Raw genomic sequence first — 56,010 nt, 5'->3', positions numbered from 1 at the left:
GGCATCTACGTCGGCAAGCAGGCGTTCACGCACTACGACTTCGACGTCTACGAGGACGGCGACCGCGACTACGCGTTCGTCACCGTCTACAACGGCATCAAGCTCGCGGGCGACAAGGAAGTCGACAAGAAGACCTACGACGCCTACACCGGTGACAAGCAGACCATCTCCGAGGAGGTCAGCGCCTCCGAGTTCGCCGCGAAGTACACCGAGGGCGGGCCGTACTGGAAGAAGGTCCTCGACCCCGAGAGCGTGCAGGTCGACCCGCCGGCCGACGGCCACGCCAAGCACGAGGAGTACTACACCAAGGGCATCGACGGCATCAAGCTGACCGCCGTCGAGGTCAAGGCCGCCGACTACAAGGCCGCCCCCAACGGCACCGACGCCATGAAGAACGGCGAGAAGTGCCCCTCCTGGTGCGGTAACAGCAGCGACCAGTGGACCCGCATCTCCTGGATCGAGTACCACAAGCTCAAGAAGGACAAGAACTTCCTGGGCGACCTCAAGGTGACGCGCGGCAAGCGCTTCGCCGAGGCGTACAAGAAGCAGTACTTCGTCAAGAAGTGGATCAAGACCTCCAGCCAGGAGAAGTACTACAAGGACCACTACTACGTCCGTAGCGTCTCCGACGCCGGTCGCCTGGGCGACAACGTGGGCGGGCAGGGCCTGGCCTACAACCAGAAGGTCGGCAAGAACGTCTACGTCTTCGGCTACCCGAGCGGCTCCCACCCGGACGGCAACCACGCCTACACGGGTCAGACGCTCAAGTGGTCGTACGGCAAGACCTTCGCCGCCAAGGCCCCGGCCATCAAGGGCGAGGAGCTCCTCGGCGTCAAGTCGTCCTTCACCGGCGAGGGCTCGCTGGGCTCCGCGTGGCTGCTCAACTACAAGAACAGCCGCCGCCTCGGCTACCTGAACGGCGTGACCATCGCCGTCGCGGACCGTGACGGCAACAAGCGCATCGACACCAGCATGTCCCCGTACTTCGACGGTGAGACGTACGGCGTCTACAAGAAGGCCGCGAACGTCTGGTCCGGCTCGATCATCTAAGACCGCTCCTGCGGGAAAAGGGATGCCGATCGGGGTCCGGCTGCGAACGCCGGGCCCCGATTCGGTCTCATCCGGACAACATCCGGTGGCGCGGGCGTGGGCCGTGTCGTTCGGTCAGCCGGGGCCGAGCCGTTCGCGCAGCCGGGAGCAGGCCCGCGACTCCAGCCGGGACACGTGCACCTGGGACACGCCCAGCTCGCAGGCGATCTCCGACTGGGTGTGGTTTCCGTAGAAGCGCATCAGCAGGACGGTACGCTCCCGGTCGGGCAGGTCCGCGAGCAGCGGCCGCAACGACTCCCGGTCCACGATCAGATCCAGTTCGCCGTCTTCCGTGGCGATATGGGAGGTATCCGGCCGTTCAGCGTCCTCACTGATCATCAGGTCGAGGGACAGGCAGCTGTACACGCTGTCGGCCGCCATGCCCTCGTCGGCCTCCTCGACGCTCACGCCGAGAGCGGCGGCCAGCTCGGCGGACGTGGGGCGGCGGCCGAGCCGCTGGGTCAGGGAGTCCACCGCCTCGTGCACGAGGATCTTCAGGTTCTGCGCCCGCCTGGGCACGTGGACCGCCCAGCCCGCGTCCCGGAAGTGCCGGCGGATCTCCCCCAGGATCATCGGTACGGCGTACGCGGTGAAGACGTTCCCCCGGCTCAGGTCGAACCTGTCGATGGCCTTGACCAGGCCGACGTTCCCCGACTGGACCAGGTCCTCCACCGGCTCTCCGCGGTAGGTGAACCTCCGGGCGAGCGCCTCGACGAGTCCCTGATGGCGGCGGGCGAGCTCCTGGCGGAGTATCTCCCGGCGTGAATGGCCTGGCGGTAGCTCCGCGAGGCGCTCGAACATCCGTCTTTCTGCGGGATCGTGCCACTCGCGTGCGGCAGAGTCTCGTGCGGCAGAGCTGAATGAATCGGGCATCACGCCCCCCGTCGCGCTGTCCTTGCATTATCCATCTCGCCCGTATGGGGCCGCCTTCCCCGGGTAGCGGCCGGACCAGGAGGTGAGGGACATGGCGCGCAGAAGGTCTCGGGTGGTCGTGGTCACGGGGGCGAGCGCCGGTGTGGGCCGCGCGACGGCCCGCGCGTTCGGCGCGCGCGGCGACTCGGTGGCGCTGCTCGCGCGCGGCGAGGCGGGTCTCGCCGCCGCCGCCGAGGAGGTCGAGGCGGCCGGAGGCCGGGCCATGGTGATCCCCGTCGACGTGGCCGACCACCGTGAGGTGGAGGACGCCGCGCGTCGGGTGGAGGAGGAGCTCGGTCCCATCGACGTGTGGGTGAATGTCGCGTTCGTAGGGGTTTTCGCGCCCTTCAACCAGATATCGCCCGACGAGTTCCGCCGGGTGACCGAGGTGACCTACCTCGGTTACGTCTTCGGCACCCGGGCGGCCCTGGACCGGATGTTGCCGAGGAACCACGGCACGATCGTGCAGGTCGGCTCGGCCCTCGCCTACCGGGCCATCCCGTTGCAGTCGGGCTACTGCGGCGCGAAGCACGCGATCAAGGGATTCACCGAGTCGTTGCGGTGCGAGTTGCTGCATCGGCGCAGCGCCGTACACGTGACGATGGTGCAGCTGCCCGCCATGAACACGCCGCAGTTCGACTGGGTGCTCTCCCGGCTGCCGAACCGGCCGCAGCCGGTGCCGCCCATCTACCAGCCGGAGGTGGCGGCCAGGACCGTGGTCTTCGCCGCCGGACATCCCCGGCGCAAGGAGTTCTGGGTGGGCGCCTCGACCGCCGTCACGCTGCTGGCCAACAAGGTCGCCCCCGCGCTGATCGACCGCTATCTGGGCAGGACCGGCTTCTCCTCCCAGCAGACCGACGAGCCGTACGATCCGGGCGGCCCGGTCAACCTGTGGGAGGCCGCGGACGGCAAGGACGGGCACGACTTCGGCGCGCACGGCCGCTTCGACTCCCGCGCCCGCGCGACCAGCGCGGAGGCGTGGCTGTCGCGGCACCGCGAAGCCGTGACCGTCGCGGCCTTCGGCGCCGGGCTGGTCGCCGGGGCGCTCACCGCGCTGGTCAGAACCCGGGCCGGAGGCCGCATCACAGCGTGATCCACGGTTCCACCCGGAGCGGCTCAGTCGCCCACGCCGCCGTACGTACGGAACCTCTCCACGTCCGCCTCACGCAGATCGAGACCGAGGCCGGGACGGGACAGATCGGGTCGCAGCACACCCTCAACCGGCTCGCGGAAGCCGTCGAAGAACATCGACTCGATCCTGACGTGGTCGTGGAACCACTCCAGATGGCGCACGTTCGGCGTGGCCAGCGCGGCGTGCAGGTGCAGCTGCGGGGCGCAGTGGCCGGACACCTCCAGGCCGCGCGCCGCGGCGACGGCGGCGGCCCTTCGCCACTCCAGGATGCCGCCGCAGCGGGTGACGTCGATCTGCAGGCAGTCGACCACCCGGACCAGCCGCCGGAAGTAGTACAGGTCGCACCCGTACTCCCCCGCCGCGACATCGGCCCGCACGGCGTCACGGACCCGGCGCATCCCCCGGACGTCGTCGGAGGAGACGGGCTCCTCGAACCAGCGGACATCCCACTCGTCCATGGCACGGGCCATCCGGATCGCCTGCTTGGCCGTGTAGGCGCCGTTGGCGTCCACGTACAGCTCGGCGTACGAGCCGATGGCGTCGCGGGCCTGCCGTACCCGGTGCAGGTCCCGTTCCTCCCGCGTGCCCCGGCTCTCCCCGATCTTGATCTTCACGCGCGGGATCCCCCGGTCGTGCACCCACCCGCCGAGCTGCTCGGCCAGCAGCGCGTGTGGATAGGTGGTGAAGCCGCCACTGCCGTAGACGCGCACCCCGTCCGACGCCTGGCCGAACAGCGCGCAGAGCGGCACGCCGAGCAGCCGCGCCTTCAGGTCCCACAGCGCCGTCTCGATCGCCGACATGGCGTACCCGGCCGCGCCCGCCCGGCCGATGTTGCGCACCTGGCGCGCCATCGCCTCGAACGCCGCGGGAACGTCGAGCGCGCTGCGCCCGCGCACCACGGGCGCGAGGTCGTCGCGGGCGATCGCCGCGCAGGCGGCGGAGCCGTACGTCCAGCCGAGGCCGGTCTGCCCGCCGCCGGTGGCCCGGACCAGGACCAGCGTCGTACGGTCCCAGGCCAGCGTCCCGTCGGCCTCCGGCAGGTCCGTCGGCACGGTGTAGGCGGTGGCGGTGAGGCCGCGGATCGGCGTCATCGCGTTCTGGTGGTCCGATCGACGGGTACGGGGGCCCGCCGCGCCTGGCGCGGGAGCGCGCCGGACACGGCGGCACGCCACGCCTCGTCCAGGGCCTCGGCCAGGTGGACCGGCCGCCGCCCGATGCCCGCCTGCTCGATCTGGGTCCGGCAGCTGAACCCGTCGGCGAGGACGAGCGCGTCCTCCGGGGCGGCGCGGAGCGCGGGCAGCAGGGCGTCCTCCGCGCAGGCCATCGAGACGGCGAAGTGGCTGTCCTCGAAGCCGAAGTTCCCGGCCAGGCCGCAACATCCGGCGTCGAGCACGGTCAGCCGTGCCCCGGCCGCCTCCAGCAGCCTCCGGTCGGCGTCGAACCGCATGATCGCGTGTTGGTGGCAGTGGGGCTGGGCGACGATCTCGCGGTCCAGCGGAGGCGGCTCGACGCCGTGCTCGTCCAGCAGCTCGGCGAGAGTGCGCGTCTGGTCGCGCAGCCGCCGTACGTCCAGGTCGTGGGGCATCAGGTCGGGCGCGTCCGACCGGAACACGGCCGTGCACGAGGGTTCCAGCCCCACCACCGGGATGCCGGCCCTGATCTCCTCGCGCAGCACCCGCGACGTCCGCTCGATCACTCTGCGGGCGACGCCGAGCTGCCCGGTGGAGATCCAGGTCAGGCCGCAGCACACCGCCGCGCGAGGGAGCCGTACGGAGAACCCGGCCCGTTCGAGGACCCGGACCGCGGCGACGGCGACACCGGGATGGAAGTTGTCGGTGAAGGTGTCCGGCCACAGCAGCACCTCACCCCTGTGACCGTCGCCGATCGGCACGTGGCGGCGGAACGCGCGGCTGAACCGGGCGGGGGCGAAGGCCGGGAGCGCCCGCTCCGGCGCGATGCCGCCGAGCCGTTTGATCAGGGCGTCGAGGGACGGTGTCCGGGCGGCGAGGTTGACCAGGCCGGGGGCGAGAGCGGCGAGCCGCGCCCACGCGGGCAGCCACCCCATCGAGTAGTGGGCGCGCGGGCGCAGCCGGCCGGCGTAGTGGTGGGACAGGAACTCGGCCTTGTAGGTCGCCATGTCCACGTTGACCGGGCAGTCGCTCTTGCAGCCCTTGCACGCGAGGCACAGGTCGAGGGCGTCCGCGACCGCGTCGGACCGCCACCCGTCGGTGATCACACTGCCGTCGAGCATCTCGAACAGCAGCCGCGCCCGGCCCCGGGTGGAGTGCTTCTCCTCGCGGGTGGCCCGGTAGCTCGGGCACATGACCCCGCCCGCCTCGTGGCGGCACTTGCCGACGCCCACGCACCGCAGCGCCGCGCGGGCGAAGGAGCCGTGATCCTGGGGATAGGCGAAGTGCGTCTCCGGGTCGGCCGGGGCGTAGTCCGCGCCCAGGCGCAGGTTCTCGTCCAGCCGGTACGGCGGCGCACCCGAGAGGCGGACCAGCTTGCCGGGGTTCATCCGCTCGCGCGGGTCGAAGACGGCCTTGAACTCGGCGAAGGCCGGCATCAGGTCGGGTCCGAACATCGTCGGCCACAGCTCGCCACGGGCCTGGCCGTCGCCGTGCTCCCCCGACAGCGACCCGTTGTAGGAGACGACGAGGTCGGCCGCCCGTTCCACGAACTCCCGATATTTCCTGATCCCATCCGCGGTGACCAGGTCGAAGGAGATCCGCGTGTGCAGGCATCCGTGCCCGAAGTGGCCGTAGAGCGCCGACGCCTCGGCGTAGCCGTACTCCTCCTGGAGCCGGTGCAGGTCGCGCAGATAGGAGCCGAGGCTCTCCGGGGCGACCGCGGAGTCCTCCCAGCCGGGCCAGGTGTCGTGCTCCAACGGCACCCAGGCCGTGGCGCCCAGCCCGGCCTCGCGTACCTGCCAGAGCTCGTCCTCGTGCGCCGGGTCGTCGAAGTACCGCACCGCGTGCCCGAGCTCGTCCGCGAGTGCCTGCGCCTTGTCGTGCGCCTCCTCCTCGGTGTCCCCGCCGAACTGCACGATCAGCCAGCCCGCGCCCTCGGGCAGCAGCCGCAGCGCCTCGGCGTTGAGGTGCTTGCGCTTCTCGAAGCTGACCAGCTTGTCGTCCACCCCTTCGAGGGCGAGCGGGCGGTGCGGCAGGATGGTCGGCACGGCATCGGCCGCCTCGAAGATCGAGGGATAGCCGAAGACGACGAGCGCGCGGGCCTTGGGCTCCTCCACCAGCCGCAACCGCGCCCGCAGGATCGTGACCAGGGTCGACTCGGAGCCGACCAGGGCGTTCGCCAGGTCGAACCCGTTCTCGGGCAGGAGCGCGTCCAGGTTGTAGCCCGAGACCCGGCGCGGGATGTCGGGGAACCGCCGCCGGATCTCCTCGCCGTAGCGCTCCGCCAGATCGCGCAGCCGCGCCTTCATCTCGTACGGCAGGCCGTCCCCGCCCCCGGGACCGGCCCAGAACCGGGCGCCGCCGTACGTCAGCACGTCGAGGCCGAGCACGTTGTCGGACATCTTGCCGTACGCCTGGGCGGTCGAACCGCAGGAGTTGTTGCCCAGCATCCCGCCGATCGTGCAGTGGTCGTGCGTCGCGGGCCTCGGCCCGACCATGAGTCCGTACTCGTGGGCCCGCGCGTTGAGCACGTCCAGCACGATGCCCGGCTCCACGATCGCCGTCCTGCTCTCCGGGTCGATCTGGACGACGCGGCGGCAGTACTTGGACCAGTCGATCACGACGGCGGCGTTGCAGCACTGCCCGGCGAGGCTCGTGCCCCCGCCGCGGGACAGTACGGGAACGTCCTGTTCACGGCACACCGCCACCGCCTCCACGGCGGCGTCGACCGTACGAGGGACGACGACGCCGGTCGGCACCTGGCGGTAGTTGCTCGCGTCCGTGGAGTACATCGCGCGGCTGCCGTCGTCGAACCTGACCTCGCCGTCCACGCGGCGGCGCAGCTCGCGTTCGAGCAGAAGGTTGCGGGAAGCCATGATCTAGTCGCCCATCTGCTGGATGCGGTCCTTGAACAGGGTGGTGGCGATCGACACCTTGTGCGGTTGGCCACGAAGGAACGCCTCGGCGAACTTCCTGGCCTGCTGGTAGGTCACCTTGCCCGGCATGGGCGGCTCGTTCGGGTCGACGTCCACGTCCACCAGCGCCGGGCCGTCGTGCGCCAGCGCCTGCGAGACGGCCTCGGGCAGGTCGGCGGCCTTGGTCACCTTCGCCCCGAAGCCGTGGCAGGCGCGGGCCCACACCGAGAAGTCGGGCCACGGCTCGTCGAACCGCACCCCGTGCTCCGGGTAGCCGAGCACGATCTGCTCCCACAGGATCTGGCCCAGCGCGTTGTTGTTGTTGATCACGACCTTGACCGGCAGGCCGTGCTGCGCGGCGGTGAGGAACTCGGCCATCAGCATGGCGAACCCGCCGTCGCCGACGAAGGCGATCACCTGGCGTCCCGGGAAGGCGTGCTGCATCGCCACCGCGTACGGCAGGCCGGGCGCCATCGTGGCGAGGTTGCCGGACAGGTAGAAGCCCCGGTTCCCCCTGATCGTCCAGTGCCGGGCCGCCCAGGTGGCGATGGTGCCGCTGTCGCAGGTGAGGACGGCGTCGTCGGTCGCGAGGTCGTCGATGACCGACATGAGGTACTGCGGGGCGATCGGGTCCCGCTTCGGGTTCTCCAGCGCCTCCATGTCCGACCGCCAGGACCTCATCTTCTCCCGATATTTCTGGAGATGAGCGTGATCGTGCGGGGTGAGTAACGGCAACAGTGCCCGGAGCCCCTCCTTCGCGTCGCCGATGACCGGCACGTCGGTGGGGATGCGGACGCCCGCCCGCGACGGGTCCACCTCCAGCTGTACCACCTTGACCTTTCCCGGGGGCGGCAGGTGCTTGGTGTAGGGGAAGTTCGTGCCGACCATGAACAGCACGTCCACGTCGTCGACCAACTCCTCGCTCGGCCGCGTGCCGAGCAGCCCGATCCCGCCCGTCGTGTACGGCGAGTCGTCCGGGATCACCGCCTTGCCCGGGAGCGTCTTGATCACCGGCGCCCCGAGCCGTTCCGCGGTGGCGATGACCTCCTCGCGCGCGTGCAGCGCGCCCGCGCCGACCAGCATCGCGGGTCGTTCGGCGGAGTTCAGCACGGCCGCGGCCTGCTCCAGATCGGCCTCGCGCGGCCGGGCCGGAGGTTTGAGATAGACGGGCGCGGTCTCTGGCGGCCGGGCCGGCGCCACATGCTCCCAGGGATCCGCGTCCGCGGGCGCGACCTGGATGTCGTTCGGCACGGTGAGGTGGGCCACCCCGCGCCGCGCGTATGCCGTCCTGATCGCGATGTCCACCAGCGCGGGAAGCTGCACCGGGTTGTAGATCATCTCGTTGTAGACCGCGACGTCCTCGTACAGGCGCTCCAGGTGCACCTCCTGCTGGTAGCCGGTGCCGAGCACGGAGGTCTCCTGCATCCCGGTGATGGCCAGCACGGGCACGTGGTCGAGCTTCGCGTCGTACAGGCCGTTGAGCAGGTGGACGCCGCCGGGGCCCGAGGTCGCCAGACAGACGCCGATCCGGCCGGTGGCCTTCGCGTGGCCGGTGGCCATGAAGGCCGCTGCCTCCTCGTGGTGGACGAGGAGGAAACGCACCTTGTCCTGGTGGCGTCTCAGTCCTTCCATGATCCCGTTGATGCCGTCGCCGGGCAGGCCGAAGACCGTGTCAACGCCCCAGGCGGCCAGCCGTTCGATCAGGGACTCCGACGCTATGCGAGCCATGGGCCCGCAATTACCCCGGGTGGGTCAGGTCATACCCGCGCGAAGGTTCGCCGGTACGCCGTGGGAGTGGTCCCGACCGCGCGGAGGAAGTGGCGGCGCAGCATCGTGGTGGTCCCGAAGCCGCACCTGGCGGCGATCTGCTCCACGGACAGGTCTTCGGTCTCCAGTAGGCGTTGCGCCTCGGCGATCCGCTGCGCGACGAGCCAGCGTGCCGGGGTCGTCCCGGTCGCCTCGGTGAAGTGCCGGGCGAACGTGCGCGGCGCCGACCGGGCCCGCCTGGCCAGTTCCGCGACGGTCAGGGGCAGGTCGAGGTGGCTCCTCGCCCAGTCCATGGTCTCGGTGAGCGCCGACCTCGTCGTGGTGACCGGTGGGATCGGGCGCTCGATGAACTGCGCCTGCCCGCCGGTCCGATGTGCCGCGGTGACCATGCGGCGGGCGATGGCGTTGGCCACCCTCGCGCCGTGCGACCGCCGTACGAGCTCGAGGCAGAGGTCGACGCCGCCCACGGTGCCCGCGCCGGTCCAGATGCCCCGGTCCTCAGTGAACAGCACGTCCGGTTCGACGCGTACCTCCGGATGGTCGGCGGCGAGCCGGTCGGCGAGCGCCCAGTGCGTCACCGCTCCGCGCCCGTCCAGCAGCCCGGCCGCGGCGAGGACGAACGCACCCGCGCAGAGCGATCCGATCGGGACTCCGCGCGCGTGCGCCCCGCGCAGGGCGTCGAGCACCGCGGGCTCGACCGGGGCGAAAGGGGTGTCCCGGCCGGGGACCACGACCAGGTCGGCGCCGTCGAGCCCGTCCAGGTCGTGGGTGGCCGACACCGTCGCACCGGGGAACATCCGGACCGGCCGCGCGCCCGCCGAGCACCGGCGCAGCTCGAAGCCGGGCAGGCCGCCGCTCACGCGGTCCATCCCCCAGACCTCGCTGATCACCCCGAAGTCGAAGGCCCGGACATCGTCGTACAGAAGCGTCGCCACGGTGAACATGGCAGGAAACTATCGCAGGATGACATTCCTGCCACTCACGGTCGTGGCGGGGCAGGGATCAGGCTTGGGCCATGCGAGAGATCGACCACAACGCCGCCCTGATCGTCATCGACGTGCAGAAGGGCTTCGAGCATCCGTATTGGGGGCGCAGGGGCAACCCCGCCGCCGAGGAGAACATCGGCGCGCTGATCCGCGCCTGGCGGGCCGCCGGGCGGCCGATCGTGCTCGTGCGGCACGACTCGGCGCAGCCGGGTTCGCCCCTGCTGCCGGGAACGCCGGGCAACGAGTTCAAGGACGTCGTCGCCGAGGCGATGGGCGGCGCCGAGGCGGACCTGTTCGTCAGCAAGACGGTCAACTCGGCGTTCTACGGCACTCCGGACCTCGCCGGCTGGCTGCGCGGACACGGCGTCGGCCAGATCGTCATCGCCGGGATCCAGACCAACATGTGCAACGAGACCACCGCCCGGATGGGCGGAAACCTCGGCTTCGACGTGCTCTATCCCATCGACGCGATGCACACCTTCGACGCCGTCGGGCCGGACGGCGAGGTGGTCACCGCCGAGGAGCTCACCCGGGCCACCGCGGCGAGCCTCCATCACGGGCGCTTCGCCACCGTCCTCCGTACGAGCGACCTCACCTAGGACGGTGTTCTAGCCGGCCTGCTACACCGTCCAGATCGTCACGCGATGATCGGTCGGGCGATGACGATCGCCCGAGCTCTCCCCCTGGCCGTCGGCATCGGAGTGCTGCCGACGGCCGTTCTTGTCGTGATCCGCGCGCATCTCACGCCGGCCGTACGGCGAGACCTCTCTGCCCTGCCCATTCGGTATAGGTCGCGAATTTACATATGCATGTACGGATGCACGTGCAAACGTAAAGGGTCGTATTCTTGCCCATGATCAAGAGAGAGTGAGGCATGGATGACCGAGGTCTACAACGGGATGCCGTCCGCCGAGCTGGGCGACGTTCCGTGGCGCAAGAGCCGGCACAGCAACCCGAACGGCAACTGCGTCGAGCTCGCACCACTCCCCGACGGGAGCGTGGCGATGCGGAACTCGCGGCATCCCGAGGGGCCCGCGCTGATCTACTCCGCCTCTGACCTGCGCTTGTTCGCCCACGCGGTCAAGGCGGGAGAGTTCGACGATCTCGTCGGCGGCTGAGCCTTCCCGCGTGCTTTCCCCCGCGAATTGGCGGCAAGACGTGTCAGTCCCGCATCGGCGGTAAGTAGAAGTGAGGAGCGAGGGAGACGAGCGCGGCAGACGCAAGAGGCGGTGATGATGTGTCGGGCACCCTGCTGAGCCTGGAGTTCGACCGCAGCGCGATCACCCTGGTCCGGCACATGGTCACCGAGTCGGCGCGCAACGCCGGTCTGGTGGGCATGGCGCTGGAGGACTTCGTTCTCGCCGTCCACGAGGCGGTCACCAACGCGGTCCGGTACGGCATCGCGCCCAGGGGGATCGCCATGTGGCGAGAACCCGGCCTGCTCCGCTGCGAGGTCACCGACAGCGGCCCCGGGATCCCGGACAGGACGCTGCATCGCAAGCGCATGGCCCGGTTCGATTTCGGCGGCCGCGGGATCTGGCTGATGCACCGCCTCGCGGACGTCACCATCCGGACCGGACCGGATGGTACGACCGTCCTCCTCTCGGCCGCCATCCCCTGAGAATCGTTTTTGCTCAGAGCGGAGTCGGCGATGGTTGTCCGAAAGCCCAGGTGTTCCGCTCGTCCTCCCGGGATTAGCGAGCCTGTGACCTGGGAAATCTGACGTAGTACACCGCGCGTCGCCAGTCGCGCGGCCTGCTATATGGGCCGGTCGGCCCTTTGATTGGGTCCAACCGGTTCTATCGTGAGCAGGGCTGAACGCCGATCCCTTGCTAGGCTGCAGGGAACCGTAGAACCGGGCGTTGTCTCACCCGGCAGGTGAGACCGTCATAGAAGTGGGGTCACACCGTGAAGAAGCTGCTCGTTCTCGCGCTGGTCGCTCTTGGGGGACTGCTCGTCTGGCGCAAGGTGCAGGCGGACCGCGCCGAGCTGGACCTGTGGACTGAGGCCACCGGCAGCGAGAACTGACCACCGGGGATGGACCTTGATCGTGGGGAAGGAACGGGCATGACACCCGTGAGGCTGGCCTGTCTTGATCTGGCCGGCACCACGATCGGCGACATCGCCATGGTGGAGCGGGCGTTCGCTGAGGCGATCGCCACTCAGGGCATCGTCCCCGGGACCAGTGCGTACGCACGCGCCATGGTGCACGTGCACAGGTCCCGGGGATGCCCGACGATCGAGGTCTTCAAGGGCATCTTCCCCGGCAACGAGGCTCAGGCGCAGGCGGCCAACCTGACCTTCGAGCGCTCCTACGAGGGAGCCATCGAGAGGACGGGGCTGTTCCCGCTCCCGGAAGCCGTCGAGGCGCTGGAAAAGCTCCGCGAGGCCGACATCAAGATCGCCCTGATCACGGGGTTCAGCAGGTCCACGCTCGGACGTGTCCTCGGCACGCTCGGATGGGCCGGTGAACTCGACTTCGCTCTCTGCCCCGAGGACTGCGCCGGACGGGGACGTCCCTTCCCGGACATGGTCCTCACCGCCGTTCTGCGAGCCGGCATCAAGGACGTACGAGAGGTGGCCGTTCTCGGCGACTCGGAGAACGACATGCTCTCCGGCAGGCGCGCGGGCGCCTCGATCATCGCCGGCATGTTGTCCGCCGGCCACAGCCGCGACCGTCTCATCGAGGGCGGTGCCACGCACATCGTCGAATCGATCACGGAGTTCCCGGGTCTGCTCACCGGCAGCGGGGTCGGCGCGCACCACGCTGCTACTTCCGCCCGGTAAGCTTTCCCTAGCACCCGGGGCCTTAGCTCAGTTGGCAGAGCGCCTGCTTTGCAAGTCTCCGCACGTCATACGGTGTGCGACTTACGGCCAGGACCTTATTGTCCTGGCCTTTCGTGTGTCAACGAGAATCGCTGAATTTACGGTGTGCGACCCAATTAGGCGCTGTATTTCGGTGCCGTCCGACGCGGTCTGAAATCGCAGGATCAGCCGATCAGGCGCTCTCGCCGATCGTGACTGACCGCACGCCGACCACAGCCAGCCACTCGCCGTGGCGTGCGGAGCGTCCTCGGACGGCGCGATCGACCTCGGGCGTCACGCGGAATCTCGCTGTGCACCCTCCGGTCAGATCATGGTCAGACCGCGATCTCGGGCTTCTGTTGATCAATGGCACGACAAGAGCTGCCTAAGAACGGTATGGCGGTGTTTGTCGTTGCGTGGTTCCGGAGATCCAGACGGTGCGGAAATCGCCATATCGGGGGTTATCCGGGGCATTCTTCGGCATGGATGGCGGAGATGTTCGAGCGTCTAGAGGAATCGATTCCTTTTCGGGGGAGAATCGCTATGTCCAAGTTCAAGAGTCTCGTCGGGCTGCTGGCCGTCGGCGCCGCGTTGACCGGCGGGGCGGTCGCGCTGTCCGCCGCCACCACGGCCACCGCGGCGAGCGCGTCCGTCGTTCAGGCGGGCGGCTTCGCCGGCTGGGGTGGGGGCGGCTGGGGTCGCGGCCAGCGGAACCGTAACTGGAACCGCAACCACAACCGCAACCGCCAGCACCAACGCGACGACCAGCGTCAGCACCAGAGGCAGCGCCAGCACGTGATCAACAACATCCGCATCCGCCAGCCGGAGCAGCGGCGGGAGCGTGAGGTCAGGGAGAACCGGGGCTTCGAGATCCCGGCTGACGTCCTCGCCCAGCTCGTCGCGGCTCGCGGCGGCAACGGTGGCAACGGGGGCGCGATCGCCGGCGGCGGCAACAACAACGCCAACGGCGGCAACGGCGGCAACGGCAACGCCGCAGGCAATGGCTTCCTGATCACCTTCCCATCCGGGATTAGGTAAGCACCTTCTCCGGCCGTAGACCGCCGAGCCGGTCGGTCTCGCCCTGGTGAAAACCGGCAGGTGTGTTGTCGCAGCGCATGGAAGACCGTTTCAACGGCTTCCGCGTTCCACGGGGACGTGGTTCTTCCCGACCTGACGTTCGCGAGGAGCGCGGGCAGGCCGGAAGGGACCATGCCGGTCTGGAACGTTGAGAAGGCACCAGCGCAAAAACGCAGGGGCGCGGCCCTTCTGGATGCCCAGTGCGCCCGGCTCGGCTTCGTCATTCTGCGGGAGAGGCGCGCCGCGAACGGCTGACGCTCCGCAGCCCCGCTGGCCTCATGGCCGGCGGGGCTGCTACGGATCATGGACGCGCTACCAGCCACCCACCATCTCCCCGCGCCCATCGCCAAGCAGCACGCCGAGATCGGCGCGACGTCCGGCACGATCAGGCACCTGCGCAAGCTGGTCGCCTGGCACACCAACAGGGGCTGCGGGGCCGTAGATGCCGCCAGCTCGTGACCCAGCTCCCGATCGACCCGGAATGCGCGCTCGCCGACGCGCCTTCGGGACCGCGAGCTGCTTGATCGGCGCGAAAGCGAACCCAGCCTGGCGCTCGTCGGTCGCCGAGGCGACGACCTGCGCGCCGCGCTCACCGTCGACCGCGGTGAGGTAGTCCCCGGTTGGTGTGGATAGGTCGAGTGGCGCGGAAGCCTACGCTGTTGCTACGGTGTCTATGCCGAACAGTTTCGCGATCATCTGCGTTTCCGCAGGTAGCGACTTGTTCAAGGGGGCCTTAGCTCAGTTGGCAGAGCGCCTGCTTTGCAAGCAGGATGTCAGGAGTTCGAATCTCCTAGGCTCCACTCATAAGAAAGCCCAGGTGAGGGATAGTTTCCCCGACCTGGGCTTTGATCTTTATTCGGCCTTCTCCGGCTTCCGTGCCCGCTGCGTGCCCGATCCGCTCTTGAGTTGTCCTCGTGCGAGGGAGTCAAGGGCGGCGCTTCGCGCCGCCTCGCGGTCCTGCGCCCGCTCGGCGGCCGGGCATGCGGCCTGGGGGCCGGTCCCGGCCGCCGGCGGCTCGGACCGCGTAACTATCACGTACCTGCTGATCCGCTTAGCGACTCCCCCTACGTACGGCAAGGCACTTAACGAGCAGAAAACAGCTCCCGGCGCTGAAAGCCGCCGCGCAATAGCATCCGAGCATGGACACGCCGCCTGATCTCGACCGTGCGTTTGACGCTCTCTACGCGGCCTTCTCCCGGTACCCGCTTCCAGCCAAGACCGACGTGTGTGTCCACTGCGTGTCAGCTGAGCGGGTTCGCGCGGCGCGTGCCGCACCACTTCGGATGCTCACTGCATCCGCGCTGGAGCCCTACGCCTGGAATGGCCTGAACACATGGGGAGACGTCGAGGAGTTCAAGCACTATCTGCCCCGGTTGATGGAGCTACTCATCCTCGAAGAGCTCGACGGCCTGCACGCCCCCTCCTTGATGCTGCGACTCGGCGTCAGGTGGCACAGCTGGAGAATGACCGAGAAGGAAGCCGTCATCGCCACCATCGACGCATGGTGGCGGCACACCCTGAGCCACTATCCACGCGACGTCGACGCCATGACGATGATCGAAATCATCGCTGACACTCTGGAGCTGGACCTAGCTCCCCACCTGGCCGAGTGGGAATCGAACACCACCGAGGCGGCGGCCCGTCACATGGCGTCTCTCATGCACGACTTCACCGTCAGCGTCGCCCACGACACCGATTGGTATGCGCTCCTGGACAACTGGATCAGGGGGCCAGCACCTGCGATGCTCCTGGAGCGCGGATTCTTCTCCGCCAGCTCACCGGAGGCGGCCCAGAAACTCTCCGACGCGCTTGAGACCCACCGCATCTGGCGCCGACACTGAACCGGCATTAAGTTAAGGCGCCTCCGGCGGGGCACTCCGGCTCCGGGATGCCACGGAGCTGGAGAGCGCGGGCCGCAGGTGGTTGAGGTAGGAGCCACGCATCCCTTCTGCCGCCGCCCCAGGCAAGCCCAGCAGACCGACTCCTACGGCTCAAGTCCGTCTGTGGCCGTTGGCGTCCAATGGCCGAGGAACGGCGACCGGCTGGCGTACACGCGAAGACGGGCTTGCCCCTCCGTCGTCGGCCCGTTGCCGCTTCGCGGTGGGTCGACGGCATACGGGATGCGCGGGGGGCGAGGTGTGCGCGTCCGCGCAGGTCACGTGCCCGTTCTAGTTGGAGTTTTAGTTGCAGTTCCCCGCCGTAGCAGGTCGTTCAAAGAGGACCGTCGAGCGGTGTTGGTCCAGGTGGAACGGATCGGGACGGGCACGAGCCGAGCTGCTAATGCGGTTTGGCGGACGTGCCGGAGCAGGTTACCGATTTCTCGCTCGGGCGGGCGCAGAGATCAGGCGAGCGATGTCGGACGCGACGCGCATGTTTGTAGAGCTTGATCAAGGACTTGGGGTCGTGGCTCGTCATCGTCCTGCCAGCCGTCGGTCTTGAGTTTTTCCAGGAGTGGCAGAAGTTCCGGGTCACCCAGCTCCGCCGCGGCTTCGACGTAGAGGTTGCCCACGTCCGGGGTGGCGAGCACGCGTTTCAACGTGGGCAGGACCCGGGGGTCACGCCGTATCGCCAGTGCCACCGCGGCCGCACCAGCCGTGTTCTCGCCTGGATCGTTCAGACGCTCGACGAAGGCGTCCCGGATCTCCTGGGTGTCGTTCTCGGCGCGACTGCCCAGCATCATGGTGGCCCAATCCCGCACCCCGGCATCCGGATCACGCATCAACGCCAGCAGTACCCGCACCGCATCCTCGGGAAGCGGATCGACGCCGACGGGAATCCCACGCGCCACCTGCCAGCGGATATCCGCGTCCGGATCGGCAGCGAAGCGTAAAAGCGGAAACAGGACGCGTTCGTCGTCGCAGATGGTGGCGAGTGCATGGGCGGCGGCCGCGCGCACGAACGTATGTGTCCCGTCCAACGGAAGGGCGTCCGCCGCTTCGATCAGGGGCGGAACGTGCCAGCAGAAATTGAGCGCCTGAACCGCAAGCAGGTCGAACCCGAGCGCCTGCACCCTCTCATCAGGATCAGCCCACCAGGCCCGAGCCAGAGCTATGACCTCTTCAGGGTCAGAGATCGATTCGAACAACCTGTCCATGGCCTCGAAATGCTCTTGAGAGGATGTCCCATCCCAGTCGAGCAGCTCAGCGAGCCGGCTACTGGGGATCGATGGTGTCGACATGTCCTTCCCTTCTTGGCCGGCAGCGAGGAGAGGGACGGCTCTCAAGAAATACGAGTATGTCGAGGTGACGTCGGAGAAGTCGACCGCATTTCGGGAGCCGCCTTGGGAGCCACCCAAGCTGACGATCATGAACTGAGCCGAACGGCTCTGAACAGGAGACCCCGCAGCGAGCAGCGTGGGAGAGCGGCCTCGAAAGACGCTGAGATCGTTTGGGGACCTACGGATCAGAAGGCGTGCCCGTTGCGTGCCCGATCGGGCGGTGATCAAGGGGGAATGGCGGGGACTCGCGGGGAATGCGACCCGCAGTCCGACCAGCAACGACGCAGGTCGATCAAGATCGGCATACGTCTTTGCAAGCAGGATGTCAGGAGTTCGAATCTCCTAGGCTCCACCAGCCGAAACGCCGCTTTCTCGATCAAGAGGAGCGGCGTTCGGGCCATTAGCGGCCATTAGCGCACGGGGACTGGCTGCCCGCCGCGTCGTCGCTGGTGCTCGACAGTAGGCGGCCGGACATCAAAAGGCGGTGCCGCTGAAGTCGTCTGCGGACCACGGATCCCGTCCCCATTCGCCTTGGTTGTGCGCTGGTTCCTCTTCCTGCCTGACCAGCGATGTGGTCTCCTCACCCCACGCGTCGAGCCCATCAATCGCAATCGCCCGGTAGATCCGGTTGGAACTGGTCGCCAGGAATGTGCGCACCATTGGAATGAGAACTGCTCGATGATGGGTGAGTTCGGGGGCGTCCAGGAGCCGGACAGCGGCGGCGAGAGCCGCTTCACGTATGACGGGATCTGGACTATGGAGAAGTGAGGACACGCCCTGGAAGAGGGCGGGGCGGATGGCGCGGACCTGGACGAACGCTGGATCACCCTCGGGTGGGAAACCCAGGCGTACCAGTGTTGTTTCTGCTTCCTTGCCGACCTCGTCCGCCACAGATCCCAGCCAGTCCAGGAGTGCTTGGCGCAGTCGGCATCGCCGGCCCTCTCTGCCGTATGGAACCGCGATGTCGGTGGGTGAATCGGTGAGGATCGCGGCGACGTACAGAGCCGCTGGGGCTGTCGCTGTGTAGAGAGAGTTCTGATGATGCACCACATGGTCGAGGTGCTTAGCAGCTCTGGCCTGGGCGTCTGGGGGTCCGTTAAGAAGGTCGGTCAGCGCTGAGGGCGTGTCATCGGCCGGTCCGCAGGCATGCTGCAGCGAGGCCCAATCGGTCTCTTCGATCAGTGAATCCGGATCGGATGGGCAACCGGTCATGTCCTTGATCACCACACTCAAAGTATGGGGTCGCTTAGCTCTCTGGAGCCGTTCCCCCGTCGCCGTCGTCTCTTCTGCGCTCGGCCTCAACGCGACCGCTCAGCGCGTCGGCGATCTTCTGGTCAGCGTCGCGGGTGGCGTGCTGGTAGATCAGTGCCGCCCGGTCGCTGTCGTGTCCCATCCGGGCCTTGAGGTCGGCGAGGCTCCCCCCTGACTGCGCGGCAAGCGTGTTGCCGGTGTGCCGAAGGTCGTGGAAGTGCAGACCGGTTATCCCCATCTCCTTGAGCGCGTTCGCCCACTTGGCCTCACGCCGGAAATTGCCGCCGCGCAGGAACGCGCCCCGCTTGCCGAGAAAGACGAACGCGTCCTCCGCCTCGTCGACGAATTCGGCGAGATGCTCGAACAACGCCGGAACGATCGCCGAGGGGATACTGATCGTGCGTTTCCCCTCCCGCGACCCAGCAAGGGCGGCCGGCCAGTCAGCCACGACACCGATCTCTACAAGGAGCGGAACACCGTAGAGCGCCTGATCAACAAGCTGAAGGCCTGGCGAGGCATCGCCACCCGCTACGACAAGACCCCTGAAAGCTACCTCGCCGGTCTCCACCTTCGCGCCGCGATGATCTGGATCAAAGACCTCACCCGGACCATCCCTTGATCACAACTGAATACGCGCCCTAGGTGCCGTACACTCATCGCACATGCGATTAAGGTTGATCTTCACCCTTTTCGCCCTCTACGCCGTCACCGCTGCACCCGCATTCTTTCCAGGAGATGGGCGAGTGATCGTGCAGCCTGCGACGAACGACGCGGTTGAGGTCTACTTCACACCGGTTGACCTTGTGCTGCTCAGGTCCTACGAGGGCATCGAGCCGTTCAATCGCGCCTTGGAGATCGCTCAGCGGCGGGCCGACACCTACCCGCACGATCTTGCCCCGCCGTACATCCTGCACGAGCCATACCGGCTCGTCGCTCCATACGTCACCGCGCGCGGACGCGAACTGGCCGCGCCGCCGACCTCCGGGGCGTACTGGTCGAGCGGGAAGAGCGTCCGCTTCAGGATCGTGCCTCGGCTGAGACCGGTGAAGAACAGCCAGGCCGAGCTGAAGACGTTGGTGGAGATGGACGTCGGGCCGTTGGAGGAGACGGAGTCTTCTCTGGCCATGGGGATTGAGGCGGAACTCAACCGGGTCGTTCTGGAAGTGAACACGTTCGACCAGGATCTGCGCCGCAGACTGGCCAGGCAGTATGGCGGACTCATCGCTGTCCACTGGGAGCCCTTCGCCCAGCGAGCGGTCCTCGATTAAGAGCCCAAGCAGGTGGATCACGCGATGGCCCATCTTCGCTCCGGTGATTCGTCCACCGATCATGTGCCCTCAGATGAGTGACAGACTGCGTGACAACGCCCATGGACGACGATGGACACTGCTGGACGCTCAAGGACAATCGCAGCAGGTGAGTTGCGCACGGCATCAGCTCGAACGGATGTTGCCCTTGCCTGATAAGGAAGCGGTCAGTAGATGGCAGGCATCGGACCGCTAGAAGATGCGTCTTCGGCTGAGTCGTTCACGGCCTCGACCTAATCCGGCACGAAGGGTATGTATCCGGGCGGCAGCTCGCTCACGTCCAAGCCGGAAAACACCACTCGATGGACAGTCGCGATGGTCCTCGATTCCTCAATTCATGGCGACATGGCATGATCCTTCGTGAATGGGGATCCCGTCGGCAAAGGGGACGACTGCATGACTTCCAAGGCGGTCGCATTCATTGCGTTCCTACTGATCGGCTCGGGCGTGCTCGCTGGTGTGCTCCCCGTTACTTCGGGCGGGCGAGACTGCGGCTCAGCATTCTTTGAGTCAGGGATCACCTCACTCGATGACATCTCGATCAGGATGAGGGGCTGCAAGGACGTGCGGAACCTCGTCCGGATTCCAGCAATCGTGCTGATCGCGGCCGGTGTCGCCACGCTGTTCGCGGCTGGCGTGGTGAACGCGAAGGAACAACAGGACGAGATCCTTCGGAGGGCAGAGACATAACTGCCTAATCGTCCCAACGACTGACGCGCGTCGATCGAAGGGGTCAGGGCACAGCCAGGGCACATGAGCGCGAAAAGCAGCGCGAAACGACGAGAAGCGGCGAACACTGAAAGCCCAGCTCAGCGCATGGGCTGCACAGTCGCCGCAGGTCAGGCATAGGGGCGGATTAGATCTCGATGTTGTGACCGACCCCGGGCCGCTGGCAGCCCGAACTGGCGTCGCTACCCCCACGCCTCACAAGACACTTCGCCCAAGTCGGGAAGCTCTGGTCGACCGAACGTGTTTCCCGAGAACCACTCCAGCAGGAACTCGGTTGAGGTCAATTGAAGGGCCGTAGCCTGGTCGTAGTGCCGCGGCCAGATAGTAACTGGCCACGCATCCGGTTCGCCCTCTGTCAGCCAGCCGATCCAATCACCATCGACGGTGTTTCCCCACTTCAAGAAGCCACCTGGCTCTGGCCAGGCCGCGAGTGGGTATTGCGACGGCCAGTCTGTACGAAACTCCCGGTACTGATCTCCAACGTACCGCGCAGCATCCGCAAATGATTCGCCACCTGTCGTGATACGCGGATCCAAAACTCCCAGCCACTCTCCGAAGTCGCAGCTCCCGTAGCGGTTGACCAGTGCGACGAAATCGGCGGGGAGGGGCGTACCGAGTTCGGCGAAGACTGCCTCCCACGACGCTTCTCCGAATATCGGTTCGGTAGGAGGCGGTACCAGAGCGATGAGCTTGTCCAAGGTGTCGTGCATCCGATACAGATACACCCGTCCAGCCCGGCCTGTATAGGACCTGTTCGCTCAGCAGGCCCCTGGTCGGCCCGGGGCTCACGGTGATCCCTAGGTGTAGAGCTGTACAGCAGCGGAGTACAGCAACCCCGCCTCACACCACCATGCGTCACCGGCCCTGAACTACCCCTTGAGCAGGCCGCCGAGCTTCCTACGTGGTAACTGACTCCCGTTTGCAAGCAGGATGTCAGGAGTTCTAATCTCCTAGGCTCCACTCATAAGAAAGCCCAGATGAGGGGGATTCCCCCTGGCCTGGGCTTTGATTTCGGCGATCGATAGCGGCGGATCGTCGGCTATGACAAGCGGCTTCGGGACAAGATTCCTTACTCGCCATCCCACTGTGGCCGGGTAACCGGAACCACTGTGAGCAAGTGATCCAGCCCTTTGAAGTCCTTCGGGTTGCATGTGTAGAGCGGCAGGCGGTTCGCGATGGCGACACAGGCGATCATGAGATCCGCCGTTCGGGGACGTGGGTTGCGGCCTGAGGAGATGACAGCGGTCCAGAGTTGGCCGTACTCGCGGGCGGCGGTCTCGTCGAAGGGGAGGGGGTCGAACTCGGCCTCGGCTGCCTGCAGGATCTTCATTCGCTGAGCGAGTTCTCGCGGTCCGGACGCCACCAGCACGCCGACCGACAACTCCGCGGTGGTGATGGCGCTGATCATCATCTCGTCGGGTAGCTCATCCGGGTCGATCCCAGCCCGCAGGATGAGGATGTTGGTGTCGAGCAGCCCTTGATTAGGGGTCATTCCCCGTCCTCTGTGAACTCGCCCCTGCCGTAGGCGCGATCGTACGGGTCGTAGAGATCGTCATTGGCGTGACGGTCCATGTCCTCGCGGTACTTCCGATCGTCCAAGCGGGGCATGCCGCGGGACATCGCCACGAATTCGGCGCGTGACACGGCCCGGCGCCGGCGCCGAATAGGGACCAGATCGCCGATGTGGTGGCCGTTGCGGGTGACGGCGTACCGCTCCCCGCGTTCCAGCCCATCCATGATCTCCGCGGAGCGGTTACGCAGGTCGCGCTGAGAGATCTGGTGGGAGCGGTCAGGTTCAGAGATGCTCACCCCTCAAGTCTATGTCCGGGTGCTACAGGGTGCTACTAGTTAGCACATCTCTGCCACCCGACTTTGTTGGGGCAGGTTGCGGCCTGATCGCCAGGCCATTAGCGGGCCATTAAGGGCGGTCAACAGGGGGCAGTCACAGTCGCTCGCGGACTGCCTTTCGCCCAGGTCGCGCCGGTTTTCCGTGAAGATCAGGCCGATTTGCAAGCAGGAGGTCAGGAGTTCGAATCTCCTAGGCTCCACCAGCCAAAACGCCGCTTCCTCGATCAAGATGAGTGGCGTTCGTACCATGACCTCGGTGCAGCCCCTCTGGTGCATGGCGGCTGGCCCACGACGGGGACTGTCGGAGGGGCGATTCGGACGCTGATGGCTTCGGTTGACCGCTGCTGACGATGGGGTGACGGAAGTGTTGGCGGAGGGATGGATCTGGCGTTCCGGGCTGGAGCACCTGCGCCTCAGTCTCCGGCCGAGGCAGGCGCGCCATCAGCGAAGTCGAAGCTCAGCCACCGGTCGGGACGCGCGGTGAACAGCACGAAGGTGCCGGCGGGGTTGGCCGTCTCGGCCTCGGCGAAGGCGCGGGCGAGGTCCGGCGGCAGGTAACGGGAGGTGATGGCCGTCACCTCCTCGACCGAGGGCGTCCAATCCTCCTCCACCACCGTGCACTCGACCGTGACGTATTTGTAGGGGAACTCGGCCTGCTGCACGCAGAAGCTCAGGGCCCCCGACCGCTGGAGCAGCCGGGTCTTGCGCGCGACCCGGCCTTGACTGCCGGTGAAGAAGTTCAGGTTTCCGCCGGGCGTGTAGGCGTACCAGACGGGCACAGTGAGCGGGGGCCGGCCGTCGTTCGCGGCGACGCTGAGGACGCCGACGTGCGGCAGGGCGAGGAAGTGCTCACGCTCGGGGGCGGTGAGGGTTCGTGCCATGGCTGCCTCCTGGGCAAGCGGTCGGGGACTGTGGAAATCGAGGACGGGCGGGGGTCACGGCCGCGGCCGGGTGGGGTACTCGTCGCGCGGCCGGAGCCAGCTCATCGTCGGGGACTGCGGCCAGCCCTCGGGGGAGTCCTCCCATTCCTCCTGACGTCCGTAGGGCGTGAGGTCGAGCAGGTTGAAGTCGAGTCGGAGCCGGTCGACCCCGCGGCCGCTGGTGTAGTAGGTGCGGAAGACCTCCGCGCCGTCGCGTAGCAGCACGCTCAGCCCGAAACCGTTGCCCAGCCCAAGGTCGTCGTAGAAGTCGTCGCCGGCTGAGTACCAGGGCACGGTCCAGCCCATCCGCCGCCGTACGACATCGATTTCGTCCTGCGGCGCGCGGGACATCAGGATCAGCCGGGTGTTCCGGGCGTTGAGGTGGGATTGGTCGGCGATGTTGTCGGTGAAGGTGGCGCAGCCGGTGCACAGCCAGTCCTGCCCCGAGGTCTGCATGAAGTGGTAGATCACCAACTGGCGGTGGTCCTCGAACAGGCCGGGCAGATCGACCGTCGAGCGGTCCGGCGCGGTGTAGCGGTAGCCGTCGGCGAGGCGAACCATCGGCAGCCTGCGCCGTTCCGCGGCCAGCGCGTCCATCGCCCGGGTCTGCTCCTTCTCCTTGACCAGCAGTGCCTCGCGTGCGGCCTGCCATTCCTGTGCCGACACGATCGGGGGACGGTTCACGGCGCGCTCCTCTGTGCGTCTCTTAAGGGAACTTATGGTGGTGACGACGCTAGCAGGGGTTAGTCTCCTCAGGGAACCCTCCCGGCTATCATCGACCTCATGCAGCGAACCCGGTTTGGTGACATGGCCTGCTCGATCGCCCGCACACTGGACGTGATCGGCGAGCCATGGTCGCCGTTGATCCTGCGTAACGTCATGGTGGGGATCGGTCGCTTCGACCAGCTCCAGCAGAGCCTCGGCATCTCCCGGAAGGTGCTGACTGAGCGGCTCAGATGGCTCGTGGACAACGACGTGCTGGAGCGGCGGCAGTATTCAGAGCGGCCGCCCCGGTACGAGTACGCGCTCACCGTCAGGGGGACGGAGTTGTGTGACCTGCTGATGGTGATGGTGCGGTGGGGCGACCGTTGGACGGCGGGCGAGGCCGGGCCGCCGGTGCTGTACCGGCACCATGCCTGCGGGGAGATCGGCCACGTCGAGCTGCACTGTTCCGTGTGCGACCGTCCCATGGACGTCACCGGCATCGACATCCTGCCTGGTCCGGGAGCTGCCATCACCGGCTGACTCATCCCCCTTTACCTGCATGATCGCCGGGCCATTGGCGGGCCATTTAGGGCGGTCACTAGGGGGCAGTCACGGTCACTCGCGGACTGCCCTTCGCCCAGGTCGAGGCCGCTTTCCCTGAGGATCAGGCCGATTTGCACGCAGGATGTCCGGAGTCGAATCTCCCAGGTTCCACCGCACGTCAAGGGCCACTTCCCGTGATCAGGAAGTGGCCCTTTCGATCCTGTGAGGTAGCGAAGTACGGAACCGGCGCAGGGGCAATCGGCCATCCGACGGATTGCGTTTCCGCTATCAACAGGGCGTTCTGAAAGTCACCCCGCCTTGATCACGTAGGACGCCGTCAAGTGGAGTGTGGCGCGTGTCACATCGATCTCATGTCACGTACGGGCAGGCAGCTTTCATCTCGTGGTCGTCAGTACGACGAGAAAGGCACAGACGATGACCACAAAGCACGGCATGGCGGCCACACACCGCGTTCTGATTCTGGGGGCGGGGTACGCGGGCATGTCCACAGCGATCCAGCTCGCGGCTCGGGTCAAGCGGCGTAAGGACGTGCAGGTAACGCTGGTGAATGCCCAGGAGCGGTTCATCGAGCGGCTGCGGCTGCACATGACCGCGACCGGGCAGAACCTCGCCGAGATGAGCATCCCGGAACTGCTTGAGGGCACGGGTACGGAGTTTGTGTGCGGCTGGGTGACGGCCGTGGATGCGAACGCGAAGGTTGTACGGATCGACGACAACCAGGTGCTGCACTACGACACACTGGTGTACGGGCTGGGCGGCATGGCCGACACTGAGGCGGTGCCGGGCGTTGAGGACCACGCGTACACACTCGACAGCGCCCAGGACGCCGAGTCGCTGGCCGACCGGCTGGCTCGGCTCGGCCGCGGCACAGTCGTGGTCGGTGGCAGCGGGTTGACCGGCATCGAATCGGCCGCGGAGATCGCTGAGCGGTACCCGGAGCTGAACGTCGTGCTTCTGGGCCGGCAGGAACCCGGTGCAGCCATGAACCCCAAGGCCAAGGCATATCTGCAGGCCGCGCTCGAGCGCCTGGATATCCGCGTGCGCAGCGGGATCGAAGTGGTGAAGGTGCTGCCCGATTCGGTCGAGCTGGCGGGTGGTGAGAACATCGCCGCCGATGTCGTCCTGTGGACGAGCGGTACGCGGGTATCGCCGCTGGCGGCAGCCGCGGGTCTGACCGTCGACGAGCGCGGCCGCATCGTCACCGACGCCGCGCTGCGGTCGGTCTCACACCCGGATGTGTACGCCGTGGGTGATGCGGCCGCGATCCGCCAGGGCTACGGCGTCATGCACGGCACCTGCCAGGGCGGCATGCCGACCGGTGTGCATGCCGCGGTGTCGATCGTCCGCGCGCTGAACGGTAGACAGCCCAAGCCGTTCCGCTTCGGCTACTACCACACGCCGGTGAGCCTGGGACGGCATGACGCGGTCGTTCAGTTCACCCACCCCGACGACAGCCCTCGACGGCTGTATCTGACCGGCCGCACGGCGGCACGGTATAAGGAGACGGTGACCGCTTCGCCGTGGCCGACCTACGGCCGCATGAAGAAGATGCCCGCCTCGGGCGCGTTCTGGCCCCGCGGCGGCCGCTTCACCCGTATCCGGGGGGTGCGGTGACGCACCCGTCCCCGGAGCACGACCAGCAGGTGTTCAACCAGCATCGCAACCTGCTGTTCTCAGTGGCCTACCGCATTCTCGGCACCGTGGCAGACGCCGAGGATGCGGTCCAGGACGCCTGGATCAAATGGTCGGCCACCGGCCGCTCGCAGGTGGCCGACCCCAAGGCATATCTGGCGCGGATCGTGTCGAATCTGGCGCTGGAACGGCTGCGGTCGACCCGGCACCAGCGCGAGACATATGTGGGGCCGTGGCTTCCGGAGCCCATTCTCACCAGTGGCGACACCGCCGATGACCTCACGAACGCCGAGTCGGTATCGATGGCGATGCTGGTGGTGCTGGAAACGCTGAGCCCGCTCGAGCGCGCGGTGTTCGTGCTGAAGGAGGTCTTCGACTTCAGCCATGCCGAAATCGCGGAGGCGGTGGAGCGTTCCGAGGCCGCGGTGCGCCAGGCGGCGCACCGTGCTCGCGAGCACGTGCGGGCCCGGCGGCCCCGCTTTACCGTGGACCGGTCGCGGCAGCGCGACGTCACCGGGCGGTTCCTTGCCGCCGCGACCGGAGGTGACATCAACACCCTTATGGAACTGCTGTCCCCGGACGTCACACTGTGGACCGACGGCGGTGGCAAGGTCCGCCAGGCCCTGCGTCCAGTCGTGGGCGCACAAACGGTGGCCGCCTGGTTCGCAGCCATCGGCAAGGTCACTTACCAGGGTGTCGAGCCTGCCGACATGAATGCCGAACTGGTCGAGATCAACGGCGGCCCGGGCATGGTGTTCAGCGGTTCGGGCCGCGTGATCGCCACTGTCACCTTCGACTTCGACGCTGACGGCCGCATCACCGCCATCCACAACGTCGCCAACCCCGACAAACTCCAGGCCATCGCCGACAGAACCACTCGCGACGTCGGCATGCCCCGAGTGTTGTGAATGTTCGAGGACGTTGCCGTCAAGCTTGCCGCCAAAGGCGGGAAGAACGGCTGCGGCCATGATCGGGCCCGGAGCGTTCCGTGGAATCGCTCCGGAGCAGTCCACGAAGGTGCGAAGATCTGGCCTTGCCGTTTCTGTGGATCTCCCCCTCTCTCCTCCCATCAGGCTCCGGGTGATCTCTGTCGGGGGGGACGCCATCACCGCGGCGGACCGCGAACCGTCCCTAGTGGAAAATGACCGCGCAACCAGTCGCGATGCTGGCCCGGCACGCCTCATGCAAAGCGAGCCACACCACAGATTCGATCTCGAACGGTGCGCTCTCCGGAAGCGCGAACACCCGGGAGGCTTCGGTGTCCGACAGGGATCCGTCCTCCTCGATCTGGATGCCGATCATCGGAGCGCACTCGTGCAATTCCGCCAGAAGACGGTGACTTGACCCGACCATCCCGCCTCCGGCGATCCCCGCGCCATCGGACAGGAAGACCGGGTCGCAGAAGTCGACCGGAACGTAGTAGCCGTCGCAGTCGGAGTGGCAGAGCAGGTGTGAGGAGAACAAAAGGACCTCGTCTTCGACCTTGTAGTCGTCCCGGGAGAGTTCTTCCTGGCTGAAGACCGGCGTCACTGGTTCCTCCCTCCTCATGAGGGCGAAAACTCTGCGCAGGTAGTGGAGGTACCCGTAGGGGAACGAAGCCGCATGGCTGCGCATGAACGGCGGCGTGCTCTCCGGCCCGCGCCAGACCGGTTCCTCCGGCTGACGCCACGTCACCCCTTCCTGCATCAGGGCTGTGCTCAGCCGGTCCATCTCCGCGCGGTAGTACGTGATGCCTTCTTCATCGCTTGCCCACGACTCGATTCCCACAGATACGCCAAGACCCATGCGGTAGAACGTACGCCGCCGCGGGTCCACCCATGAAGGGGACGAGAGTGCCCGAGCGGCGGGAGCGGACGATGTGCACGAGACGGGAGGCGACGACGGCTGCGGCGGCCAGCGCGCCGGTGCCGGCCCAGATGTACAGCGCGAGCCAGACATAGGTGATCTGATCCAGCGTGCCCACCCGACGCATCAGGAAGCCGATCAGATCGGCGAGGCCGACGAAGAACACGATCGGCGACGCGTAGGGAACCAGCCGTACGAACAGGCGCCACACGGCGCGGCCTTTACGGCGGCGGGCCCAGGTGCGGGCACGGTGGACTCCCACGAAGCCGAGCCCGAGATTGAGCAGCGTCAGGCCGCCCAGCCAGAGATCCGCGGTCATGGTGAAGGGCACGGCGTCCGCGTCGGGGCGACCCTCGATGAGGTCGATCAGGCCGTCGGTGATGATGACCGCGTCGTCACCGGAGATCATCCCGGTGTTGGTGACGACGGCGATGCCGTATCCGCTCGCGGGCAGGAGGGTCTGCGCGGAGTTGTGGGTGAGCAGCCAACCGGTGTGCCGGAGCTGAAGCGCTCCCCCAGCGGTCTTCGCGGTCTCCCAGCCCATACCGTAGTCGCTGCCGTCCACGCCGGACGCGGTCTGGGTGATCTTGACGGTCTCCTCGGGGAAGACGTGGCCGGCGCCGTTCTGCGTGATCAGCCACTTGGCCATGTCGTCGGCGGTACTGACGACACCGTAGGAGCCGTTGACGAACCACTTCGGATGGGAGCGCCTGACGACCTGGCCGTAGGCGCGGATGTAACCCTCGCCCGCGCCGGGGAGGTCCATGGTGGTGTTCACCGTCCTGGTGGAGGTCATGCCGAGCGGGCCGAACACGGTGGCGCCCATGTAGTCGGCGAACGGAACTCCGGCCACCACCTCGACGAGGCGCGCCGCGAGAGAGTAGTTGGGGTTGTGATAGATCATCGTGGTGCCCGGATCCGTGGCGAGTGGGGCGGTCCGCAGCATCGCGACGGCGTCCTTGAGAGTGTCCGGCGGGGGGAGCGTCAGCTCGGGGAAGGTCTGGTCGCTCATCCCGGACGTCTGCTGGAGTAACTCCCGCACGGTGATCTTCCCGGCGCGAGGATCGGCCATGGTGAACTCGGGCAGATACGTCCGGACGGGGGCGTCCAGGACGATCTCTCCCTGGTCGGCGAGGTGCAGCACCGCCAAGGCCGTGAAGGACTTGGAGACCGAGGCGAGCGGCATCGGCGTCTCCTTCGTGATCGCCTCGCCGCCGGCCGTGTGGCCGTAACCCGCGGTGCGCACGACATGGTCGCCCTTCGTCACCGCGACCAGGGCACCGGGAAGTCGGGTCCGCTCGATGTAGTCGCGCATGTAGTGGTCGATCACGGTATCGCTCAGCCCGCCGGTCTCCGGCGCTTCCGCCGAGGCGCTCGCCACCGTTCCTCCCATCGCGAGCAGCACACCGGTCAGACCCGCGATCACCGCGACCTTCCGGATCTTCATCGAGGGCCCTCCGAGGTCTCTATTCGCATGGGACGAACGTTAGAAATCGGCGGGAAGGTCACACAGCGTACGATCGTATGGACCCTCACCTGACTTTCGTCAGGTCGTGGACCGGGACGCCCTCTCCGGCTTCGGATCGGTCGCCGCGTGACGCGCTTCGACGCACTCGCCACCGCATACAGGAACGGCGAGCCCTTACCGGTGCCGTGGTGGATGAGCCTTCTCTCGATCGACGGACGTGTGGGAGCGCAGGAGCAGGCGCTGTATCTCCCCGTGTACGAGGGTTGGAGAGCCGAGACGGGGGTGGGGATCGCTTACGTACCGTCCCCACTCGATGCCGACGACTGGATTATGACCGCGGCGGGGGACATGGGCAGGCCGACCCGTCCTTTCGGGAACGGGTGGTGGTGGGTGGAGTAGCCATCAGATCCCCTGGAGTTCGTGGACGGCTTCGCCGACCACGATGGGAGGCCCACCGCCGACATGCCGACCACCACGGCATGGATGCGGCTTGCTCATGAGGCGAACACCGCTCTTGCTCAGCGGTTGTCGGCGATGTGGTTGGCGGCGACGTATCCGAACGTCATGGCGGGGCCGATGGTGGAGCCGGCGCCGGCGTAGCTGTGGCCCATGACGGCGGCGCTGGCGTTGCCGGCCGCATAGAGGCCGGGGATGACCGCACCGGCAGGTGAGAGCACGCGTGCCTTGCCGTCGGTGACCATTCCGCCCTTCGTGCCGAGATCACCAGGGACGATCTTGAAGGCATAGAACGGCGGGAGCCACAGCGGGGCGAGACAGGAGTTGGGAACGACCGCCGGATCGGTGTAGTAGTGATCGTAGGCACTGTCGCCGCGCTTGAAATCGAGGTCCCTGCCGGTCACGGCGAAGCCGTTGAAGCGGCTGATCGTGCCCTGCAGGGCACTGGCGGGGACGCCCATCTTGGCCGCCAGACCCGCGATCGTGAACGACTTCACGAGGGCGCCGCTGCCGTACCACGCGTCCGGGAACGGCAACGTCGGCGCGAGGTCCTTGAAGAGGTAGCGGTTGCGGTAGTTCTGATCGATGATCATCCAGGCGGGGATGTCCGGCGCCGCGGCGTTCTTCTCGTACATGACATGGACCACGTCGCTGTAGGGCGCGGCTTCGTTCACGAAGCGCACGCCTTGCTGGTTGACGATGATGCTGCCCGGAAGGGTGCGCTCGGCCAGGCAGAAGTACGGTTCGCCGGCCAGCGGGATCACGGGCCCCCACCAGGAGTCGTCCATCAGCGCGACCTCGGCGCCGGCCGCGAGACCGGCCGCGATGCCGTCACCGGTGTTGGAGGAGGCGCCGACGGTCCAATCGGTGCCGATGGGCTGTTGCTGATAGTGGTCGCGCATGTCGGCGTTGTGCTCGAAGCCACCCGAGGCGATCACGACTCCGTACGTGGCCTTGAGCAGGGTCTGCGTGCCGTCGCGTGTCACGAGCACGCCGGTGACGCGGCCCGCGTCGACGCGCAGATCGACGAGCGGGGTGTTCAGCCAGACCGGCACCCCCGCCTGCAGCAGTCCGGCCCGCAGTGCCCCGGCCAGTGACTGGCCCATGGTGAGTGGCTTCTTGCCCTGTGCGGCGGCCTTGATCCAGCGATCGTAGGTTCCGAGCGCGATGGCCGCGCCCCTGGCGTTGACCAGGGCGAGGTTGAGCCATTTGTAATCGGCGCTGAAGACCACCTGACCGCTCGGTACGGGGATGTAGGCAGGGTTCAGGTTGGCCAGTTCCGGGCCGAGGAGGTTCCCGTCGAACATGTCCGGCTCGATGGATCGGCCGTTCGGCAGGCCGCCGGGCCGTTCGGGATAGTAGTCGGAATAGCCCTCCATGAAGCGGAAGCGCAGCGGGCTGTTCTGCATGACGAAAGAAATCATGGCGGGTCCGTTTTCGAGAAACGCCGCCTGCCGGTCCGCGGGCACCTCGTTTCCGACGACCGCCGCCAGATAGGCGGCGGCCTTGGCCGGAGTGTCCGGTACGCCTGCGGAGAGAATGACCTGGTTGTTCGGAATCCAGATCCCCGCACCCGAACGGGCCGCCGAGCCGCCGAACGTGGCCGCTTTCTCGACCACGAGCGTGTTCAGCCCTCGTTTCGCCGCGACCAGCGCGGCGGTCATTCCCGCCGCCCCGGCCCCGACCACCACGACGTCGTACTCCGGTGCGTCGGTGCTGTCCGCATGGGCGGCGACACTGCCGAGAATCGTTGAGCCGAACGCGATCCCGACGCCGGCGGCGGCGCCGCGCAGAACCTGCCGGCGGGTCGGATGAGAGCTGTGACCAGGCATTCGACGACCTTTCGCATAGGACAACGGCCTTGCCGGCACCTCGCGTTCGGCACCTGCTGCGCACAACATGATCTATGTCGAGGCCCAATCATGCGCTTGGTTGGTATGCCTGTCAACGGTGGACGATATCGATATCGGCGTGTTCAGATGTATGCCACCGGACATTCAGCGGGCGCGGTTCCGGTCGCCGCCGTCGCCGTTTTCGGCATGTCTCACGATTGCGATGCACAAGAAATGAACGATGATCGACAATGCCGATTCGCGCGTGCTCCATGCATATGAAAGTCCACTCGGTCTTCTCCCATGCCGGCGGCTTGGGATCCGTACGGCACGGAAACATGGTGACGGGTGCGAATCCGGTTTCCAGGGCGCCTGGTGCGTCTCCTCCGACACCACGTTCATCGTGACCGGGACGGATTTCCCCTGGTAGTCAATGGAAGCGTTCATGCCGTATCACGGTGCTCACCGAGCGTCCGGCCGCTGGGTGCCAGGACGCCCTCGGTCCCGTCGCGTGCCGGCCTTGGATAACGTCGAGGTCATGCGGCTCCATGTGGGATGTGCGATGTGGACTCATGCGTCATGGCAGGGGCGCTTTCTGCCCCATCCGCTCCCTCCCGGGGAACGCCTGCGGTCCTATGCGACCTGGTGCAACGCGGTGGAGGGCAACACGACGTTCTATGCGACACCGGCGAAGAGCACAGTGGAGTCGTGGGCGCGGCAGACCGACCCCGACTTCCGCTTCGTGGTGAAGTTGCCCAAGTCGATCACGCACGAGCGCCGCCTCAACGGCGTGGACGAGGAGCTCCGATCGTTCCTGGACACGATCGAGCCACTCGGGCCGCGGGTCGACGCCCTCTGGGTCCAACTGCCGGGATCATTCGCTCCGACCGACCTCGGCACCCTGGCGGGTTTTCTCCGTAGCCTGCCCCGCGCGCACAGATACGCCGTCGAAGTCCGCCACCGCTCGTTCTTCGATGACGCGCGATCCGAACGGCTTCTCACAGGAGTTCTCGCCGGCGCCGACGTCGAGTGGATCCCGTTCGACACCACCGTTCTTTTCCAGAGCCCACCGACCAGTGACGCCGAGCGGGACGCGTGGACGAAGAAGCCGCGGGTCCCGCGCCGGTCGCTCGCTCTCACTGACCGTCCGATCGTCCGCTACATCGGCCGGGACGCCACGGCGCGCACGATCGAAGGCTGGCAGCATTGGGTCGATACGGTCACAGAATGGCTGCGCGAAGGCCGTTCGCCGACCGTGTTCATCCACACCCCCGACAACGCCGACGCGCTGACGCTCGCCCGTCGTTTTCACGACGACGTGCGGGCCCGGCTGCCCGAGATCGAGCCGCTCCCCGAGCCCATGCCGTCCGAGCCGCTGACTCTCTTCTGACTCCTGGTGCTTTGGGTGGGAGCCTCTCCTCACGCCGGGACGTGATCCGTGACCACCGGGGGTGCGGAGGCGATCTCCACGTGGCCCCACCAGCCCAGCAGCATGAACCAGGAGCCGTCCCACCGGAAATCATCGATGTTCCCGTAGTCGATGTCCCCGTACCGATCCTTGAAGGGCTGGAACGTGCGCTCGACCCAGGTGATCTGTGACGGGTTGGGGAAGGCGATGCGCACCTGCCGGTAGCAGTACTGCTTGCCGGGCTTGGCCGGATGCCACTGCGGGTGGCCCTCCCTCAGCGCCGCTTCGACGACGAAGGTCAGGCGGTCATCGCTCTCGATCAGTTGAAGGAGGTAGGAGTCCTCCAGGTGCAGATGCTCAAGGCCCGGCAGTTCGTGATAAGGCCGGAGGGCGCCCCTGTGCTCCATCAGCTCTCCCGGATCTCGTCAGGATCGGGACACCCCCTCACGGTTCTCCGAGGGGTGAAGAACACGCAGGGATGTCGTACCGGTCAGGCAAGCCTCCCACGCCGTAGCGATCTTCGGATATGCAGGCGCGTGATCTCCACGTCCGGCGATCCGCTGACCGGCCCGCGTCTCCTGCCGTACGGGCGCTCCGCGCCGCCGACGAGCCACCGTGTCCCCCGCGTCGCGTGATCATCTGGGGCTCACCCGCCAGATCGTGAGGTCAGCCCGCTTGAAGGTATGGGCGGCGCTTCCGGCGGAGAACCCGGAGCACATGACCGGCTGACGCCCGATATGTCAGGATTTCCGGATGAACCTCGACCAGAGACTTGTCGACGCGGCGATCGCCCAGATGGACCGTCGATGGCCTGCCCGCGAGTACGGCGGCGCGGCGGCCGTCTATCTGGATGACGGAGAGATCCTCACCAGCGTCGCTTTGGACAACCTGAACGCCGGGGTGACGCTCTGCCACGAGACCGGTGCCATCTGCCAGGCGTACACGTTGGACCGGAGGATCACCGCGTCGGTGTGCGTTTGCCGGATCCCCGGACGTGACGGGGTGGTCGTTCTCGCTCCGTGCGGCATCTGCCAGGAGCGTCTGGCGCTGTGGGGGCCTGACGTGCAGGTCGGCGTATCCGATCACACCACTCCCACGGGGTGGCGCGCCCGCACTCTCCGGGAGGTCAATCCCTTCTACTGGGGATCGGAGTTCGCGGATGACGGCGGCTGGCCTACACCCGAAGTTCACTGTTCATGACCTCGGCTGAGATCACGCGCGGCGCCCCGGACAGGGATGGGTGGACATCGATGACCTCGTCGGACCGCTGATCCAGGAGATCGGGACGAACGGGATCAGGGCCGCGCCGAAGGCGAGACGGCCGGAGGTCCAGGCGAGGCCGGTCCTGCGGCCGCCCGTCGTCGTCCGAGGTCCAGGCGAGGCCCGGTCCCGCGGCCGCCGGTCATCGTCCGAGGTCCAGGCTCCATCGGATCTCTCCGTCCTGCCATCGGCCGGTGGGGGTGAGACCGGCGGCGGTGGCGACGGCCGCGGACGCCTGATGGTCCGGATGGATGTGGGCGATGACGCGTTGTACCGGTTTCCCGGCGAGCCAGGAGACGAGACCGCGGGCCGCTTCGGTGGCGATTCCGCGGCCCTGCCAGGGCGCCCCCACCACCCAGGCGATCTCGGCGACGGGACCGTTCGCGGAGGGGCCGACGGTCGCCTGGACGGTGCCCGTCAGGCATGCCTGCTCGTCGAGCCGGATGACCCAGTTGCACCATGACACGGCGGGATCGGGTGAACCGGCGATCATCCGCCGGTAGCGGGAGCGCAGGGCCTCCGGTTCGGCCGGCACCCCGCCGATGAAGGTGTGCAGCTCCGGATCCGACAGCACCGCGGCCATCTCCTCGGCGTGCTCGACGCGAAGCGGCAGGAGCAGCAACCGGTCGGTACGGATGCCCTCGGGGACGATCGCGCTCAATGCGTGCCGTACCGATGCCGGAGGAGACCGTACAGATCAGGCGACATGCGGTCACTCTAGCCTCGGGCTTTCGCGGTGAATTGCACTCTTGAACGAAACGGCGTCGGATATGACGGCCTCCAGACCCCCGGGGCAAGGACAGGTTCCCGGGGGTCGCTCCTTTTCCGCACCCGGTACGGCGCGGCCGTGCCGTCCCCGGTCGACCGCCCGGTCGCAGGTCGAGCTCCCTCAACCCGCGAAACGGGGTCATCATCGTGATGGACAACGAATCCCTCGCGGGGTGGATTACCGGGATTCGCGGCCGAACGTACCTTTCTCCCTGTTTGTTGCGGCTGGGTCGCCGTTGGTTCTGGCCCGGCTGTTCCTTCACAGGGGGTCACATGAGCCGTATCACCACACCGCGCCGCCGTCTGCTCGCGGCTGCCACCGGGGGCCTTGCCGTACTGTCCTTCCAGGCGTCCATGACCGCCGCGACCGCCGCGACCGCGGACGACGCCGTGACCGTGGTCGCCAAGGGCCTCGACAACCCGCGCGGCCTGTCCTTCGGGCCGGACGGGGCGCTGTACGTGGCCCTGGCCGGCAGCGGCGGGAAGATCAAATGTGCCGCGATGCCCGCCGAGCCCGGCGCCAAGCCCGAGAAGATGTGCTTCGGCACCTCCGGGAAGATCATCAAGATCAAGGACGGCGCCACGTCCACCGTCGTCTCCAAGCTGCCCTCCGCCGCGTCCGGCGGTTTCGGCCTGGGACCGCACGACGTGGCGGTCGCCGACGACGGCCGCATGCTGGTCACCATCGGCCTCGGCGGTGACGCCAAGCTGCGCGCCAAGCTGGGCCCGAAGGCGCGCAACCTGGGGACACTGCTCAGCATCGACGGCAAGGGCAAGGTCGTCCGGGTCGCCGACCTGGTGGCGCACGAGGTCAAGCACAACCCCGACGGCAAGGACAAGGGAAGCAGCGTCGACGCCTATCCCTTCGGTGTCGTGGCCACGCCGGACGGCGGGGCGCTCGTCACCGACGTCGGCGGCAACGACGTGCTGAAGGTCAGCGCCAAGGGCAAGATCAGCACGCGGGCGGTCTTCCATGCCCGCAGCGCGGACGCTCCTCCGGCGCTGAAGATGCCCAAGGGGTCCAAGCTGCCGCTGCAGTCGGTGCCGATGGGCATCACCCGTGGCCCCGACGGCGCCTACTACGTCGCCGAGCACGCCGGATTCCCGCAGCCCGAGGGTGTGGCCCGGGTGTTCCGCCTGTCCGGCAAGGGCAAGCCGACGGTGGCGGCCAAGGGCTTCACCACCGTGGTGGACATCGCCTTCGACGCCAAGGACCGCATGGTCATCCTGGGATCGGTCGGCAAGGTCCCGGCCAGCGGCCAGCCGCTGACCACGCTGTACCGGATCGAGGCGGACGGCAGCCGCACCGAGCTGCTCAAGCCGGGCACGCTGAAGGCCCCGATCGGCATGGCCCTCGCCGACGACGGCTCGGTCTACGTCTCGCAGAACCCGTACGCGCCCGGCAAGGGCGAGGTCGTCCGGGTCACCGTCGCCGAGTAGATCGCACGGTCGCCCTTCTCCGTCGGATCGCACGTGTCCACGGCCGGGCTCCGGTTCCCCGAGTGAACCGGAGACCGGCCGTTGACCGTACGTCAGGGCTTCGCGGCGGCAACCCGCGGATACGACGGTGCGATGGCAAGGCGTAACTCCCCTGCTACCCTCGGTGGCCTAAAGATGGAGCCACGGTGCCGGGAACCTTCCGGAGGGGAGTCGCGATGATGATCCGCGTCGGATTGCCGGCGGTGGTATTGCTCGCCCTCGGCTCCACGGTGGCCGCGGTGACTCCCCCGATGGGGACGACCCGCTCCGACGTGTTCACCGTCGCGCCCCTGGGAAAACGCCAGAACGACCTGACGATCACCGTTCCCGACACGAGAAGCCTGCTCAGCGGGTTCGCGGGCGGGCAGATCAGCCGGACGCTCACCACGGTGAAGGTGAGCGACACCAGAGGCGGGGGCGACTGGGTCGCCACCGTCTCCGCGACGAACTTCACCACGGGCGGCGGGACGCTCGCGGAGACGATCCCCAGCAGCGACATCTTCTACTGGTCGGGCCCGGCGACCGCCACCACCGGACCCGGCACCTTCACCCCCGGCCAGTTGAACGCGGCGGCCGCGCAGTCGCTGAACGTCTCGCGCACGGCGTTCACCCACACCGTCGGCGGCGGTGCGGGGAACAACACCGCCTCCTGGAACCCGACCATCGTCGTGCACGTGCCGGTCACCGCGCTGCCCGGCACCTACACGGGTACGGTCAACCACTCGGTGGCATAGGACGCCCGCTCCAAGAGTCCGACAAGCCGCGCTGAAGAGTTGGCAGACATCACGCCGACGTGCCTTCGCGTCGATCTTCGCCGCACAGGATGAGCCGCGTAAGTACGTCCTGACCTGGGCGTGGATCCGATGAAGAGGAGCGGCCGTGTCTGCAAGCCGTCTCGGCCTGGTGTGTTCGGGAGTCGCGAGCCTGGTTGCGGCCATGGTGGCCGCGTTACCGGCACAGGCGGGCACCTGCCCCGCGTCCACCACATGTCCCACCACGGTGAACTTCACCGTCAACGCGCCCAACGGCCTGACGATCAACGTTCCCGACGGCCCGGTCAACATCGGAAGCGGGGCGCCAGGGGGGCAGATCAGCGGCCAGCTCGGCTCGGTCCAGGTGTCGGACCAGCGTGCCGCGCTCTCGGCCACCTGGGTCGCGTCCGTGATCGCCGCCACCGGCGGCTTCAAGACGGGAGGCGGCACCGCCCCGGAGACCATTCCGAACACCGACGTCCTGTACTGGTCGGGCGCCGCGACCGCCACCACCGGCGGCGGCACGTTCGTTCCCGGCCAGGCCAACGCGGCGGCCGCGCAGTCGCTGGACGTCTCGCGCACCGCGTTCAGCAAGACGACCGGATCCGGTGTCAACAGCGCGACCTGGAACCCCACCATCGTGGTGAACGTCCCGGCCGGCGCCGTCGCGGGCACGTACACCGGCACGGTGGACCACTCTGTTGCGTAACCCCCTCGTACGGCCGTGCCTGCTGGCGACGCTGCTCGCGCTCCCCCTGTACGGAGTGCTCAGCGGACCGGCGGGCACGGCCTCGGCCGCGGACGCACGACGTCCGGACACGAAGGGCGCCATCGGGATCAAGCTGCTGGAAGCGCCGAAGAACCGGATGGACGACCCCCGCGCGCACGTCTTCATCGTCGACCACGTCAATCCCGGCACCACCTTCACCCGGCGGCTGGAGGTCAACAGCAGCTCGTCCAGGCGGCAGCATGTGGAGATCTACACCGCCGCGGCCGACATCGACCATGGCAGGTTCACGTTCGCACCGGGCCGCACGCCGAACGAGCTGAGCCGGTGGATCACACTCAACCGCTCCGGGGTCGATCTGCCGCCGCACGGCAGTTCGGAGGTGAAGGCCACGATCGGCGTGCCCGATTCGGCGGCCAAGGGGGAGCAGTACGCCGTCATCTGGGCGCAGGTATCCTCCGGTGAGCCGGGGGAGAAGGGGAACGTCGCGCTCGTCAACCGGGTCGGGATCCGGGCCTATCTCGATGTCGGCCCGGGAGGCGATCCGCCGTCCGAGTTCCGGATCAGCGACGTGATCCCGCGGCGTACCGAGGACGGCAGGCCGGCGATCACGGCGGGAGTCCGCAACACCGGCAAGCGTGCCCTCGACCTGGGCGGGCAGCTCACGCTGTCCGACGGCCCCGGCTCGTTGCGGGCCGGCCCGTTCCGGATCGTCAGCGGCACGACCCTGGCCCCCGGAGACGAGGGCTCCCTATCCGTCCTGCTGGACGACCGGCTGCCGGACGGGCCGTGGAAGTTCCGGCTCACCGTGCGCAGCGGCCGGGTGGAGCACGAGGTGACCGGCACCCTCACCTTCCCGGAGGATTCCGGTGGCCGGGGAGCGCCGGCCGCTCTGGACTCCCCGCTGACGATGGTGCTCGGGCTGATCGTGGTGGTGACGCTCATCAGCGCGCTGATCCTCGTCCGGATCGCCCTCACGCGCCGCCGCCGCGCGGTGCCGTACTGACGGACCGGGCGCGACGGCGGAGGTGGAACGCGAAGGCGGGGCGTGACGTCAGTGCGCGGGCGCCGGCTCCTCCACCTTCGCGGGTGCGGCCAGGTCCACGCTCTCGCGCAGCCTGATCGAGGGGAGGAACAGGACGGCGATGATGCCGATGACCGAGATCCCCGCGGAGATGAGGAAGATGTGGCCGGTGGCGTCGCCGTACGCCGCGCGCACGATGGTCTTCACCGGCTCGGGCAGGGCGGCGATGTTCAGGTTGCCGCCCTGGGAGCCGGACGGCTTGATGCCGAGCTTGGCCAGCCCTTCGGCGATGTTCGTGGCGACCTGGTTGGCCAGGACCGCGCCCAGGACCGAGACGCCCATGGTGCCGCCGAGTGAGCGGAAGAAGGTGACGGCGCCGCTGGCCGCGCCGAGCTCGCGCAGCGGGACGGTGTTCTGGATCGCGAGGACCAGGTTCTGCATCGACATGCCGACGCCGGCGCCGACCAGCACCATGGCGGCGGCGATGACGACCAGCGAGGTCTCGTGGTCGATCGTGGACAGGCACAGGAAGCCGAGGGTGAGCATGACGGAGCCCACCACGATGTACGGCTTGACCTTCCCGCTCCTGGAGATGAGCCGGCCCGAGATCGTGGACGACACCAGCACGCCGAACATCATCGGGATGGTGAGCAGGCCCGCCTCGGTGGGGGTGTAGCCGCGGCCGATCTGGAAGTACTGCCCGAGGAACACCGAACCGCCGAACATCGCCATGCCCACGGCGAGGCTGGCCACGATGGCGAGGGCCGGGGTGCGCATGCGCACGATGTGCAGCGGCACGACCGGCTCCTTCACCCGGGACTCGACGAACGTCGCCGCGGCCAGGACGATCACGGCTCCGCCGACCATGGCGGCCGTCTGCCAGGAGATCCAGTCGAAGGAGTTGCCGACGAACGTGACCCAGATGAGCAGGACGCTGACGCCGGCCGCGATCAGGGTGGCGCCGACGTAGTCGACCTTGGCGTCCGGCCGCCGCACCGTCGCGATCTTCAGCGTCTTGTGCAGCATGGCGAACGCGATCACGGTGAACGGCACGGCGATGAAGAAGCACCACCGCCAGCCCAGCCACGAGGTGTCGGCGATCAGGCCGCCGAGCAGGGGTCCGCCGACCGTGGCGACCGCCATGACGCCGCCCAGGTAGCCGTTGTACTTGCCGCGCTCCTTGGGCGGGATCATCGCGGCGATGATGACCTGGACGAGGATCTGCAGCGCGCCCATGCCGAGCCCCTGGAAGGCGCGGAAGGCGATGAGCTGTCCGGTGTTCTGGGCGAATCCGCAGGCCAGAGAGCCGATCAGGAAGATGACGATGGAGGCCTGGAGCAGCAGCTTCTTGCTGAACAGGTCGGCCAGCTTGCCCCAGATGGGGGTGGACGCGGTCGCCGCGAGCAGTGACGCGGTGACGACCCAGGTGTACTGCGACTGGGTGCCGTTGAGAGCGCCGATGATCTGGGGCAGGGCGACCGACACGACGGTGCCACTGATCATTGCCACGAACAGCACGAGGAGCAGGCCGCTCAGTGCTTCCATGATCTGCCGATGGGTCATCGGCGCGGGGCCGGGCGGCGACGCGGACTGCGCGCTCAAGAGGTGCCTCCGTAGCGGGGGATTTTCGAGACGATTGCGTATCGCATAATATATGCACAGTGAGCAACTTTGCTCACTGGGCATATATTCCCGGACGCTAGGATTGCCGGACCATGGACACCACGGTGGGCCTGCGCGAGCGCAAGAAGGCCGAGACACGACAGGCCGTTCACGAGGCCGCGATGCGGCTGGCGTTGGAGTTCGGCCTGGACAACGTCACCGTCGAGGCCATCGCCGACGCCGCGAACATCTCGCGCCGGACCTTCTCCAACTACTTCGCCGGCAAGGAGGACGCCCTCCTCTACGGCGAGGAGCGACGCATCTGGTCCCTGGTGACCACGTTCCGCGAGCGGCCGGCGGAGGAGACGTCGTGGCAGGCGCTGCTCAACGCGGCGCGCGCGCTCTACGCGGAGATCGGAGAGCCCAACCGCGAGCGGGCCATCCAGACGCACCTCGCCAAGCGGCATCCGTCTCTGCTGGCCAGGCAGATGGCCAACCACGTCCGCGTCGAGCGGGAGCTCGCGCGGGCCATCGCCGTACGCGAGGGCGAGGAGCCGGGCGCGTCACGGCGTCCGCGCGTTCTCGCGGCCGCGTTCCTGATGGGGCTCCGGGTCGCCGCCAACATGTGGATCGAGGAGGAGGGGCCCGACGACACGCCTTCCCGGTCACTCATGGACATCGCCGACGAGGTCCTCGAGCAGGTTGCCCGGCCGTTCCACTAGAAAGGCTGGAAATACGACCGGAGATCAGAGGCACGGCCCCACCACGCCGACGGGGCCCCTGTCCCGGGACGGGACGGGGACCCCGGTTCGTGGAGGGCGCGGCCTCGAGGGCTCACCCGAAGACCCGCGGACTCACATGAAGTAGCGGAGCCAGACGTAGACCCAGGCCATCACAGTGCTGAGGATCGTGACGACGATGCCGTACTTCGTGAACTGCCAGAACGAGATCTTGTGACCGGTCCTGGCCGCGATGCCGACGGCCACGACGTTGGCGCTCGCGGCCACCGCCGTGCCGTTGCCGCCGAAGTCGGCGCCCAGGGCGAAGGCCCACCACAGCGCCTGGCCCACGGCCGCGTCCGGCGCCTGGGCGACCAGGCCCTCGACGACGGGGGTCATGGTCGCGACGTACGGGATGTTGTCGAAGAAGGCGCCGAGCACGGCGGAGCCGAACAGCAACGACGTCGCCGCTCCGAAGTAGTTGTCGCCCACCGCGTTGACGGCCCAGGTGCCGATGGTGGAGATGACCCCGGTGTGCACCAGCCCGGCGACCATGACGAACAGGCCCATGAAGAACACCAGGGTCGGCCACTCGACCTCGCGGAGGACCTCCGGGACGTCGGGACGGGCAACCATGATCATCAGTCCGGCGCCGACCAGGGCGACGATCGAGGGCTCGATGTGCACGACGGCGTGCAGTCCGAATCCCGTGATGACGAGCCCGAGCACGATCAGGCAGCGCACCAGAAGGCGCGGGTCGGTGATGGCACGCCGCTCCTGGAGCGCCATCACGGACGCCACGTGGTCCGGGTTGTACCGGAACGACTTCCGGAACAGCACCCCGGAGAACAGCACGAACACCACGAAGATGATCACGACGACCGGCGTCATGTGCATCAGGAAGTCGTTGAACGTCAGCCCGGCCCGGCTACCGATGATGATGTTGGGCGGGTCGCCGATGAGCGTGGCGGCGCCGCCGATGTTGGAGGCGAGGACCTCCGCGATCAGGTACGGCTGCGCCGGGATCTGCAGGCGGTCGCACACCAGGACGGTGACCGGGGCCACCAGCATGATCGTGGTGACGTTGTCCAGGAACGGCGAGGCGATGGCGGTGATGACCATCAGCATCACCATGAGCCGGTACGGCCGGCCGCGTGACTTCTTGGCCGCCCAGATCGCGAGATAGTCGAACAGCCCCGTCTGCTTGATGATCCCGACGATGATCATCATGCCCAGGAGCAGGAAGATGACGTTCCAGTCGATGCCCTCGTGCTCGGAGAAGAAGACCTGGGCCCCCGGGATCAGCCCGAGGACCGCCATCGCCCCCGCGGCGACGAGCACCACCTTGACCTTGTCGACCTTCTCCGTGGCGATGAGAAAGAACGCGACGACGAAGATGGCGAGCGCGGCGATGGAGCTCATCCGGTCCACCCGGGCGGTCCCGCCTGCACCCCGGTCACGGCTCGGGCGGCGAAGCGCGCGGACGGTACGGCGAAGCGTGGTGACGGGACGCACCGGAACGGCGTCACCGCGGACAAGAGGTGCACGAGAGGGCCTCCGAACGATATGCGGGCATGCGACACCGCGGACCGGGGCCGGCCGGCGGCGCGCGGGAACCGGGCTGGGGGTGCGCGGGCGTGCGGCGGCGCCGTCACCACCCGGCGGGTGATGGCGCTGAGACGACGAGAGGCGGGCGGCGGTGCCGCCCCGTCACCGGAGCCCGGGTGAAACCGTCCGGAGACCGGCGGCGGAACCGCCGGAGGACGCGACCAGAGGCCGACACGCGGGTGTCACGGGACCGGTCGGGAGGGTGCCGCGGTCAGCTGTCCGAGTCGGAGACCGAGTCGGAGACCGCGAGACCGGTGAGTAACCCGTCGAGGGTGATCGCCCCGGCCAGCACGCCCGAGCGGTCGACGACCGCCACCAACGGGCTGCGCATGGACGCCATCACGGCCGCCACTTCGAGCAGCGTCGCGTCCAGGGCCACGATGACCGGCCGGACCAGCTGGCTCGGCAGGCAGTCGCCCACCGTGCGGTTGCCCAGCTCCTGCCAGAACAGGTCGGCGTGGGCCTCGTCCACCGTCCGGGCGAGGGCCGGATCCTCCTGGTATGTCCGGGGGACGGCCAGCCGCAGCACCTGCGTACCGGGCAGCACGACGCGGGGACGGCCGCTGCCGTCGACGACGATGAGTCCGGGCAGGCGCCCGAGAGTCATCACCCGAACCGCTCTGGTGACCGGATCTCCGTAGGTGACCGTGGGCAGTTGTACCGCTATGTCGCGCGCCTGCATGTCACCATCCCGTCGTCCGTCTGGGGTGCGTTGTCGTGGTCGTCCGTGTCCGCGCGGGTCATGACGCCTTTCCGGAGAGTTCGGCCAGCCGTCGTTCGAGTACGGCGAGCCGGTCGGAGACGGACCGGTCACGCAGGAGGTCGGCGACCTGGTCGGCCTCGTCGTGGTCCAGGACGATGGTCTGCCTGGGCACGTCAGGGTCGTCGGAGGATTCGTAGATCAGCAGTGAGCGCCGGTCGGTTTCGTCCACCATCACGCCGAATCGCTGTCCGGCACGCGTGCTGCAGTGGTGCAGGACGCCGACGCCGGGGACGGTGGTGCGGGCGATGTCCATGTCCGATGTGTCTCCGTTCCTCGTCCGTGGTGGTGACCTCAGCGCGCGGATAAGGGCATGACCTCTTCCTCCCTGGTGATCGGAGCCCGGACGTCAGGAGCCGGGGCTCCCGGAGCCTGGACGCGTGGCGTCGAGAGCCCGGACTCCCGCCGCCTCAAGTCTCGTCGCGCGGGGTCCCCGGGCACCATCGGGTCCAACACCCATCTCGGGAGGGGGGCGGCATGTAGGAACGGCAGGTGGGACGGTGCGGCCACGCGCGCGAATGAGCATCGCGCCCGATGGACAAACACTCCTCGCTACGACCACGGTGGTGATATGAGCAATCTCGCCGACCGGCAGGCGGACGGGCGGCCGCGGGCGGCCCGCGCGCGGTGGAGGGCCCCGCGCACGCTGTTCTGGCGGCTCTTCATGATCAACGGCCTCGTCTTCACCGCGGGCACGCTGATCCTCGCGCTCTCCCCCGCCACCGTATCCTCTCCCGTCCTCCTGAAAGAGGTGCCGGTCCTGACGGTCGGGCTCGCGCTGATCCTGGGCGCCAACGCGCTGCTGCTGCGGGCGAGCCTCGCGCCGCTCGGCGCGCTCGCGACGCTCATGCAGCGGGTGGACCTGCTGCGGTCCAGCGGTGACCGCCTCGCGCTCCGCGGCAACGGCGACCTGACCCATCTGGTCGATACCTTCAACGCCATGCTCGACCGGCTGGAGGCCGAGCACAGCACCAGCAGCGCGCACGCGCTGGCCGCCCAGGAGGCCGAGCGCGGCCGTATCGCCAGGGAGTTGCACGACGAGATCGGGCAGACCCTCACCGTGGTGCTGCTCGGCCTCAAGCGGGCGATCGACCGCGCCCCCGAGGACCTGCGCGACGACCTGCACGCGGTCCAGGAGACGGTCCGCTCCAGCCTGGACGAGGTACGCCAGATCGCCCGCAGGCTGCGCCCAGGCGTTCTGGAGGATCTGGGGCTGCTCAGTGCCCTCAGCGCGCTGGCGACGGACGTCGCCCAGGTCAGCAAGCTGTCGGTGATCCGGAGGACGGACCCGGACCTGCCCGCTCTGAGCGGAGACGTCGAGCTCGTCATCTACCGGATCACGCAGGAGAGCCTGACGAACGTGACCCGGCACTCCCAGGCCACCCAGGTGGAGCTGTCGCTGACGGCCGAGCCCGGCACCGTGGTGCTGCGCGTCGCGGACAATGGCCGTGGCGGGGTGCTCCAGGAGGGCGCGGGCATCCGGGGCATGCGCGAGCGGGCACTTCTCGTCGGCGCGTCCCTTACCGTCACCTCGCCTCCCGGCGGTGGCACGGAGATACGGCTCGTCATCCCCCTCGCGGGGAAACCGACGGCGGAACGGAGTTGAACCCGGTGGACTCGCCCACGACACGGATCCTGCTGGCGGACGATCACGCACTGGTCCGCCAGGGCCTCCGGCTGATCATCGACGCGGAGCCGGACCTCATGGTCGTCGCCGAGGCGGCCGACGGCGCGGAGGCGGTCGAGCGTGCCTCCGAGGAGGAGGTCGACCTGGCGATCCTGGACATCGCGATGCCCCGCATGACGGGCATCCAGGCGGCACGCGAGATATCCCGGCGCGCGCCCGGCATCCGCATCCTGATCCTGTCGATGTACGACAACGAGCAGTACCTCTTCGAGTCGCTCAAGGCGGGGGCGTCCGGCTACGTGCTCAAGTCGGTCGCCGACCGCGACCTCCTCGAAGCGTGCCGGGCGGCCGTACGGGGAGAGCCGTTCCTCTACCCGGGGGCGGTCACCGCGCTCATCCGGGACTACCTGCAGCGCAGCCGGCAGGGCGAGGCGATTCCGGACAGCATCCTCACGCCGCGAGAGGAGGAGATCGTCAAGCTGATAGCCGAGGGGAACTCCTCCAAGGAGATCGCCGAGACCCTGGTCATCAGCGTCAAGACCGTCGACCGGCACCGCGCGAACATCCTGCAGAAACTCGGCATGCGTGACCGGCTGGAACTGACCAAGTACGCCATCCGCGCCGGGCTGGTCGAGCCCTGAAAGCCGACCGGGCCCGGAAAGCCGACCGGGCCCGGAAAGCTGGTCGGGCACTGAAGCGGGTGTGTCTCTGAAATCGGGCGTGTCCGGAAATCTTTCGTGATCGCCTTCATGTGCCGCGAATCCGGTTAGCCATCCTTGAAGGGAACGAAAGGGAACGCCGTAGGCGTCGAGGGTGGCTCGGCTCGGCCGTACCGACCTCGCGGCGGCGGCCGGGTTCTCCTGCGCCGTCCTCCTGCGCCCGGCGAGCGCCGCCGGGCCCGTCGTCACGCACCCTGTTCGAGCTGGTCGGCGAGGTGATGCGGGCGGCCTGACGGCCGCGCGAGCACGGGTTCCAGCTCTTCCGGGCGGCACCGACGAACGAATGGCGAGCGGGAACGGTGGCGATGCACGACAACGCGAGGGGAGAACTGATATTCTCAACCCTCTGTAGAAGTGGGCCGACAAAGAACCCAACGATAGGATTCTAGCAAAGCCATGATGAGCCGTCAACCCGCGCAAGCTCTCAGGGAAGAACAGTCCTACGTCTCCATGCTCTACGACCGGCTCGACACCGCACGGGAACGCACCGAAGCGGCGCTGAGCACGGCGTTCGCCCGTGGTGGAGGCGGCACCCGCCAGGCCGCCATCGAGCGGGAGGTCTCCGCGGACGAGCACGCCCGCAGGGTCGCCCAGCTCTCCGGGGTCGAGCGTGGTCTTTGCTTCGGGCGGATCGACGACGCCGGCGGCGAGACCTACTACATCGGCAGGATCGGGCTGCGCGACGACGAGCACGACTCGGTCCTGATCGACTGGAGGGCCCCCGTCGCCCGGCCCTTCTACGTCGCGACTCCCGGCGATCCGGCGTCCCTCGTCCGCCGCAGGCACATCCACACGCGCGGCCGTACGGTCACCGGACTGGACGACGAGGTCTTCGACCTGGACCGGATGGACGAGAGCGACCGGAGGAACCTGGTCGGCGAGGCCGCCCTGATGGCGACGCTCCGGCGCGGCCGCACCGGCCGGATGGGCGACATCGTGGCCACCATCCAGACAGAGCAGGACCGCGTGATCCGGTCCGGCCTGCCAGGGGCGCTCGTGGTCCAGGGAGGGCCCGGCACCGGCAAGACCGTCGCCGCGCTCCACCGGGCGGCCTACCTCCTGTACGCGCACCGCGCCACGCTGGAACGCCGGGGCGTGCTCGTGGTCGGCCCGAACGCGATGTTCAGCCGCTACATCGGCCAGGTCCTGCCCGCGCTCGGCGAGACAGAGGTGGTCCTGTCCAGCGTCGGCGAACTCCACGCGGGCGTGCACGCGACCGCGGACGACGCACCCGCCGTGGCAGTCCTCAAGGGCGACCTGCGGATGGCGGATGTGATCGAGGCCGCCGTACGCGACCGCCAGCGGGTTCCGGACGGTGACCTGGAGGTGCTGATCGACGTGCGCACCTCGATCCGCGGCGGCGTCGAGGTGGTCGTCGAGCGGATGGCGCTTCGCCTGGACCACGGCTCCTGCCTGCGCGCCCGTGACCGGGCACGCGCGCTCGGCAGGCCGCACAACCTCGCCCGGCGGGTGTTCGTCAACAAGGTGCTCATGGGCCTCGCCGTGGACGAGGCCAGGAGCCTCGACCGGCCGTACGACGAGGAGGACCTGCGCTACGCGCGCGAGGCCCTGTGGCAGCAGGCGTCGGTGCGCGCGGCACTGGAGGAACTGTGGCCGTACCTCACGCCCGAACGGCTGGTCGGCGAGCTGCTCTCGGATCCCGCCCGGCTGCGCGTAGCGACGGCCGGGCTGCTCGGCGACGAGGAGCGCTCCCTGCTGCTCCGCCGGGCGGGCGCACCCTGGACGGTCGGGGACGTCCCCCTGCTCGACGAGGCCGCCGAACTCCTCGGCCAGGACGACGCCGAAGCCAGGGCGCGAGAGCGGGCCGCCGAGGAGGAACGTGAGAACGAGGAGACCTACGCCAGAGGCGTGCTGGAGATCGCCGACCTCACGGGGATGATGGAGGCCACCGCGCTCGCCGAGCGGCACCACGACACCGGCCGGGCCGTCACTACGGCGCAGCGGGCGGCGGCCGACCGCTCCTGGGCGTACGGGCATGTGATCGTGGACGAGGCGCAGGAGCTCTCCGCGATGGCCTGGCGCGTCATCATGCGCCGCATCCCGGCGCGCTCCCTCACCGTCGTCGGTGACATCGCGCAGACCGGGTCCGCGGCCGGCGCCCGCTCATGGGGCGAGATGCTCGACCCGTACGTCAAGGACCGCTGGCGTGAGGAGCGGCTGATGGTGAACTACCGCACCCCGGTGGAGATCATGGATGTCGCCGCCGACGTGCTGAAGGCGGTCGCTCCGGAGCAGGAACCCCCCGAGTCCGTACGCGACGGTGAGGCGCGGCCCCGCGCCGTGCCGTACCAGGGGACGGACCTGAGCGCCCTGGTGGCGGAGGAACTGGAAGCGATCGGAGAGGGCACGCTCGCGGTGCTCACCCCCGACGCGCGCCACGCGGAGACGGCCGCGCTCTTCCCGCAGGAAGCCGACCCGTTGGAGTCGGCGGTCGCCGTGCTCACCGTGAACCAGTGCAAGGGGCTGGAGTTCGACGCGGTGGTGGTCGTCGCCCCCGAGGAGATCCTCGCCCAGTCGCCCATGGGCGGCCAGGACCTGTACGTCGCCATCACCCGGGCCACCCGGCGGCTGACCGTGCTGCACGACGGCGGCCTCCCCACGATGCTGGAGCGGCTGGCACACGAGGGGTGACAGCGCGGAAGGCCACAGGGCGAACGGCGGCGCGGACGAGAACGGGCCGCCCGCCCGGAGGCGTCGGCCCGCAGGTGCCGCGGCCGGCGCCGAAGCGCCGGCCGTACGCACTACTGGATCTTGCCCGCGATCTCGTCGGCCTTGTCGCCAGTCTTGGAACCGGCCTGCTTGGCCTTCTCGGCAGCCCTGGTGCCGGCGTGCTCGGCCTTCTCGCCGGCCCACCTGGTGGTCTCCGACGCGGTCTCCTTCATGCTCTCGGCCCACTGCTCGGACCTGTTGCGGTACATCACCGCGCCGATCGCTCCGATGGCCAGGCCGGCGAACAGCATCAGTATCGGCCAGCGCCGCCGGGTCCTGGCCACAGGCGTCGGCTCCACCCGCCTGGCCGCGCCCGCGAGAAACGAGCTCACCATCGGCGCGAGCTGCTCCTCAACCGAGTGAGCGGCCTGGTCCAGCTTGGGCGCCGCCCACACACGGGCATCCGTGATGCGCATGGCGGTGACGTCCCGAGCGTTGCCGACCATCGGGCTCACCTTCCCGACCATCGGGCTCACCTTGCCCGCGATCGGGGTCACCTTGTTGACCATCGGGCTCACCTGGGCCTTCATACGGCCCAGCCGCGTCCGCGGAATCGGAACTTCCACGCGGCGTCTTCTGAGTGTCAGGGACACGACAAACCTCCCCGGTGTTGGGGCCCCGTGACGACCCTCTTCCCGTGTCAAAGCGGCTCAATCATGACCGGGCGCCGCAGGAGGGCTCGCTACGCTGTTCACCGAAGTTCAACGGACAACCGAAACCTGCATGAAAAGGGGGCGGCCCTCGTGGCTGACAACCTCATCGCGAACCTTCGCACCAATCACGGCACCATCCGGATCAAGCTCTGGCCGAACCAGGCGCCCAAGACCGTGCGGAACTTCGTCGAACTGGCCGAAGGCACCCGGGAGTGGACCCACCCCGAGACCGGCCAGAAGAGCACCGACAAGCTGTACGACGGCACGATCTTCCACCGCGTCATCAGCGGCTTCATGATCCAGGGTGGCGACCCGCTCGGCCAGGGCATCGGCGGCCCCGGCTACGACTTCGACGACGAGATCCACACGGAGAACAACTTCAACCGTCCCTACCTGCTCGCCATGGCCAACGCCGGCAAGCGCTTCGGCAAGGGCACCAACGGCTCCCAGTTCTTCATCACGGTCTCCCCGCAGCCCCACCTCAACCAGGGCCACACCATCTTCGGTGAGGTCATCGAGGGCAGCGAGGTCGTCGACGCCATCGCCAAGACCCCGACCGGGCGGATGAACCGTCCCGTCGACGACGTGGTGATCGAGGAAGTCACCATCGAGCGTTCGTGAAAAACGGCTTATAGGCTAGGAGGCCGTGGACACGCCCTTCGGAAGGACTCCATGACCTCCCAGCCGCCGCCGACGCACCCGGGGGCCGAAGCCGCGCCGACCTGCTACCGGCACCCCGAGCGCGAGACATATGTACGATGCCAGCGCTGCGAGCGCTCCATCTGCCCTGACTGCATGCGCGACGCCGCCGTCGGCCACCAGTGCGTCGAATGCGTCCAGGAGGGCAACCGGAGCGTCCGCCCCGCCCAGGCGATGTTCGGCGGGGCCGCCGTCACCAAACCACGCGTGACCTGGACCCTGCTGATCATCAACGTGCTCGCCTACCTCGCCGAGCTGACCAGAGCCGACGAGATCATCAACACGTTCGCGACCTCGTCCGTCTACGTCTTCTACGGCGAATGGTGGCGACTGCTCACCGGCGCGTTCCTGCACGCCCCGCCGCCGTCCTTCTGGCACATCCTGTTCAACATGTGGGCGCTGTACGCCATCGGCCCCGAACTCGAACGCCGCCTCGGATCACTCAGATTCGCCGCGCTCTACCTGCTGTCCGCACTCGGCGGCTCCATCGCCGTCTACCTGTTCGGCCTGTGGGCATACGGAGCCTCAGGCGCGATCTACGGCATGTTCGGCGCGCTCTTCGTCGTGTCCAGGAAGCTCGGCTTCGACGCCCGCGGCGTGCTCTGGCTGATCGGGATCAACATCGTCCTGACCTTCGTCGTCCCCGGGATCAGCTGGCAGGGCCACCTCGGCGGCCTGGTGACCGGCACGGCGATCGCCGCCGCCTTCGTCTACGCCCCGCGCAAATCCCGGAACGCCGTCCAGCTGGCCGCCGTCGTCGCCGTGCTCGCGGTCATGGCCGTCATCCTGCTGACCCTGCCACCGTACGGTGCGATCGCGGTCCAATGATCCGAATGTCCACAGGTGTGGATAACCCTGTGGACAACAACTTCGTCAGCGCCAGCGCGTCGACAGGACCACGCCGAAGATGATCAGCCCGAAACCGATCAGCAGGTTCCAGTTGCCCAGGGCACCCAGACCCGGCGCGGTCGGCGCGATGTAGTACACCGCGATCCAGGCGATCCCCAGGATCCAGGCCACCACCATGAGCGGAGCGAGCCACCGGGGGCTGACCTTCAGCGTCTGCGCCTTCTGCGGCGGCGTGTAGACGGCCTTCTTACGGAGCTTGGACTTCGGCACGGCAGTTCCCTCGTTAGTGGGCGCAGTTCCGAGTAAGGATAGTCTGCATGGTCGACCGACCGCGATTCCCGGCCCGTGTCCTCGTGGTGGACAACCACGACAGCTTCGTCCACACCATCGTGCAGTACCTGCGCGAGCTCGGAGCCGCCTGCGACGTCCACCCCCGCGACCACGTCACCGTCGACGACGCCGACCCATACGACGGCGTGCTCGTCTCCCCCGGCCCCGGCACCCCCGAAGCCGCAGGAGTCAGCATCCCCATGATCCACCACTGCGCCGAACGTAAAATTCCCCTGCTCGGCGTCTGCCTCGGCCACCAGGCCATCGCCGTCGCCTACGGCGGCACCGTCGCACGCGCCCCCGAACTCATGCACGGCCGTACCAGCCTGATCATCCACGACGGCAAGGGAGTCTTCACCGGCATCCCCTCACCCGTCACCATGACCCGCTACCACTCGCTCGCCGTCACCCGCGTGCCGGACGCGCTGGAGGTCACCGCCACCACCCCCGAAGGCGTCGTCATGGGCCTGCGCCACCGTGACGCCCCCATCGAAGGCGTGCAGTTCCACCCCGAGTCGATCCTCTCCGAACACGGCCACCGGCTACTCGGCAATTGGCTCGCCCAGATCGTGTAACGCTTCCCTCCCCCGCGACGACTAAAGAATGAGGGCTTCCGCCATTGCCCCCGAGTGGCGGAAGCCCTTCCCATGTCGGTCGGGCAATGGCAGCCATTGCCCGCTGTCCCGCCCAAGGCTGGCGGAAGCTGTTCCCACGTCCGGTCGGGCCATGACAGCCATTGCCCGCTGTCCCGCCCAAGGCTGGCGGAAGCTGTTCCCACGTCCGGTCGGGCCATGACAGCCACTGCCCGCCGTCCCGCCCAAGGCTGGCGGAAGCTGTTCCCACGTCCGGTCGGGCCATGACAGCCATTGCCCGCTGTCCCGCCCAAGGCTGGCGGAAGCTGTTCCCACGTCCGGTCGGGCCATGACAGCCACTGCCCGCCGTCCCGCCCAAGGCTGGCGGAAACCGGAGGCGGCCGCTGCCCCGTTCATCCGGTGGTGGGAGCGGGGACGGCCTTCTCGGCGGCGCGACTGACCTGCTCCCAGCGGGCCCAGGTGTCCATCCGCCGCCGGGAGATGTCGAAGGCCAGGTCGTAGACCATGCTCCCGAGCAGCAGCCGCAGCGGTGGATCGTCGCTGTCGACCAGCCTCATCACCGCCTCCGCGGCCAGGCGCGGCTCGCTGTCCACCGATCCTTCCGCCCACTGCTTCTCCAGCTCGGCCCGCAGCGGCGCGTACGCGTCGTTCGGAGTGGTCGAGGTCATGCTCGTGTACAGGTCGGTCCAGTAGCCGCCGGGCTGGACGATGCTCACCTTGACGCCGAACGGCGCGGCCTCCATCGCCAGGGCCTCGCTCAGCCCCTCAAGGGCGAACTTGCTCGCGCTATACATGCCGGTGGACGGAAATCCTCCGAGCGCGGCGATGCTGGAGATCTGGACGATGTGCCCGGACCGTCGCGCCCGCAGGTACGGCAGGACCGCCTGGCCCACCCACAGGGCTCCGAAGAAGTTGACCTCCATCTGAGCCCGGGCTTCGGCCTCGGTGAACTCCTCGATCATGCCGGATGACAGGATCCCCGCGTTGTTCACCACGACATCGAGTCCCCCGAAGTGCTCGACGGCCCTGGTGACGGCGGCGAACACCGCGGCGCGGTCGGTGACGTCCAGGGGGAGGGCCAGCACCCGGCCCTCGTGCTCGGCGGCGAGTTCATCAAGCGATGTCGTACTGCGAGCGGCCGCGACCACCCGGTCACCGCGCTCCAGGGCGGCCCGGGCGAACGCGTGGCCCAAGCCACGGCTGGCCCCGGTCACGAACCAGACGCGGCCGGCGGCAGTGGCAGTGGTGGCGGTATCGGCGGTGGTCATCGGCGGAACTCCATTCAGGCGACCGGACATTGACGAGACAAGACGGATCGTCTCGTCAATGAGCACCACCCTGCCCGGTCGTGGGGTCAAAGTCAAGACGGACCGTCTCGTCTCAGAATTGATAGTCTGCGCCCATGACAGCGCAGCCCAAGGACTCCTCCGCCCGCAGGGGCACACCGGACGCCACACGCAGGAACGAGGCGTCGCGGAGGGCCATCGTCACGGCGGCGTTCGAGCTGGTCGGGGAGGTCGGCTACGCCAAGCTGAGCATCGAGGGCATCGCCGCCCGCGCGGGCGTCGGCAAGCAGACCATCTACCGCTGGTGGCCCTCCAAGGGCGCCGTGCTGTTCGACGCCTTCCTCATGTTCACCGGAGACCAGGCCCCGGCGCTGCCCGACACCGGTGACCTGGAGGCCGACCTGAAGACGGTGCTGCGCGCCACCGTGGAGGAGCTGAACGATCCCCGCTTCGACGAGCCGATGCGCGCGCTGAACACCGAGATCCTGCACGACCCGGCGCTCGCCGCCGTCTATGCCGAGCGGCTGGACGGGCCGATGAAGGAACTCAAGAAGCAGCGGCTGCGCGCCGCGCAACGGGCCGGGCAGCTGTCCGAGGCCGTCGACCTCGACGTGGCGATCGACCTGCTGTGGGGGCCACTGCTGAACCGCTGGCTCCAGCGCAGCGGTCCCCTCACCTCCGGCTATGCCGACGCCGTCGTCGAGACCGCGCTCAACGGGCTACGCCCCCACGCCTGACCCGGCGGGCCCGCGGGCACAGAAAAAGGCCCGCTCGGGAGGAGCGGGCCTCTTTCGCGATCTGTGCCGGTTCCGGCGATGCGTCAGTTGCCGAACGGGTTGTCGCCCTGGTCGGGGAGGATGCCGCCGTCATCGCCGCCGTCGCTGCCGTCGTCCACCGGCGGCTCGGTGATCTGGTCACTCGGCTGATCGGTCGGCTGCTGCTGGTTGGGCCCGCTGGAGACGGTCAGCGTGATCGTCGTACCGGACTGGAGCTTGGCTCCGGCGTCCGGCGTCTGCGCGATCACGTTTCCTGCCGGAACCACGTCGCTCGGCTGCTGTGAGAGCTTGACCTTGAAGCCGGCGCCTTCCAGCGTGGACTTGGCGTCCTCCGCGGTGAGGCCGAGCACGCTCGGGACCTCGATGGCCTCCTTGGGCACGTAGATCCGAACCGCGCTCTCCTTCGCGACCTCCTTGCCCGCCTTGGGCTTGGTGTCGAAGACCTTGCCCTGCGGCTGGGTGGAGACCACGTCGACCCGGGAGACCTTGAAGCCCAGCGCCGTCAACTCGGCCTTGGCCTCGTCGGGCGTCTTGCCGACGACGTTCGGCACCGCGATCAGCTCGGGACCCTTGGACAGCGTGAGGGTGACCGTGGACCCCGGCTCCACCGCCGTGTCCCCGGCGGGGTCGGTGCCGATCACCACCCCCTTCTCGATGTCGGGGCTGAACTCCTCTTTCTCGGTGAATTTGAGGCCCGCGTCCGTCAGGGCCTTCTCGGCCGCCGGCTTGGTCTGGCCCTTCACGACGGGCACCTTGATGGTCGCGGCGTTGCCCGTGTCGCCGGTCAGGAAGGCGTACCCCACGCCGATGAAACCGCCGATGACCAGAAGCGGGATCAGGATCCACGCCGCGGTCTTCAGCGCGGTGTTCCCGCCTCCGCTGCGCCTGCGGCCGTCGTACCGGCCACCGCCGCCGTCGCGCTCCTCGGGGCCGTAGTCGTACTGCGGGATCGCCCGGGTGCCCTGGGCGGCCATCTGGCCGCCCGCGCTGGTCATGGTGCGGGTGCGGTCGGCCGGGCCGTACGAGCCGTGGTTGGTGGCCATCGCCATCGTCTGCGGGTCGACCGGCATGCCGGACATGACGCGCTGGATGTCGGCGCGCATCTCGGTCGCGCTCTGGTAGCGGTTGACCGGGTCCTTGGCCATGGCCTTGAGCACGATCGCGTCGGCCCACTGGGGGATCTCGGGGTCGATGCCCGACGGGGGGATCGGGTCCTCGCGCACGTGCTGGTACGCGATGGCGACCGGAGAGTCGCCGGTGAAGGGCGGCTGGCCGGTCAGCAGTTCGTACAGCACGCAACCGGTCGAGTAGATGTCGCTGCGGGCGTCCACCCGCTCCCCGCGGGCCTGCTCGGGCGACAGGTACTGCGCGGTGCCGATGACCTGGGCCGTCTGGGTCATGGTGGCCGCGGAGTCGGCCATCGCACGGGCGATGCCGAAGTCCATGACCTTGACCTCGCCGCTGAGCGTCAGCATGATGTTCGCCGGCTTGATGTCCCGGTGGACGATGCCGCCACGGTGGCTGTAGTCGAGCGCCCTCAGGATGCCGTCGACCAGCTCCATCGCCCGCTCGGGCAGCAGCCGCCGGTCGGCACGGAGCAGGTCACGGAGGGTCCGCCCGTCCACGAACTCCATCACGATGTACGGCACGGGCGTGTTGTCCATCATGTCTTCGCCGGTGTCGTACACGGCGATGATCGACGGATGGTTCAGTGACGCCGCCGACTGCGCCTCCCTGCGGAACCTCGCCTGGAAGGTGTGGTCCCGGGCAAGGTCCGAGCGGAGCGTCTTGATCGCGACAACACGGTCCAGCCGGATGTCCCGGGCGCGATACACCTCGGCCATGCCGCCACGCCCGACGACACCGTCGAGTTCATAGCGACCACCGAGAAGCCGAGGCTGAGTCATTTCCTGCACTGTCCCTTGCCGTTCATCTTGGGGTGCCGCCGGTGTCCATCATCGACCCCTTTTCGCATCACGTCTCCGTATTGGACGAGTTAGCGGGTGTTGGGGAGGCTGTGGGAGGTTGAGTGTCACTTGGCGTCGGGGTGGGGG

55 protein-coding genes, 1 tRNA gene and 1 pseudogene (1 of these 57 only partly in view) are annotated in these 56,010 nt (G+C 68.0%); 31 read left to right on the top strand and 26 right to left on the bottom strand.

Annotated elements, in window-relative coordinates; genetic code table 11:
* On the top strand, window positions 1-1,050 hold the 3' portion of the coding sequence (locus tag IMZ11_RS31140; RefSeq protein ID WP_228645997.1) for a serine protease. 504 nt of this gene lie to the left of the window's left edge; the window shows 1,050 of its 1,554 coding nt (coding positions 505-1,554); its start codon lies off the left edge, out of view; the stop codon is at window positions 1,048-1,050.
* A gap of 114 nt (window positions 1,051-1,164) precedes the next feature.
* Here the strand turns inward: IMZ11_RS31140 and IMZ11_RS31135 are convergent, their stop codons facing one another.
* Window positions 1,165-1,890 carry a SigB/SigF/SigG family RNA polymerase sigma factor gene (locus IMZ11_RS31135; protein ID WP_228645996.1) on the bottom strand — a complete coding sequence of 242 codons (726 nt, stop codon included), beginning with the start codon at window positions 1,888-1,890 and terminating at the stop codon, window positions 1,165-1,167.
* A gap of 163 nt (window positions 1,891-2,053) precedes the next feature.
* Between IMZ11_RS31135 and IMZ11_RS31130 the strand changes: the two genes are divergently transcribed.
* Complete coding sequence (locus IMZ11_RS31130; protein WP_228645995.1) at window positions 2,054-3,094, top strand: SDR family oxidoreductase; 1,041 nt, start codon at window positions 2,054-2,056, stop codon at window positions 3,092-3,094.
* 23 nt (window positions 3,095-3,117) lie between these two features.
* On the opposite strand, the gene IMZ11_RS31125 is transcribed toward IMZ11_RS31130, so the two are convergent.
* From IMZ11_RS31125 to IMZ11_RS31110, 4 genes are read right to left on the bottom strand one after another with little or no spacing between them, the layout of a single operon-like run.
* The gene (locus IMZ11_RS31125; RefSeq protein WP_228645994.1) at window positions 3,118-4,224 is read right to left on the bottom strand and encodes an enolase C-terminal domain-like protein; all 1,107 of its coding nucleotides are present in this window, start codon (window positions 4,222-4,224) and stop codon (window positions 3,118-3,120) included.
* Entirely contained in the window at window positions 4,221-7,139 is a 2,919-nt protein-coding gene (locus IMZ11_RS31120) for an FAD-binding and (Fe-S)-binding domain-containing protein (RefSeq protein WP_228645993.1), read from the bottom strand. The genes IMZ11_RS31125 and IMZ11_RS31120 overlap by 4 nt, the downstream gene beginning before the upstream one ends.
* 3 nt (window positions 7,140-7,142) lie before the next feature.
* Complete coding sequence (locus IMZ11_RS31115; RefSeq protein WP_228645992.1) at window positions 7,143-8,906, bottom strand: thiamine pyrophosphate-dependent enzyme; 1,764 nt, start codon at window positions 8,904-8,906, stop codon at window positions 7,143-7,145.
* Between the two features lie 29 nt (window positions 8,907-8,935).
* Window positions 8,936-9,889: a GlxA family transcriptional regulator gene (locus IMZ11_RS31110; protein ID WP_228645991.1), complete on the bottom strand. Its 954-nt coding sequence runs from the start codon at window positions 9,887-9,889 to the stop codon at window positions 8,936-8,938.
* 71 nt (window positions 9,890-9,960) lie between these two features.
* On the opposite strand from IMZ11_RS31110, the gene IMZ11_RS31105 reads away from it, so the two are divergent.
* The 9 genes from IMZ11_RS31105 to IMZ11_RS31065 all read left to right on the top strand — a co-directional run bounded on the left by IMZ11_RS31105 (window position 9,961) and on the right by IMZ11_RS31065 (window position 15,654).
* Complete coding sequence (locus IMZ11_RS31105; protein WP_061256019.1) at window positions 9,961-10,530, top strand: cysteine hydrolase family protein; 570 nt, start codon at window positions 9,961-9,963, stop codon at window positions 10,528-10,530.
* A 279-nt stretch (window positions 10,531-10,809) separates the two neighbouring features.
* Window positions 10,810-11,049, top strand: a complete 240-nt coding sequence (locus IMZ11_RS31100) for a DUF397 domain-containing protein (RefSeq protein WP_228645990.1) — start codon at window positions 10,810-10,812, stop codon at window positions 11,047-11,049.
* Window positions 11,050-11,168: 119 nt separating this feature from the next.
* Complete coding sequence (locus IMZ11_RS31095; RefSeq protein ID WP_061256015.1) at window positions 11,169-11,552, top strand: ATP-binding protein; 384 nt, start codon at window positions 11,169-11,171, stop codon at window positions 11,550-11,552.
* Window positions 11,553-11,839: 287 nt separating this feature from the next.
* On the top strand, window positions 11,840-11,959 hold the full coding sequence (locus tag IMZ11_RS31090; protein WP_211264163.1) for a DLW-39 family protein: 120 nt from the start codon (window positions 11,840-11,842) through the stop codon (window positions 11,957-11,959).
* A gap of 39 nt (window positions 11,960-11,998) precedes the next feature.
* On the top strand, window positions 11,999-12,718 hold the full coding sequence (locus IMZ11_RS31085; protein WP_228645989.1) for an HAD family hydrolase: 720 nt from the start codon (window positions 11,999-12,001) through the stop codon (window positions 12,716-12,718).
* Between the two features lie 561 nt (window positions 12,719-13,279).
* The gene (locus tag IMZ11_RS31080) at window positions 13,280-13,774 is read left to right on the top strand and encodes a hypothetical protein (protein WP_228645988.1); all 495 of its coding nucleotides are present in this window, start codon (window positions 13,280-13,282) and stop codon (window positions 13,772-13,774) included.
* A gap of 342 nt (window positions 13,775-14,116) precedes the next feature.
* Entirely contained in the window at window positions 14,117-14,272 is a 156-nt protein-coding gene (locus tag IMZ11_RS31075; RefSeq protein WP_228645987.1) for a hypothetical protein, read from the top strand.
* A 268-nt stretch (window positions 14,273-14,540) separates the two neighbouring features.
* Window positions 14,541-14,613: transfer RNA gene (locus IMZ11_RS31070), tRNA-Ala, on the top strand.
* 339 nt (window positions 14,614-14,952) lie between these two features.
* The gene (locus IMZ11_RS31065; protein WP_228645986.1) at window positions 14,953-15,654 is read left to right on the top strand and encodes a hypothetical protein; all 702 of its coding nucleotides are present in this window, start codon (window positions 14,953-14,955) and stop codon (window positions 15,652-15,654) included.
* 500 nt (window positions 15,655-16,154) lie between these two features.
* On the opposite strand, the gene IMZ11_RS31060 is transcribed toward IMZ11_RS31065, so the two are convergent.
* From IMZ11_RS31060 to IMZ11_RS31050, 3 genes are all read right to left on the bottom strand, one after another.
* Window positions 16,155-17,120 carry a HEAT repeat domain-containing protein gene (locus tag IMZ11_RS31060; RefSeq protein WP_228645985.1) on the bottom strand — a complete coding sequence of 322 codons (966 nt, stop codon included), beginning with the start codon at window positions 17,118-17,120 and terminating at the stop codon, window positions 16,155-16,157.
* 384 nt (window positions 17,121-17,504) lie between these two features.
* On the bottom strand, window positions 17,505-18,257 hold the full coding sequence (locus tag IMZ11_RS31055; RefSeq protein ID WP_228645984.1) for a hypothetical protein: 753 nt from the start codon (window positions 18,255-18,257) through the stop codon (window positions 17,505-17,507).
* Between the two features lie 19 nt (window positions 18,258-18,276).
* A complete protein-coding gene (locus IMZ11_RS31050) occupies window positions 18,277-18,729 on the bottom strand; it encodes a tyrosine-type recombinase/integrase (protein WP_374463020.1) in 453 nt (150 codons plus the stop codon).
* Between IMZ11_RS31050 and IMZ11_RS46795 the strand changes: the two are divergent.
* The 3 genes and pseudogenes from IMZ11_RS46795 to IMZ11_RS31040 all read left to right on the top strand — a co-directional run.
* Window positions 18,703-18,900: pseudogene (locus IMZ11_RS46795) on the top strand (hypothetical protein); the annotation flags it as partial. The gene IMZ11_RS31050 and the pseudogene IMZ11_RS46795 overlap by 27 nt on opposite strands.
* A gap of 124 nt (window positions 18,901-19,024) precedes the next feature.
* Window positions 19,025-19,549 (top strand): hypothetical protein, encoded by a 525-nt coding sequence (locus IMZ11_RS31045; RefSeq protein WP_228645982.1) that lies wholly within the window; start codon window positions 19,025-19,027, stop codon window positions 19,547-19,549.
* A gap of 435 nt (window positions 19,550-19,984) precedes the next feature.
* A complete protein-coding gene (locus IMZ11_RS31040) occupies window positions 19,985-20,278 on the top strand; it encodes a hypothetical protein (RefSeq protein ID WP_228645981.1) in 294 nt (97 codons plus the stop codon).
* 221 nt (window positions 20,279-20,499) lie between these two features.
* On the opposite strand, the gene IMZ11_RS31035 is transcribed toward IMZ11_RS31040, so the two are convergent.
* The 5 genes from IMZ11_RS31035 to IMZ11_RS31015 all read right to left on the bottom strand — a co-directional run bounded on the left by IMZ11_RS31035 (window position 20,500) and on the right by IMZ11_RS31015 (window position 23,769).
* A complete protein-coding gene (locus IMZ11_RS31035; RefSeq protein ID WP_228645980.1) occupies window positions 20,500-21,027 on the bottom strand; it encodes an SMI1/KNR4 family protein in 528 nt (175 codons plus the stop codon).
* 359 nt (window positions 21,028-21,386) lie between these two features.
* Window positions 21,387-21,809, bottom strand: coding sequence for a type II toxin-antitoxin system VapC family toxin (locus IMZ11_RS31030; RefSeq protein WP_228645979.1), 423 nt, complete (start codon window positions 21,807-21,809; stop codon window positions 21,387-21,389).
* Window positions 21,806-22,126: a type II toxin-antitoxin system Phd/YefM family antitoxin gene (locus IMZ11_RS31025; protein WP_228645978.1), complete on the bottom strand. Its 321-nt coding sequence runs from the start codon at window positions 22,124-22,126 to the stop codon at window positions 21,806-21,808. The genes IMZ11_RS31030 and IMZ11_RS31025 overlap by 4 nt, the downstream gene beginning before the upstream one ends.
* A gap of 452 nt (window positions 22,127-22,578) precedes the next feature.
* Window positions 22,579-23,046, bottom strand: coding sequence for a pyridoxamine 5'-phosphate oxidase family protein (locus tag IMZ11_RS31020; protein ID WP_228645977.1), 468 nt, complete (start codon window positions 23,044-23,046; stop codon window positions 22,579-22,581).
* A 54-nt stretch (window positions 23,047-23,100) separates the two neighbouring features.
* The gene (locus IMZ11_RS31015; RefSeq protein ID WP_228645976.1) at window positions 23,101-23,769 is read right to left on the bottom strand and encodes a DUF899 family protein; all 669 of its coding nucleotides are present in this window, start codon (window positions 23,767-23,769) and stop codon (window positions 23,101-23,103) included.
* A gap of 99 nt (window positions 23,770-23,868) precedes the next feature.
* Between IMZ11_RS31015 and IMZ11_RS31010 the strand changes: the two genes are divergently transcribed.
* From IMZ11_RS31010 to IMZ11_RS31000, 3 genes are all read left to right on the top strand, one after another.
* The gene (locus tag IMZ11_RS31010; RefSeq protein ID WP_228645975.1) at window positions 23,869-24,330 is read left to right on the top strand and encodes a helix-turn-helix domain-containing protein; all 462 of its coding nucleotides are present in this window, start codon (window positions 23,869-23,871) and stop codon (window positions 24,328-24,330) included.
* Between the two features lie 438 nt (window positions 24,331-24,768).
* Complete coding sequence (locus tag IMZ11_RS31005) at window positions 24,769-25,968, top strand: NAD(P)/FAD-dependent oxidoreductase (RefSeq protein WP_228645974.1); 1,200 nt, start codon at window positions 24,769-24,771, stop codon at window positions 25,966-25,968.
* Window positions 25,965-26,894, top strand: a complete 930-nt coding sequence (locus tag IMZ11_RS31000) for an RNA polymerase sigma-70 factor (protein ID WP_228645973.1) — start codon at window positions 25,965-25,967, stop codon at window positions 26,892-26,894. Before IMZ11_RS31005 ends, IMZ11_RS31000 begins: the two co-directional genes overlap by 4 nt.
* 223 nt (window positions 26,895-27,117) lie before the next feature.
* Here IMZ11_RS31000 and IMZ11_RS30995 read toward each other — a convergent pair whose 3' ends face one another.
* The 3 genes from IMZ11_RS30995 to kstD form a co-directional block, all read right to left on the bottom strand.
* Window positions 27,118-27,771, bottom strand: coding sequence for a hypothetical protein (locus tag IMZ11_RS30995; RefSeq protein ID WP_228645972.1), 654 nt, complete (start codon window positions 27,769-27,771; stop codon window positions 27,118-27,120).
* Complete coding sequence (locus tag IMZ11_RS30990; protein ID WP_228645971.1) at window positions 27,725-29,278, bottom strand: serine hydrolase; 1,554 nt, start codon at window positions 29,276-29,278, stop codon at window positions 27,725-27,727. Before IMZ11_RS30990 ends, IMZ11_RS30995 begins: the two co-directional genes overlap by 47 nt.
* A gap of 539 nt (window positions 29,279-29,817) precedes the next feature.
* Window positions 29,818-31,587, bottom strand: a complete 1,770-nt coding sequence (gene kstD / locus IMZ11_RS30985) for a 3-oxosteroid 1-dehydrogenase (RefSeq protein ID WP_228645970.1) — start codon at window positions 31,585-31,587, stop codon at window positions 29,818-29,820.
* Window positions 31,588-32,149: 562 nt separating this feature from the next.
* Between kstD and IMZ11_RS30980 the strand changes: the two genes are divergently transcribed.
* Complete coding sequence (locus IMZ11_RS30980; protein ID WP_228645969.1) at window positions 32,150-32,977, top strand: DUF72 domain-containing protein; 828 nt, start codon at window positions 32,150-32,152, stop codon at window positions 32,975-32,977.
* Window positions 32,978-33,006: 29 nt separating this feature from the next.
* Here the strand turns inward: IMZ11_RS30980 and IMZ11_RS30975 are convergent, their stop codons facing one another.
* Entirely contained in the window at window positions 33,007-33,402 is a 396-nt protein-coding gene (locus IMZ11_RS30975; RefSeq protein WP_228645968.1) for a hypothetical protein, read from the bottom strand.
* Between the two features lie 346 nt (window positions 33,403-33,748).
* Between IMZ11_RS30975 and IMZ11_RS30970 the strand changes: the two genes are divergently transcribed.
* Entirely contained in the window at window positions 33,749-34,195 is a 447-nt protein-coding gene (locus tag IMZ11_RS30970) for a cytidine deaminase (protein ID WP_228645967.1), read from the top strand.
* A 202-nt stretch (window positions 34,196-34,397) separates the two neighbouring features.
* Here IMZ11_RS30970 and IMZ11_RS30965 read toward each other — a convergent pair whose 3' ends face one another.
* The gene (locus IMZ11_RS30965) at window positions 34,398-34,916 is read right to left on the bottom strand and encodes a GNAT family N-acetyltransferase (protein ID WP_228645966.1); all 519 of its coding nucleotides are present in this window, start codon (window positions 34,914-34,916) and stop codon (window positions 34,398-34,400) included.
* Window positions 34,917-35,296: 380 nt separating this feature from the next.
* Here IMZ11_RS30965 and IMZ11_RS30960 point away from each other — a divergent pair, with 380 nt between their 5' ends.
* The 4 genes from IMZ11_RS30960 to IMZ11_RS30945 all read left to right on the top strand — a co-directional run bounded on the left by IMZ11_RS30960 (window position 35,297) and on the right by IMZ11_RS30945 (window position 38,987).
* The gene (locus IMZ11_RS30960) at window positions 35,297-36,463 is read left to right on the top strand and encodes a ScyD/ScyE family protein (RefSeq protein ID WP_228645965.1); all 1,167 of its coding nucleotides are present in this window, start codon (window positions 35,297-35,299) and stop codon (window positions 36,461-36,463) included.
* A 215-nt stretch (window positions 36,464-36,678) separates the two neighbouring features.
* Complete coding sequence (locus tag IMZ11_RS30955; protein WP_228645964.1) at window positions 36,679-37,236, top strand: hypothetical protein; 558 nt, start codon at window positions 36,679-36,681, stop codon at window positions 37,234-37,236.
* A gap of 145 nt (window positions 37,237-37,381) precedes the next feature.
* Window positions 37,382-37,963, top strand: a complete 582-nt coding sequence (locus IMZ11_RS30950) for a hypothetical protein (RefSeq protein ID WP_228645963.1) — start codon at window positions 37,382-37,384, stop codon at window positions 37,961-37,963.
* The gene (locus IMZ11_RS30945; protein ID WP_228645962.1) at window positions 37,956-38,987 is read left to right on the top strand and encodes a hypothetical protein; all 1,032 of its coding nucleotides are present in this window, start codon (window positions 37,956-37,958) and stop codon (window positions 38,985-38,987) included. The genes IMZ11_RS30950 and IMZ11_RS30945 overlap by 8 nt, the downstream gene beginning before the upstream one ends.
* Before the next feature lie 48 nt (window positions 38,988-39,035).
* Here the strand turns inward: IMZ11_RS30945 and IMZ11_RS30940 are convergent, their stop codons facing one another.
* Window positions 39,036-40,550 carry an MDR family MFS transporter gene (locus IMZ11_RS30940; protein WP_228645998.1) on the bottom strand — a complete coding sequence of 505 codons (1,515 nt, stop codon included), beginning with the start codon at window positions 40,548-40,550 and terminating at the stop codon, window positions 39,036-39,038.
* A gap of 170 nt (window positions 40,551-40,720) precedes the next feature.
* Here IMZ11_RS30940 and IMZ11_RS30935 point away from each other — a divergent pair, with 170 nt between their 5' ends.
* Window positions 40,721-41,329 (top strand): TetR/AcrR family transcriptional regulator, encoded by a 609-nt coding sequence (locus tag IMZ11_RS30935; protein WP_228645961.1) that lies wholly within the window; start codon window positions 40,721-40,723, stop codon window positions 41,327-41,329.
* A 132-nt stretch (window positions 41,330-41,461) separates the two neighbouring features.
* On the opposite strand, the gene IMZ11_RS30930 is transcribed toward IMZ11_RS30935, so the two are convergent.
* The 3 genes from IMZ11_RS30930 to IMZ11_RS30920 form a co-directional block, all read right to left on the bottom strand.
* The gene (locus IMZ11_RS30930; protein WP_228645960.1) at window positions 41,462-42,748 is read right to left on the bottom strand and encodes an SLC13 family permease; all 1,287 of its coding nucleotides are present in this window, start codon (window positions 42,746-42,748) and stop codon (window positions 41,462-41,464) included.
* Between the two features lie 397 nt (window positions 42,749-43,145).
* The gene (locus IMZ11_RS30925) at window positions 43,146-43,616 is read right to left on the bottom strand and encodes a CBS domain-containing protein (protein WP_228645959.1); all 471 of its coding nucleotides are present in this window, start codon (window positions 43,614-43,616) and stop codon (window positions 43,146-43,148) included.
* A gap of 58 nt (window positions 43,617-43,674) precedes the next feature.
* Window positions 43,675-43,950: a hypothetical protein gene (locus IMZ11_RS30920; protein ID WP_061255961.1), complete on the bottom strand. Its 276-nt coding sequence runs from the start codon at window positions 43,948-43,950 to the stop codon at window positions 43,675-43,677.
* Between the two features lie 315 nt (window positions 43,951-44,265).
* Here IMZ11_RS30920 and IMZ11_RS30915 point away from each other — a divergent pair, with 315 nt between their 5' ends.
* From IMZ11_RS30915 to IMZ11_RS30905, 3 genes are all read left to right on the top strand, one after another.
* Entirely contained in the window at window positions 44,266-45,300 is a 1,035-nt protein-coding gene (locus IMZ11_RS30915) for a sensor histidine kinase (RefSeq protein WP_228645958.1), read from the top strand.
* 5 nt (window positions 45,301-45,305) lie between these two features.
* On the top strand, window positions 45,306-45,962 hold the full coding sequence (locus tag IMZ11_RS30910; protein ID WP_061255959.1) for a response regulator transcription factor: 657 nt from the start codon (window positions 45,306-45,308) through the stop codon (window positions 45,960-45,962).
* A 474-nt stretch (window positions 45,963-46,436) separates the two neighbouring features.
* The gene (locus IMZ11_RS30905; RefSeq protein ID WP_228645957.1) at window positions 46,437-48,692 is read left to right on the top strand and encodes an ATP-binding domain-containing protein; all 2,256 of its coding nucleotides are present in this window, start codon (window positions 46,437-46,439) and stop codon (window positions 48,690-48,692) included.
* 110 nt (window positions 48,693-48,802) lie between these two features.
* On the opposite strand, the gene IMZ11_RS30900 is transcribed toward IMZ11_RS30905, so the two are convergent.
* Window positions 48,803-49,336, bottom strand: coding sequence for a hypothetical protein (locus tag IMZ11_RS30900; protein ID WP_228645956.1), 534 nt, complete (start codon window positions 49,334-49,336; stop codon window positions 48,803-48,805).
* Between the two features lie 177 nt (window positions 49,337-49,513).
* On the opposite strand from IMZ11_RS30900, the gene IMZ11_RS30895 reads away from it, so the two are divergent.
* Both IMZ11_RS30895 and IMZ11_RS30890 read left to right on the top strand, forming a co-directional pair.
* The gene (locus IMZ11_RS30895) at window positions 49,514-50,044 is read left to right on the top strand and encodes a peptidylprolyl isomerase (RefSeq protein ID WP_228645955.1); all 531 of its coding nucleotides are present in this window, start codon (window positions 49,514-49,516) and stop codon (window positions 50,042-50,044) included.
* A gap of 51 nt (window positions 50,045-50,095) precedes the next feature.
* Entirely contained in the window at window positions 50,096-50,950 is an 855-nt protein-coding gene (locus IMZ11_RS30890; RefSeq protein WP_228645954.1) for a rhomboid family intramembrane serine protease, read from the top strand.
* A 45-nt stretch (window positions 50,951-50,995) separates the two neighbouring features.
* Here IMZ11_RS30890 and IMZ11_RS30885 read toward each other — a convergent pair whose 3' ends face one another.
* Window positions 50,996-51,241, bottom strand: coding sequence for a cell division protein CrgA (locus IMZ11_RS30885; protein WP_228645953.1), 246 nt, complete (start codon window positions 51,239-51,241; stop codon window positions 50,996-50,998).
* A 47-nt stretch (window positions 51,242-51,288) separates the two neighbouring features.
* Here IMZ11_RS30885 and IMZ11_RS30880 point away from each other — a divergent pair, with 47 nt between their 5' ends.
* Entirely contained in the window at window positions 51,289-51,876 is a 588-nt protein-coding gene (locus tag IMZ11_RS30880; RefSeq protein WP_228645952.1) for an aminodeoxychorismate/anthranilate synthase component II, read from the top strand.
* 410 nt (window positions 51,877-52,286) lie between these two features.
* On the opposite strand, the gene IMZ11_RS30875 is transcribed toward IMZ11_RS30880, so the two are convergent.
* Entirely contained in the window at window positions 52,287-53,162 is an 876-nt protein-coding gene (locus IMZ11_RS30875) for an SDR family oxidoreductase (RefSeq protein WP_228645951.1), read from the bottom strand.
* Window positions 53,163-53,296: 134 nt separating this feature from the next.
* On the opposite strand from IMZ11_RS30875, the gene IMZ11_RS30870 reads away from it, so the two are divergent.
* Window positions 53,297-53,917, top strand: a complete 621-nt coding sequence (locus tag IMZ11_RS30870; RefSeq protein ID WP_228645950.1) for a TetR/AcrR family transcriptional regulator — start codon at window positions 53,297-53,299, stop codon at window positions 53,915-53,917.
* A gap of 83 nt (window positions 53,918-54,000) precedes the next feature.
* Here the strand turns inward: IMZ11_RS30870 and pknB are convergent, their stop codons facing one another.
* On the bottom strand, window positions 54,001-55,863 hold the full coding sequence (gene pknB / locus IMZ11_RS30865; protein WP_228645949.1) for a Stk1 family PASTA domain-containing Ser/Thr kinase: 1,863 nt from the start codon (window positions 55,861-55,863) through the stop codon (window positions 54,001-54,003).
* Between the last annotated feature and the right edge of the window lie 147 nt (window positions 55,864-56,010).

The organism is Microtetraspora sp. AC03309, assembly GCF_020826795.1.
GTDB classification, from domain to species: Bacteria; Actinomycetota; Actinomycetes; order Streptosporangiales; family Streptosporangiaceae; genus Microtetraspora; species Microtetraspora glauca.
Note: the sequence above shows the minus strand (reverse complement) of the source record. Positions and strands in the feature narration are given on the sequence as shown.

Coding starts and splice junctions, on each gene's coding strand:
- IMZ11_RS31035 (WP_228645980.1), bottom strand. CDS start 21,027: ATGCACGACACCTTGGACAAGCTCATCGCTCTGGTACCGCCTCCTACC.
- IMZ11_RS30955 (WP_228645964.1), top strand. CDS start 36,679: ATGATGATCCGCGTCGGATTGCCGGCGGTGGTATTGCTCGCCCTCGGC.
- IMZ11_RS31010 (WP_228645975.1), top strand. CDS start 23,869: ATGCAGCGAACCCGGTTTGGTGACATGGCCTGCTCGATCGCCCGCACA.
- IMZ11_RS31040 (WP_228645981.1), top strand. CDS start 19,985: ATGACTTCCAAGGCGGTCGCATTCATTGCGTTCCTACTGATCGGCTCG.
- IMZ11_RS30980 (WP_228645969.1), top strand. CDS start 32,150: ATGTGGACTCATGCGTCATGGCAGGGGCGCTTTCTGCCCCATCCGCTC.
- IMZ11_RS31030 (WP_228645979.1), bottom strand. CDS start 21,809: ATGACCCCTAATCAAGGGCTGCTCGACACCAACATCCTCATCCTGCGG.
- IMZ11_RS30925 (WP_228645959.1), bottom strand. CDS start 43,616: ATGCAGGCGCGCGACATAGCGGTACAACTGCCCACGGTCACCTACGGA.
- IMZ11_RS31100 (WP_228645990.1), top strand. CDS start 10,810: ATGACCGAGGTCTACAACGGGATGCCGTCCGCCGAGCTGGGCGACGTT.
- IMZ11_RS30975 (WP_228645968.1), bottom strand. CDS start 33,402: ATGGAGCACAGGGGCGCCCTCCGGCCTTATCACGAACTGCCGGGCCTT.
- IMZ11_RS31135 (WP_228645996.1), bottom strand. CDS start 1,890: ATGTTCGAGCGCCTCGCGGAGCTACCGCCAGGCCATTCACGCCGGGAG.
- IMZ11_RS30935 (WP_228645961.1), top strand. CDS start 40,721: ATGGACACCACGGTGGGCCTGCGCGAGCGCAAGAAGGCCGAGACACGA.
- IMZ11_RS31120 (WP_228645993.1), bottom strand. CDS start 7,139: ATGGCTTCCCGCAACCTTCTGCTCGAACGCGAGCTGCGCCGCCGCGTG.
- IMZ11_RS30905 (WP_228645957.1), top strand. CDS start 46,437: ATGATGAGCCGTCAACCCGCGCAAGCTCTCAGGGAAGAACAGTCCTAC.
- IMZ11_RS30880 (WP_228645952.1), top strand. CDS start 51,289: ATGGTCGACCGACCGCGATTCCCGGCCCGTGTCCTCGTGGTGGACAAC.
- IMZ11_RS30930 (WP_228645960.1), bottom strand. CDS start 42,748: ATGAGCTCCATCGCCGCGCTCGCCATCTTCGTCGTCGCGTTCTTTCTC.
- IMZ11_RS30960 (WP_228645965.1), top strand. CDS start 35,297: ATGAGCCGTATCACCACACCGCGCCGCCGTCTGCTCGCGGCTGCCACC.
- IMZ11_RS31020 (WP_228645977.1), bottom strand. CDS start 23,046: ATGGCACGAACCCTCACCGCCCCCGAGCGTGAGCACTTCCTCGCCCTG.
- IMZ11_RS30990 (WP_228645971.1), bottom strand. CDS start 29,278: ATGAAGATCCGGAAGGTCGCGGTGATCGCGGGTCTGACCGGTGTGCTG.
- IMZ11_RS30995 (WP_228645972.1), bottom strand. CDS start 27,771: ATGGGTCTTGGCGTATCTGTGGGAATCGAGTCGTGGGCAAGCGATGAA.
- IMZ11_RS30920 (WP_061255961.1), bottom strand. CDS start 43,950: ATGGACATCGCCCGCACCACCGTCCCCGGCGTCGGCGTCCTGCACCAC.
- IMZ11_RS31080 (WP_228645988.1), top strand. CDS start 13,280: ATGTCCAAGTTCAAGAGTCTCGTCGGGCTGCTGGCCGTCGGCGCCGCG.
- IMZ11_RS30890 (WP_228645954.1), top strand. CDS start 50,096: ATGACCTCCCAGCCGCCGCCGACGCACCCGGGGGCCGAAGCCGCGCCG.
- IMZ11_RS30915 (WP_228645958.1), top strand. CDS start 44,266: ATGAGCAATCTCGCCGACCGGCAGGCGGACGGGCGGCCGCGGGCGGCC.
- pknB (WP_228645949.1), bottom strand. CDS start 55,863: ATGACTCAGCCTCGGCTTCTCGGTGGTCGCTATGAACTCGACGGTGTC.
- IMZ11_RS31130 (WP_228645995.1), top strand. CDS start 2,054: ATGGCGCGCAGAAGGTCTCGGGTGGTCGTGGTCACGGGGGCGAGCGCC.
- IMZ11_RS31075 (WP_228645987.1), top strand. CDS start 14,117: ATGGACGCGCTACCAGCCACCCACCATCTCCCCGCGCCCATCGCCAAG.
- kstD (WP_228645970.1), bottom strand. CDS start 31,587: ATGCCTGGTCACAGCTCTCATCCGACCCGCCGGCAGGTTCTGCGCGGC.
- IMZ11_RS31085 (WP_228645989.1), top strand. CDS start 11,999: ATGACACCCGTGAGGCTGGCCTGTCTTGATCTGGCCGGCACCACGATC.
- IMZ11_RS31065 (WP_228645986.1), top strand. CDS start 14,953: ATGGACACGCCGCCTGATCTCGACCGTGCGTTTGACGCTCTCTACGCG.
- IMZ11_RS30940 (WP_228645998.1), bottom strand. CDS start 40,550: ATGGAAGCACTGAGCGGCCTGCTCCTCGTGCTGTTCGTGGCAATGATC.
- IMZ11_RS31110 (WP_228645991.1), bottom strand. CDS start 9,889: ATGTTCACCGTGGCGACGCTTCTGTACGACGATGTCCGGGCCTTCGAC.
- IMZ11_RS30870 (WP_228645950.1), top strand. CDS start 53,297: ATGACAGCGCAGCCCAAGGACTCCTCCGCCCGCAGGGGCACACCGGAC.
- IMZ11_RS31005 (WP_228645974.1), top strand. CDS start 24,769: ATGACCACAAAGCACGGCATGGCGGCCACACACCGCGTTCTGATTCTG.
- IMZ11_RS31060 (WP_228645985.1), bottom strand. CDS start 17,120: ATGATCGTCAGCTTGGGTGGCTCCCAAGGCGGCTCCCGAAATGCGGTC.
- IMZ11_RS30970 (WP_228645967.1), top strand. CDS start 33,749: ATGAACCTCGACCAGAGACTTGTCGACGCGGCGATCGCCCAGATGGAC.
- IMZ11_RS31125 (WP_228645994.1), bottom strand. CDS start 4,224: ATGACGCCGATCCGCGGCCTCACCGCCACCGCCTACACCGTGCCGACG.
- IMZ11_RS31115 (WP_228645992.1), bottom strand. CDS start 8,906: ATGGCTCGCATAGCGTCGGAGTCCCTGATCGAACGGCTGGCCGCCTGG.
- IMZ11_RS30875 (WP_228645951.1), bottom strand. CDS start 53,162: ATGACCACCGCCGATACCGCCACCACTGCCACTGCCGCCGGCCGCGTC.
- IMZ11_RS31105 (WP_061256019.1), top strand. CDS start 9,961: ATGCGAGAGATCGACCACAACGCCGCCCTGATCGTCATCGACGTGCAG.